Origin of the sequence: Aquicoccus sp. SU-CL01552, assembly GCF_040365005.1 — a bacterium.
GTDB lineage: Bacteria > Pseudomonadota > Alphaproteobacteria > Rhodobacterales > Rhodobacteraceae > Antarcticimicrobium.
In genome coordinates this window covers 110,367-166,813 of record NZ_BAABWV010000009.1, presented here as the reverse complement: position 1 = coordinate 166,813, position 56,447 = coordinate 110,367, and the positions used below count along the sequence as shown (strand labels likewise).

The 56,447-nt window shown below is 66.8% G+C and carries 53 protein-coding genes (2 of these 53 cut by a window edge); 36 read left to right on the top strand and 17 right to left on the bottom strand.

The features are described from left to right. The 6 genes from ABWV23_RS12230 to ABWV23_RS12205 all read left to right on the top strand — a co-directional run. A protein-coding gene (locus tag ABWV23_RS12230) for an ABC transporter ATP-binding protein (protein ID WP_353348081.1) crosses the window boundary here: on the top strand, positions 1-250 show its end. It extends 749 nt beyond the left edge of the window; the window shows 250 of its 999 coding nt (coding positions 750-999); its start codon lies beyond the left edge, outside the window; it ends in the stop codon at positions 248-250. Next, positions 247-1,296, top strand: a complete 1,050-nt coding sequence (locus tag ABWV23_RS12225; RefSeq protein WP_353348079.1) for an ABC transporter ATP-binding protein — start codon at positions 247-249, stop codon at positions 1,294-1,296. Before ABWV23_RS12230 ends, ABWV23_RS12225 begins: the two co-directional genes overlap by 4 nt. Continuing rightward, positions 1,290-2,807: an ABC transporter substrate-binding protein gene (locus ABWV23_RS12220; protein ID WP_353348077.1), complete on the top strand. Its 1,518-nt coding sequence runs from the start codon at positions 1,290-1,292 to the stop codon at positions 2,805-2,807. Before ABWV23_RS12225 ends, ABWV23_RS12220 begins: the two co-directional genes overlap by 7 nt. Positions 2,808-3,724: 917 nt before the next feature. Continuing rightward, a complete protein-coding gene (dusA, locus tag ABWV23_RS12215; RefSeq protein WP_353348075.1) occupies positions 3,725-4,747 on the top strand; it encodes a tRNA dihydrouridine(20/20a) synthase DusA in 1,023 nt (340 codons plus the stop codon). A gap of 78 nt (positions 4,748-4,825) precedes the next feature. Further along, complete coding sequence (locus tag ABWV23_RS12210; protein WP_353348073.1) at positions 4,826-5,650, top strand: sulfite exporter TauE/SafE family protein; 825 nt, start codon at positions 4,826-4,828, stop codon at positions 5,648-5,650. Continuing rightward, positions 5,644-6,432, top strand: a complete 789-nt coding sequence (locus ABWV23_RS12205; RefSeq protein ID WP_353348071.1) for a hypothetical protein — start codon at positions 5,644-5,646, stop codon at positions 6,430-6,432. Before ABWV23_RS12210 ends, ABWV23_RS12205 begins: the two co-directional genes overlap by 7 nt. 25 nt (positions 6,433-6,457) lie before the next feature. On the opposite strand, the gene ABWV23_RS12200 is transcribed toward ABWV23_RS12205, so the two are convergent. From ABWV23_RS12200 to ccmI, 3 genes are read right to left on the bottom strand one after another with little or no spacing between them, the layout of a single operon-like run. Beyond that, positions 6,458-6,688, bottom strand: a complete 231-nt coding sequence (locus ABWV23_RS12200) for a DUF1289 domain-containing protein (protein ID WP_353348069.1) — start codon at positions 6,686-6,688, stop codon at positions 6,458-6,460. After that, complete coding sequence (gene ruvX, locus ABWV23_RS12195; protein ID WP_353348067.1) at positions 6,685-7,167, bottom strand: Holliday junction resolvase RuvX; 483 nt, start codon at positions 7,165-7,167, stop codon at positions 6,685-6,687. Before ruvX ends, ABWV23_RS12200 begins: the two co-directional genes overlap by 4 nt. Beyond that, positions 7,164-8,399 (bottom strand): c-type cytochrome biogenesis protein CcmI, encoded by a 1,236-nt coding sequence (gene ccmI / locus ABWV23_RS12190; protein WP_353348065.1) that lies wholly within the window; start codon positions 8,397-8,399, stop codon positions 7,164-7,166. The genes ruvX and ccmI overlap by 4 nt, the downstream gene beginning before the upstream one ends. Before the next feature lie 169 nt (positions 8,400-8,568). Here ccmI and ABWV23_RS12185 point away from each other — a divergent pair, with 169 nt between their 5' ends. The 4 genes from ABWV23_RS12185 to ABWV23_RS12170 all read left to right on the top strand — a co-directional run bounded on the left by ABWV23_RS12185 (position 8,569) and on the right by ABWV23_RS12170 (position 13,896). Then, on the top strand, positions 8,569-9,813 hold the full coding sequence (locus ABWV23_RS12185) for a sarcosine oxidase subunit beta family protein (RefSeq protein WP_353348063.1): 1,245 nt from the start codon (positions 8,569-8,571) through the stop codon (positions 9,811-9,813). Between the two features lie 109 nt (positions 9,814-9,922). Further along, positions 9,923-10,252, top strand: coding sequence for a sarcosine oxidase subunit delta (locus tag ABWV23_RS12180; protein WP_353348061.1), 330 nt, complete (start codon positions 9,923-9,925; stop codon positions 10,250-10,252). A gap of 61 nt (positions 10,253-10,313) precedes the next feature. Next, positions 10,314-13,325 carry a sarcosine oxidase subunit alpha family protein gene (locus tag ABWV23_RS12175; protein ID WP_353348059.1) on the top strand — a complete coding sequence of 1,004 codons (3,012 nt, stop codon included), beginning with the start codon at positions 10,314-10,316 and terminating at the stop codon, positions 13,323-13,325. Continuing rightward, positions 13,318-13,896, top strand: coding sequence for a sarcosine oxidase subunit gamma (locus tag ABWV23_RS12170; RefSeq protein WP_353348057.1), 579 nt, complete (start codon positions 13,318-13,320; stop codon positions 13,894-13,896). Before ABWV23_RS12175 ends, ABWV23_RS12170 begins: the two co-directional genes overlap by 8 nt. Before the next feature lie 3 nt (positions 13,897-13,899). On the opposite strand, the gene ABWV23_RS12165 is transcribed toward ABWV23_RS12170, so the two are convergent. Next, a complete protein-coding gene (locus tag ABWV23_RS12165) occupies positions 13,900-14,664 on the bottom strand; it encodes an FkbM family methyltransferase (protein WP_353348055.1) in 765 nt (254 codons plus the stop codon). A 123-nt stretch (positions 14,665-14,787) separates the two neighbouring features. Here ABWV23_RS12165 and ABWV23_RS12160 point away from each other — a divergent pair, with 123 nt between their 5' ends. Together ABWV23_RS12160 and rarD are read left to right on the top strand one after the other, a co-directional pair. Beyond that, positions 14,788-15,390 (top strand): superoxide dismutase, encoded by a 603-nt coding sequence (locus ABWV23_RS12160; RefSeq protein WP_353348053.1) that lies wholly within the window; start codon positions 14,788-14,790, stop codon positions 15,388-15,390. Between the two features lie 145 nt (positions 15,391-15,535). Then, positions 15,536-16,486 (top strand): EamA family transporter RarD, encoded by a 951-nt coding sequence (gene rarD / locus ABWV23_RS12155; RefSeq protein ID WP_353348051.1) that lies wholly within the window; start codon positions 15,536-15,538, stop codon positions 16,484-16,486. On the opposite strand, the gene ABWV23_RS12150 is transcribed toward rarD, so the two are convergent. Then, positions 16,393-16,944: an LOG family protein gene (locus ABWV23_RS12150; RefSeq protein WP_353348107.1), complete on the bottom strand. Its 552-nt coding sequence runs from the start codon at positions 16,942-16,944 to the stop codon at positions 16,393-16,395. The genes rarD and ABWV23_RS12150 overlap by 94 nt on opposite strands. Before the next feature lie 121 nt (positions 16,945-17,065). On the opposite strand from ABWV23_RS12150, the gene ABWV23_RS12145 reads away from it, so the two are divergent. The 3 genes from ABWV23_RS12145 to xrtE all read left to right on the top strand — a co-directional run bounded on the left by ABWV23_RS12145 (position 17,066) and on the right by xrtE (position 22,262). After that, complete coding sequence (locus ABWV23_RS12145) at positions 17,066-18,634, top strand: LysM peptidoglycan-binding domain-containing protein (RefSeq protein WP_353348049.1); 1,569 nt, start codon at positions 17,066-17,068, stop codon at positions 18,632-18,634. A gap of 98 nt (positions 18,635-18,732) precedes the next feature. Next, positions 18,733-20,541: an ABCB family ABC transporter ATP-binding protein/permease gene (locus ABWV23_RS12140; RefSeq protein WP_353348047.1), complete on the top strand. Its 1,809-nt coding sequence runs from the start codon at positions 18,733-18,735 to the stop codon at positions 20,539-20,541. Positions 20,542-20,693: 152 nt separating this feature from the next. After that, entirely contained in the window at positions 20,694-22,262 is a 1,569-nt protein-coding gene (xrtE, locus tag ABWV23_RS12135; protein WP_502901651.1) for an exosortase E/protease, VPEID-CTERM system, read from the top strand. Positions 22,263-22,280: 18 nt separating this feature from the next. Here the strand turns inward: xrtE and ABWV23_RS12130 are convergent, their stop codons facing one another. The 3 genes from ABWV23_RS12130 to ABWV23_RS12120 all read right to left on the bottom strand — a co-directional run bounded on the left by ABWV23_RS12130 (position 22,281) and on the right by ABWV23_RS12120 (position 27,785). Then, entirely contained in the window at positions 22,281-22,532 is a 252-nt protein-coding gene (locus ABWV23_RS12130) for a VPEID-CTERM sorting domain-containing protein (protein WP_353348043.1), read from the bottom strand. Positions 22,533-22,731: 199 nt separating this feature from the next. Further along, positions 22,732-26,532: an efflux RND transporter permease subunit gene (locus ABWV23_RS12125; protein WP_353348041.1), complete on the bottom strand. Its 3,801-nt coding sequence runs from the start codon at positions 26,530-26,532 to the stop codon at positions 22,732-22,734. Next, entirely contained in the window at positions 26,529-27,785 is a 1,257-nt protein-coding gene (locus ABWV23_RS12120; protein ID WP_353348039.1) for an efflux RND transporter periplasmic adaptor subunit, read from the bottom strand. Before ABWV23_RS12120 ends, ABWV23_RS12125 begins: the two co-directional genes overlap by 4 nt. A 354-nt stretch (positions 27,786-28,139) precedes the next feature. Here ABWV23_RS12120 and ABWV23_RS12115 point away from each other — a divergent pair, with 354 nt between their 5' ends. The 8 genes from ABWV23_RS12115 to ABWV23_RS12080 all read left to right on the top strand — a co-directional run bounded on the left by ABWV23_RS12115 (position 28,140) and on the right by ABWV23_RS12080 (position 37,474). Continuing rightward, positions 28,140-28,814 carry a tetratricopeptide repeat protein gene (locus tag ABWV23_RS12115; RefSeq protein ID WP_353348037.1) on the top strand — a complete coding sequence of 225 codons (675 nt, stop codon included), beginning with the start codon at positions 28,140-28,142 and terminating at the stop codon, positions 28,812-28,814. A 118-nt stretch (positions 28,815-28,932) separates the two neighbouring features. After that, positions 28,933-30,267, top strand: coding sequence for a PQQ-like beta-propeller repeat protein (locus tag ABWV23_RS12110; RefSeq protein WP_353348035.1), 1,335 nt, complete (start codon positions 28,933-28,935; stop codon positions 30,265-30,267). 50 nt (positions 30,268-30,317) lie between these two features. Further along, positions 30,318-31,781: a ribosome biogenesis GTPase Der gene (der, locus tag ABWV23_RS12105; protein ID WP_353348033.1), complete on the top strand. Its 1,464-nt coding sequence runs from the start codon at positions 30,318-30,320 to the stop codon at positions 31,779-31,781. A 264-nt stretch (positions 31,782-32,045) separates the two neighbouring features. Continuing rightward, complete coding sequence (locus tag ABWV23_RS12100; protein ID WP_353348031.1) at positions 32,046-33,137, top strand: carboxynorspermidine decarboxylase; 1,092 nt, start codon at positions 32,046-32,048, stop codon at positions 33,135-33,137. Between the two features lie 56 nt (positions 33,138-33,193). Beyond that, positions 33,194-34,429, top strand: a complete 1,236-nt coding sequence (locus ABWV23_RS12095) for a saccharopine dehydrogenase family protein (protein ID WP_353348029.1) — start codon at positions 33,194-33,196, stop codon at positions 34,427-34,429. A 147-nt stretch (positions 34,430-34,576) separates the two neighbouring features. Then, on the top strand, positions 34,577-35,596 hold the full coding sequence (locus tag ABWV23_RS12090; protein ID WP_353348027.1) for a hypothetical protein: 1,020 nt from the start codon (positions 34,577-34,579) through the stop codon (positions 35,594-35,596). A gap of 127 nt (positions 35,597-35,723) precedes the next feature. After that, a complete protein-coding gene (locus ABWV23_RS12085) occupies positions 35,724-36,722 on the top strand; it encodes a fatty acid desaturase (protein WP_353348025.1) in 999 nt (332 codons plus the stop codon). A 170-nt stretch (positions 36,723-36,892) separates the two neighbouring features. Continuing rightward, positions 36,893-37,474 (top strand): helix-hairpin-helix domain-containing protein, encoded by a 582-nt coding sequence (locus ABWV23_RS12080; protein WP_353348023.1) that lies wholly within the window; start codon positions 36,893-36,895, stop codon positions 37,472-37,474. A gap of 51 nt (positions 37,475-37,525) precedes the next feature. Here ABWV23_RS12080 and serS read toward each other — a convergent pair whose 3' ends face one another. Then, positions 37,526-38,818 carry a serine--tRNA ligase gene (gene serS / locus ABWV23_RS12075; RefSeq protein ID WP_353348021.1) on the bottom strand — a complete coding sequence of 431 codons (1,293 nt, stop codon included), beginning with the start codon at positions 38,816-38,818 and terminating at the stop codon, positions 37,526-37,528. Positions 38,819-39,364: 546 nt separating this feature from the next. Here serS and yajC point away from each other — a divergent pair. The 10 genes from yajC to ABWV23_RS12025 all read left to right on the top strand — a co-directional run bounded on the left by yajC (position 39,365) and on the right by ABWV23_RS12025 (position 46,263). Beyond that, positions 39,365-39,649: a preprotein translocase subunit YajC gene (gene yajC / locus ABWV23_RS12070; RefSeq protein ID WP_353348019.1), complete on the top strand. Its 285-nt coding sequence runs from the start codon at positions 39,365-39,367 to the stop codon at positions 39,647-39,649. Between the two features lie 34 nt (positions 39,650-39,683). Next, on the top strand, positions 39,684-41,345 hold the full coding sequence (secD, locus tag ABWV23_RS12065) for a protein translocase subunit SecD (RefSeq protein WP_353348017.1): 1,662 nt from the start codon (positions 39,684-39,686) through the stop codon (positions 41,343-41,345). A gap of 1 nt (position 41,346) precedes the next feature. Continuing rightward, positions 41,347-42,318 (top strand): protein translocase subunit SecF, encoded by a 972-nt coding sequence (secF, locus tag ABWV23_RS12060; RefSeq protein WP_353348015.1) that lies wholly within the window; start codon positions 41,347-41,349, stop codon positions 42,316-42,318. After that, complete coding sequence (locus ABWV23_RS12055; protein WP_353348013.1) at positions 42,299-43,063, top strand: sulfite exporter TauE/SafE family protein; 765 nt, start codon at positions 42,299-42,301, stop codon at positions 43,061-43,063. The genes secF and ABWV23_RS12055 overlap by 20 nt, the downstream gene beginning before the upstream one ends. Before the next feature lie 3 nt (positions 43,064-43,066). Next, on the top strand, positions 43,067-43,420 hold the full coding sequence (locus tag ABWV23_RS12050; RefSeq protein ID WP_353348011.1) for an Mth938-like domain-containing protein: 354 nt from the start codon (positions 43,067-43,069) through the stop codon (positions 43,418-43,420). A gap of 75 nt (positions 43,421-43,495) precedes the next feature. Continuing rightward, on the top strand, positions 43,496-44,119 hold the full coding sequence (gene ccmA / locus ABWV23_RS12045; RefSeq protein ID WP_353348009.1) for a heme ABC exporter ATP-binding protein CcmA: 624 nt from the start codon (positions 43,496-43,498) through the stop codon (positions 44,117-44,119). After that, complete coding sequence (ccmB, locus tag ABWV23_RS12040; protein WP_353348007.1) at positions 44,116-44,772, top strand: heme exporter protein CcmB; 657 nt, start codon at positions 44,116-44,118, stop codon at positions 44,770-44,772. The genes ccmA and ccmB overlap by 4 nt, the downstream gene beginning before the upstream one ends. Before the next feature lie 45 nt (positions 44,773-44,817). Continuing rightward, entirely contained in the window at positions 44,818-45,570 is a 753-nt protein-coding gene (locus tag ABWV23_RS12035) for a heme ABC transporter permease (protein WP_353348005.1), read from the top strand. Then, entirely contained in the window at positions 45,567-45,725 is a 159-nt protein-coding gene (ccmD, locus tag ABWV23_RS12030) for a heme exporter protein CcmD (RefSeq protein ID WP_353348003.1), read from the top strand. The genes ABWV23_RS12035 and ccmD overlap by 4 nt, the downstream gene beginning before the upstream one ends. Continuing rightward, a complete protein-coding gene (locus tag ABWV23_RS12025; protein ID WP_353348001.1) occupies positions 45,718-46,263 on the top strand; it encodes a DsbE family thiol:disulfide interchange protein in 546 nt (181 codons plus the stop codon). The genes ccmD and ABWV23_RS12025 overlap by 8 nt, the downstream gene beginning before the upstream one ends. 63 nt (positions 46,264-46,326) lie before the next feature. Here the strand turns inward: ABWV23_RS12025 and ABWV23_RS12020 are convergent, their stop codons facing one another. Next, entirely contained in the window at positions 46,327-47,034 is a 708-nt protein-coding gene (locus ABWV23_RS12020; protein ID WP_353347999.1) for a helix-turn-helix transcriptional regulator, read from the bottom strand. Positions 47,035-47,125: 91 nt separating this feature from the next. Here ABWV23_RS12020 and ABWV23_RS12015 point away from each other — a divergent pair, with 91 nt between their 5' ends. Continuing rightward, entirely contained in the window at positions 47,126-47,749 is a 624-nt protein-coding gene (locus ABWV23_RS12015; RefSeq protein WP_353347997.1) for a glutathione S-transferase family protein, read from the top strand. A gap of 89 nt (positions 47,750-47,838) precedes the next feature. Here ABWV23_RS12015 and acnA read toward each other — a convergent pair whose 3' ends face one another. Beyond that, positions 47,839-50,583 carry an aconitate hydratase AcnA gene (gene acnA / locus ABWV23_RS12010; protein WP_353347995.1) on the bottom strand — a complete coding sequence of 915 codons (2,745 nt, stop codon included), beginning with the start codon at positions 50,581-50,583 and terminating at the stop codon, positions 47,839-47,841. Positions 50,584-50,810: 227 nt separating this feature from the next. Here acnA and ABWV23_RS12005 point away from each other — a divergent pair, with 227 nt between their 5' ends. Continuing rightward, positions 50,811-51,533 (top strand): DUF1223 domain-containing protein, encoded by a 723-nt coding sequence (locus ABWV23_RS12005; protein WP_353347993.1) that lies wholly within the window; start codon positions 50,811-50,813, stop codon positions 51,531-51,533. A gap of 45 nt (positions 51,534-51,578) precedes the next feature. On the opposite strand, the gene ABWV23_RS12000 is transcribed toward ABWV23_RS12005, so the two are convergent. From ABWV23_RS12000 to purB, 5 genes are all read right to left on the bottom strand, one after another. Next, positions 51,579-52,493 carry a lysophospholipid acyltransferase family protein gene (locus ABWV23_RS12000; RefSeq protein WP_353347991.1) on the bottom strand — a complete coding sequence of 305 codons (915 nt, stop codon included), beginning with the start codon at positions 52,491-52,493 and terminating at the stop codon, positions 51,579-51,581. A gap of 21 nt (positions 52,494-52,514) precedes the next feature. After that, a complete protein-coding gene (locus tag ABWV23_RS11995) occupies positions 52,515-53,384 on the bottom strand; it encodes a DMT family transporter (RefSeq protein WP_353347989.1) in 870 nt (289 codons plus the stop codon). A gap of 135 nt (positions 53,385-53,519) precedes the next feature. After that, a complete protein-coding gene (locus ABWV23_RS11990; protein ID WP_353347987.1) occupies positions 53,520-54,083 on the bottom strand; it encodes a tetratricopeptide repeat protein in 564 nt (187 codons plus the stop codon). A 103-nt stretch (positions 54,084-54,186) separates the two neighbouring features. Then, the gene (locus tag ABWV23_RS11985; protein WP_353347985.1) at positions 54,187-54,345 is read right to left on the bottom strand and encodes a carbohydrate-binding module family 14 protein; all 159 of its coding nucleotides are present in this window, start codon (positions 54,343-54,345) and stop codon (positions 54,187-54,189) included. Positions 54,346-54,474: 129 nt separating this feature from the next. Then, on the bottom strand, positions 54,475-55,779 hold the full coding sequence (gene purB / locus ABWV23_RS11980; RefSeq protein WP_353347983.1) for an adenylosuccinate lyase: 1,305 nt from the start codon (positions 55,777-55,779) through the stop codon (positions 54,475-54,477). A 154-nt stretch (positions 55,780-55,933) separates the two neighbouring features. Between purB and ABWV23_RS11975 the strand changes: the two genes are divergently transcribed. After that, entirely contained in the window at positions 55,934-56,356 is a 423-nt protein-coding gene (locus tag ABWV23_RS11975) for a DUF6314 family protein (RefSeq protein ID WP_353347981.1), read from the top strand. Positions 56,357-56,386: 30 nt separating this feature from the next. Here ABWV23_RS11975 and ABWV23_RS11970 read toward each other — a convergent pair whose 3' ends face one another. Beyond that, on the bottom strand, positions 56,387-56,447 hold the 3' portion of the coding sequence (locus tag ABWV23_RS11970; RefSeq protein WP_353347979.1) for a DUF6455 family protein. 221 nt of this gene lie beyond the right edge of the window; only the last 61 of its 282 coding nucleotides appear in the window; the start codon falls outside the window, past its right edge; the stop codon is at positions 56,387-56,389.

The window sequence follows — 56,447 nt, the reverse complement described above, 5'->3', positions numbered from 1 at the left end:
GCGCCATCACTACACGGCTGGGTTGATCGCATGCCAGCCCAGCAGCGAGGGTGGCACCGGGCCGGTCCACACTATCCCTGGTCAACCGCCGAACCCCGCCGACATGCCTGCGGGTTGCCGTTTTCATCCGCGCTGCGAAGCGGCGAATGCACTGTGTGCCAAGCTTCAGCCATCGCTGGATGAGGCCGAGCCCAGCCATGCATGCGCCTGCCACCACCCGGTGGGGATGCGTACGGAGGCGAAGACATGAGCGATCCGGTCCTTCTTGATGTGCGCAACCTGAGCGTGGAATTTTCCATGGCCCGCAGCCGGATGGGTCTTGGCCCGCCCCGCAGCCTGAGCGCTGTTTCGGACGTGTCCATGCGAGTCGCCGCAGGGGAAACCGTAGGTCTTGTCGGTGAAAGCGGCAGCGGCAAGAGCACTTTTGGTCGGGCTATCTTGCGGCTGGGTGAGGTGACAGCGGGCGAAGTCTTCTTGGACGGGCAGGACATGGCCCGCGCCCGCCGCGAGGATCTTGCGCGGCTGCGGCGCGAAACCGCGATGATTTTTCAGGATCCCTACGGCTCACTCAATCCGCGCCTGACGGTCAGGCAGGCGATCGGCGAAGTGCTATACGTTCATGGCAAGGTGGGCCCCGGCGCCGCCGAGGCACGAATTGCCGAGCTTCTGGACCTTGTCGGGCTGGACCCGGCATTGATGGATCGTCGTCCCGGTGATCTGAGCGGGGGCCAGTGCCAGCGGGTCGGCATTGCTCGCGCGCTGGCAATCGAGCCGCGGCTGATTGTGGCCGATGAATGCGTCGCGGCGCTGGACGTGTCGATCCAGGGACAGATCATCAACCTACTGATGGAATTGGGTCAGCGCATGCATCTGGGCATGATCTTCATCGCGCATGACCTGGCCATGGTACGGCGCCTCTGCGACCGGATCGCGGTGATGTATCTGGGGCGCATCGTTGAGGAAGGCCCGACCGAGGAAGTCTTCAAGGATCCGCGCCATCCCTACACCCGCTCGCTGATCGAGGCGATCCCCGAAATCGACCCGGCGCGCGGTTTGCCCTCGGCACCTTTGCCAGGCGAGCCGCCAAGCCCGGTCGATCTGCCCCAGGGCTGCGCTTTTCATCCGCGCTGCCCGCTGGCCCGCCCCGAATGCTGCGCCGCTGTGCCGCCGCTGGTGGGGCCCCGAGCGCATCGTGCCGCCTGCATCCTGGCGCCCGGCGGCAGACTGAACGAGGCAGGAGGCAACCTGTCGGAGACCCTATCCGCAACCCCTCACGAAAGGACTATGACATGCTGAAGAGCAGATTCACTCGCTATCTCGCCGCCGTTTCCGTAGCCGCACTGATGACCGGTACCGGCATCGCCGAGGCCGCAGGCGTTCTGACCATCGGTCGCCGCGAGGACGGCACCACCTTCGATCCAATCGCCACCGCGCAGAATATCGACTTCTGGGTCTTCGCCAATGTGTATGACGTGCTGGTGCGCGTCGACAAATCCGGCACCAAGCTGGAACCGGGTCTGGCCGAAAGCTGGGAAGTCAGCGAGGACGGCGCGACCTACACGTTCAAGATGCGGGACGCGAAGTTCTCGGACGGCAGCCAGATCACGTCAGAGGACGCCAAATTCTCGTTGGAGCGCATCCGGGATGACGAGGGCTCGCTTTGGTCCGATAGCTACCAGATCATCGAGAACATGGAGACGCCTGATCCCCAGACGCTCGTGGTCAGGCTCTCCGGCGCCTCGGCGCCGTTCCTTGCGTCGCTCGCCATGCCGGGCGCGTCAATCATCTCGAAGGCCGGCATGGAGGAAATGGGCGTCGAGGCCTATGCTGAGCGGCCCATCGCCTCGGGCGCCTTCTCGGTCGAGGACTGGCTGCGCGGCGATCGCGTGATCCTGGCCAAGAACCCCAATTTCTGGGAGGCGGACCGTGTCAGCCTTGATGGCGTCGAATGGATTTCGATCCCCGATGACAACACCCGCATCCTTAAGGTGCAGGCGGGCGAGATCGATGCCGCCATCTTCGTGCCCTTCGCGCGGATCGAGGATCTGAAAGCCGATCCCAATCTTAAGGTGCATCTGGACCAGTCTACCCGTGAGGATCATCTGCTCATCAACCACGCCAATCCGCCGTTGGACAAGAAGGCGGTACGTCAGGCGCTGGACATGGCCATCGACAAGCAGGCCATCGTGGATGCCGTGACCTTCGGGATCGGCGAGGTGGCCTATTCCTATATCCCCAAGGGGTCGCTCTATCACTACGAAGACAACCTGCAGCGCCCGCATGATCCCGAGAAGGCCAAGGAGATGCTGGCCGAAGCGGGAGCCGAGGGCTTGACGTTGGACTACCTTGTCAATGCGGGCGACCAAGTGGACGAGCAGATCGCCGTTCTGCTGCAGCAGCAACTGGACGAGGCGGGTATCACTGTGAATCTGCAGAAGATGGACCCAAGCCAGACATGGGACATGTTGGTGGCCGGCGAGTATGACCTGTCGGTCATGTACTGGACCAAGGATGTGATCGACCCCGACCAGAAGACGACCTTCGTCCTGGGTCACGATTCCAACAACAACTACATGACCAACTACACCAATCCCGAAGTCAAGGATCTGGTGGCGGCAGCTCGCGTCGAGATGGACGAGGCCAAGCGCGAGGCCATGTATGTCGACTTGCAGAAAATGGCCAAGGAGGACGTGAACTGGATCGATCTATATTACAGCCCTTACCGCAACGTGACGCAAAGCAACATCGAAGGCTTTTATCAGAACCCGCTTGGGCGGTTCTTTCTCGAAGATACGGTCAAGAATTAAACTGAAGGCCGTCCGTGCCGGCGCAAACAAGGCGCGCCGGCACGCGTAAGTGTTAAGTCCGGCATTTGGTGGGGCTGATTTTGGGTGAACCGCTCCGCCGAATGCCGGGGGTGAACCCCCACGTTTGAGGCCCGCAGGAATGCAGATTCTTGGGGCCGTGAGTTGGCGCCGCCTTGCCATGGCGTTCGGCTCCTCCCTGAGGGCTCGACGGCGAAAAGCTGGCTTTGCTCGTTGTACCATGTCAGCCAAAGACCGCGTCGCGCTGATCCTTTAGGCAACAGGGCGTCGGTTCGGATTCGAAACGATCCTTTTGACTGGTTGCGGAAATGGCTTTCCGAATAACTTGGACTAAGCACTGTAGGAAGTGTCGTCGATTTCAGCGAGCTTCCTCTTCTTCCATCTTCCCGCCATGGCAAGCTTGGAGAAAGTCTTGGAGAAGCTGATGCTTTGCCCCTGAACCGTCTTGCGGATCTGGACGCGATAGGAGCATTTTCCATTCGCGCTTGGCATCTCTTGAATGTTGGGTTCGACACTGCGAGACTTGGACGCGTCGTTGCGGCGGCGATCCGATCACGCCTTGGACCTCCTCTGCGGAGGGCGCTTGGTCGGTGCACTGTCATCATGCGCCTTTTCATTCTGGGGAGATGGAAAGGGGCGGCAACTCGCTTGCCGGGAACTTTGATGATGCTTGCGGACATGGAAGGACTTCCTTGGTCGATTGCAGACAGAAGGTTGGTCCGAGACCAGAACCCCGGAAATCGGGACGCTCTGACTGCGCTGGAGGGCCACTCGAGCGCTTGGAAGGGTTGCCAAGTGAGTTGCTACGCCGTAGCAACGCGGTTCGCGAAACCCACCAGAATACGGCATAAACCGACATAATGGGGTGTTTTCGAGTGTGAGTGGCTGATGGGCAAAAGATGATTAGCGAAGCAAAATCAAAGGCGTGTATTGCTTCTCGGCTTGCCGTTGCACCCATGATGGACTGGACCGACCGGCATTGTCGCTATTTCCACCGGCTGCTCAGCCGGGAGGCGTTGCTCTATACCGAGATGGTGACCGCGCCGGCGCTGGTGCGGGGCGGGGCGCTGCATCTGCTCGACCATGCCCCCGAGGAGAATCCGGTCGCGCTGCAACTGGGCGGCTCCGATCCGGCCGAACTGGCGCAGGCGGCGCGGCTGGGCGCGGCGGCCGGCTATGACGAGATCAACCTCAACTGCGGCTGCCCGTCGGACCGGGTGCAATCGGGCACCTTCGGCGCGGTGTTGATGACCAAGGCGCCGCTGGTGGCCGAGTGTGTCGCCGCGATGCGCGATGCGGTCGAGGTGGAGGTCACGGTGAAATGCCGCATCGGGGTGGACGACCAGGACCCCGAGCAGGTGCTGCCGGAGTTCCTGTCGCGGATCTCCGCCGCGGGCTGCGGGCGGGTCACCATCCATGCGCGCAAGGCGTGGCTGCAGGGGTTGTCGCCCAAGGAGAACCGCGATGTCCCGCCGCTCGATTACAACCTGGTGATGCGGATGAAGGCGATGTTTCCGCATCTTCACATCTCGGTCAACGGCGGCATCGCCTCGCTGGAAGAGGCAAAGGCGTTCCTCGAGGCCGGGCTCGACGGGGTGATGATCGGGCGCGCCGCCTATCACAGCCCCGCCGATATTCTGACGCGGGCCGATCCGGAGATCTTCGGCACCGGCACGGCCACCGATCCGGTGCGGGTGGCGCGGGCCATGCTGCCCTATATCGAAGGTCACCTGGCGGCGGGTGGGCGGCTGCATCAGGTGACGCGGCACATGCTGGGGCTGTTCGCCGGGCGGCCGGGCGCCCGGGCCTGGCGGCGGGTGTTGTCCGAGGGCGCCACGCGCCCCGGTGCCGGCCCCGACCTGGTGGAACAGGCGCTGGAACGGATCACCACCGCGACACCAGGGCAACCCGTTGCGGGATAAGGCGCGCGGGCCGCTGGTCCCCGGTCGGGGAAGGGTGTAAGGCAGCGGCGAACCCGAGACCGAACCCGAGGACCCCCGATGCCCGATACGATGTTGCTGTTGGAAATGCTGGTGATGCTGTTGGTCATCGGTGGGCTTGCCGGGGTTCTGGCCGGCCTTCTGGGGGTCGGCGGCGGGATCGTGCTGGTTCCGTCGTTTTTCTTTGCTTTCCAAACCCTTGGCTATGGTGGCCCGCAGTTGATGCAGATGTGTCTGGCGACCTCGCTGGCCACCATCATCGTGACCTCGGTGCGCTCGGTGCTGAGCCACAACAAGAAGGGCGCGGTCGAGTGGTGGATCCTGCGCGGCTGGGGGCCGGGGATCGCCCTGGGCGCGGTGCTGGGCGTCCTGGTGGCCTCGGCCCTGCGCTCGGACATGCTGCAGGCGCTGTTCGGCGGGCTGGGCATCGTGATCGGGCTCTACCTGGGCCTCGGCAAATCCGAATGGCGCCTGGGAGAAACGATGCCGACGGGCCTGCGGCGCGCGCTGGTGTCGCCCTTTGTCGGCTTTCTCTCGGTGCTGATGGGGATCGGCGGCGGCAGTTTCGGCGTGCCGTTGATGAGCCTGTACAACATCCCGATCCACCGGGCCGTGGCCACGGCTGCGGGCTTTGGCGTGATCATCGCGGTGCCCTCGGTGGCGGGCTTCCTGCTGTTGCCGATCGATGCGGCGCAGCGTCCGCCCCTGACCGTGGGCGCGGTCAACATCCCCGCCTTCCTGGTGGTCATCGCGATGACCCTGACGACGGCGCCGCTGGGGGTCAAACTGGCGCACAAGACCGATCCCAAGCGGCTCAAGCGCATCTTTGCGGTGTTCCTGATCCTGGTGGCGCTGAACATGCTGCGCAAGGCGCTGGGGTGGTAGAGAGGTTCTTCGCGCGCGGCTGGGTCCGGTTCGGCCCGGATTCGCGCGTGCGGGACTGGGCGGCCCATGCAAGGGTCGCGGCACTGGCGGCGGTGCGCGATCCGGCCCATGCCGGGTGGCACGTGTGCGATGGCACCTGGTTCATCGGCGTTGATGCGCTGCCCAACGATTCCCAAGGCCGCATCGGTGGCTCCGCCCCGCTGTCCGGCCCGGCGGTAGACTTCATCGAGACCCATCTCGGCGGGCTGCCGCCACTGCACCCGGCGCAGGTCTCGGTGATCTGGCCGGGCTATCCGCGCCCGAGAGAGGGAGAGGGGGACGCCGCCTTTCGCTATCGCCAGCGGCGCGACGCGGCGCATCTCGACGGGCTCAAGCCGATCGGGCTGGACCGACGCCGCCACATCGACGAGCGGCACGCCTTCATTCTAGGTCTGCCCTTGACCGACACCGGTCCCGGCGCCGCGCCGCTGGTAGTGTGGGAGGGCAGCCACTCGATCCTCCGCGCGGCGCTGGCCGATGCGCTCGAGGATTACGATCCGCAGGATTGGGGCGGGGTGGACCTGACCGAGCCGTACCGGGCCGCCCGCGCCAGCATCTTCGACAGCTGCCGCCGTGTCCCGCTGCCGGCCCGCCCGGGCGAGGCCTATCTGCTGCACCGGCTGGCCCTGCACGGCGTGGCCCCGTGGGAGGAGGGCGCCGAGGCCCCGGAAGAGGGGCGCATGATCGCCTATTTCCGCCCCTTGCTGTCAAACGACACGGCCGACTGGCTGGAGGCGCCTTAGTCCGAGACGTGCGGACCGGGTCAACTCACCCCTTGAGCCGCGCCGCCCGTCCGCCGCGGCGTTTCCTCAGGCGCGGGGCGCGGGCGGGCAGCTCATCCATCACCGCGCGCCGTTCCTCCGGGGCCATCCGTGACCAGCGCGCGATTTCATCCAACGTGCGCAGGCAGCCGGTACAGATCCGCTCCTCGGGGTGCACCACGCAGATCTGCACACAGGGGCTGTCCACTTCGTCTCGCTTCCACACCTGGTCGTTCATGCGCCGCCTTCCGTCCTGATGTGACGCAACCGGTCCAGCGCCCCCTGCAGGATATACGAGGCGGCGACATGGTCGATCAGCTCTGCGCGACGCTTTCGGGACGTATCCGCCTCCAAAAGCGCGCGTTCGGCGGCAACCGTGCTCAACCGCTCGTCCCAGAACCCGATCGGCAGATCGGTCATCCGGGCCAGGTTGCGGGCAAAGGCGCGGGTGGCCTGGCACCGCGGCCCCTCGCTGCCGTCCATGTTGCGTGGCAGGCCCAGCAGGATGCCGCCGACCTCGCGGTTGCGGGCAAGCTGTAACAGCCGCTCGGCATCGGGGGTGAACTTCTTGCGCCGGATCGTCTCGATCGGTGTCGCGGCGGCGCCGATCCGGTCGGAGACCGCGATGCCGATGGTCTTGTCGCCCAGGTCCAGCCCGATCAGTGCCGACATCGGCGGCAGGGCGGCGGCAAAGTCCTCGAAGGGATCACAGATCACTCTGCCACCCCCGCCCGGCGCGCGGCGGCCTCGATCTGTGCCAAGGCCTCGGAGTCCCCGGCAAAGGTCTGTTGCGCCTCTGCGTGGATTGCCTTGGCGCGGTCGGTATCACCCAGCACGCCAAGCGCGCCGATCAGCCGGGCCCATTCCGCCGCGCTGCCGCCGTCGCTGGCCAGCCGGTCCGAGAGACGGTCGACCATGCCGCGGATCATGTCCTGGCGCTCCTCGGCGCTCATGTCGGCGGCGGCGGCCATGTCCTCGGAGTTGGGTCCGGCCAGCATCGGCGCCCCCCCGGTAGCGGGGGGCAGGGCATAATCGACACCGGCGCGCGCCGCCATCTCCTCGATCTGGCCGCGGATCGGCGCGATCCAATAGGCGTCCGGCGGTCCTGCGCGCAGGGTTTCCTCCCAGATGCGAAAGGCGATGTCGGGCCGCCCGGTCTGGGCCATCATCGCGCCCCAGTAATAGCGCGCCGGCCCGTTGCCGCGATCGCGTTCCAGCGCCGAGGCCAGCGCCTGCTCGGCCTGCGGCGAGACATAGCCGCCGGCGGCCATGATCATCAGCTCGCCGTATTCGGCGTAATCCTGCGCTGTGGCCGCGTCGCCCTTGATCTCGATCACCCGTGCCTTGGCGGCATAGGCGGCGGGGAAATCGCCGCTGTTGGCCTCGTGCTGGGCCAGCAGGTCATGCCCGCGCGCGTCATCGGGGCGGCTGGCGACGGTGCTGCGCAGCTTGTCGACCAGAGCCGTGTAGTCCGCATCCAGCTGGCGCGGCGGCATGGGTGGCATCTGCGCCTCGGCGGCCGCCTGGCCCGGGCGGCTCTCGCGCGCCTCCTGCGCCATCTCGATCCGGTAACGCAATCCGAGGTCGCCGTACCCCGGCGCCCCCAGTCCGCGATACAGCAGCACGGAGCCGGCGATCACCATCACCGCCAGGCCCACCGCCGTCACCATGGTGACGGCCTGCGGTGCGCCGCTCCGGTCCTGCGATTTGCGCGCGGCGGCATCGGCGGCCAGGATCCGGCGCGACACCTCGGCGCGGGTCCGCTCGGCGTCGGCCTCTCCGATCACGCCACGGGCAAGGTCGCGGTCGACCTCCTTGAGCTGGTCGCGGTACACCCGCAGGTCATAGGCCGCCGCCGGCCCACCGCCGCCCTGGGTTCGCATCAGCGCCAGGACAAGCAGCGCGGAGGCGGCCAGCGCCATCAGGGTTATGATAATCCAGAACGTCATGAGCACTCCCGTTTCATCCTGATCTATAGGGCACGGACGCACGAAAAAAGGGCAAACTGCCGCAAGGGGCCGACATGTCGCAACTGTTATATCAAACGGCGATTTGCGTCGCGGCCCGACAGCGGCTAGGGGGCATAGAAGGCCGCAGACAAACCGATCGGATTCGCCCATGAAACGATACTCCGCCTTTGCCGTCGCCCGCGAGGCTTTGAGCGATCACACGGGATGGGGTCGCGCCTGGCGCGCGGCCACGCCGAAACGGCGCTATGACGTGGTGATCGTCGGCGCCGGCGGCCACGGGCTCGCCACCGCCTATTACCTCGGCAAGAACTTCGGCATCACCAATGTCGCGGTGCTGGAAAAGGGCTGGCTCGGCGGCGGCAACACCGGCCGCAACACCACCATCATCCGCTCCAACTACCTGCAGGACTCCTCGTCCGCGATCTTCGAAAAGGCCCGCTCGCTCTATGAGGGGCTGAGCCAGGATCTGAACTACAACGTCATGTTCTCGCCGCGCGGGGTGATCATGCTGGCCCAGACCGAGCATGAGGTGCGCGGCTACCAGCGCACCGCGCATGCCAATGCGCTGCAAGGGGTGGCGACCGAATGGATCGGTCCGGCGCGGGTCAAGGAACTGGTGCCGATCATCAACCTAGATGGGCCGCGCTATCCGGTGCTGGGCGGGCTGTGGCAGGCGCGCGGCGGCACCGCGCGCCACGACGCGGTGGCCTGGGGCTATGCCCGGGCCTGTTCGGCCATGGGCATGGACATCATCCAGCAATGCGAGGTTACCGGCGTGCGTCGCGACGGCGGCAAGGTCACCGGCGTCGACACCACCAAGGGCGCGATCGACTGCGACAAGCTGGGTATCGTGGTGGCGGGCCATTCCGGTGCACTGGCCGATATGGCCGGCTTCCGCCTGCCGATCGAAAGCGTGGCGCTGCAGGCGCTGGTCTCCGAGCCGATCAAGCCCTGCATGGACGTGGTGGTGATGGCCAACACGGTGCACGGCTACATGAGCCAGTCCGACAAGGGCGAGATGGTGATCGGTGGCGGCACCGACAGCTTCAACAACTACACCCAGCGCGGCAGCTTCCACCATGTCGAGGAAACCGTGCGCGCGCTGATCGAGACCTTTCCGATGATCTCCCGCCTCAAGATGCTGCGCCAATGGGGCGGCATCGTCGACATGACCGGCGACCGCTCGCCGATCATCTCGCAGACCCCGGTCGAGGGGGTCTTCATCAACTGCGGCTGGGGCACCGGCGGGTTCAAGGCGATCCCCGGCTCCGGCTGGGCCATGGCCGAACTGATGGCCAAGGGGCAGTCGCCGCTGGCCGAGGAGTTCTCGCTCGACCGCTTCACCGAGGGACGTTTCATCGACGAAAGCGTCGCCGCGGGGGTGGCGCATTGATGGCCGCACGTGACCCCGCGCGGGCCGGTGGCCTGCGCTGCACCCGACCCGCCGCTTCCCTTCAGGCCGGGCGCGACCCCCGGACGCCACTTGCCGAAAGGATGACCCGATGCTGATCCTTCACTGCCCCTATTGCGGCGTCGACGCCGAGGAAACCGAGCTGTCCCCGGGCGGCGAGGCGCATCTGAAACGCTTCGGCCCCGGCGCCACGGACGACGAGTTCCGCGATTACCTCTTCGCGCGCGAGAACCCCAAGGGCGTGCATTTCGAACGCTGGCGCCATGCCAACGGCTGCGGCAAGTGGTTCCACGCCGCCCGCTGCACCATGACTCTCGAGGTCTTCGGCACCTATCCCGCCCAGACCACCGAACCGCCGCAAGAAATCCGTGACGCGATCACCGCCAAACGCCCCGGCTGGAAATGGAGAGAGTTCGAATGAGCCTTCTTCTCTTTAAAAATACTCACATCGCGCTTGCTGCCCGCTGCGAAAGGGTCCCCGCATGAGCACTCGCCTCGCCAATCAGGGCCGTCTGATCGACCGTGCCCGCCCCGTCACCTTCAGCTTCAACGGCAAGAGCCTGCGGGGCTTTGCCGGCGACACGCTCGCCTCGGCGCTTCTGGCCAACGACCAGATGCTGGTCGGCCGCTCGTTCAAGTATCACCGCCCGCGCGGCATCGTCGCCAGCGGCGGCGAGGAACCCAACGCGCTGGTCGGTCTCGGGCAGGGGGCGGCGTTCGAGCCGAACCAGCGCGCCACCACCACCGAGCTGTTCGACGGGCTGAGCGCGCAGAGCCAGAACCACTGGCCCAGCCTCGATTTCGACGTGGGCGCGGTGAACAGCGCCTTTGCCCGCTTCCTTCCGGCCGGGTTTTATTACAAGACCTTCATCCACCCCCGGCCGTTCTGGAAACACATCTACGAACCGTTCATCCGGCAGTCGGCGGGTCTCGGCAAGGCCCCGAAAGAGCGCGACGCCGACAGTTACGAGCATTTCTATTTCTTCGCCGACGTGGTGGTGATCGGTGGCGGCGTGGCCGGGCTGGCCGCCGCGAAATCGGCGGCAGAGAGCGGCGCCAAGGTGCTGCTGATCGAACAGACCGCCCATTGGGGCGGCCGCACCCCGGTGGACGGCGGCGAGATCGACGGGCAGGCGCCGGAAGACTGGATCGCCGCCACGCTGGCGACACTGCAAGCCATGCCCAACGTCACCCTGCGCAATCGCTGCATGGGGTCGGGGGTCTATGACCACGGCTATGTGCTGGGATACGAGCGGCTGGGCGATCACGCGCCTGAAACGGACGGCCCGCGCCACCGGCTGTGGCGGATCCGCGCCGCCCAGGTGATCACCGCCACCGGCGCCATCGAGCGCCCGCTGAGCTTCGCCGGCAATGACGTTCCGGGCGTGATGCTGGCCTCGGCGATGCGCGACTACGTGGTCAACTACGGCGTCACGCCGGGCCAGCGGGTGATCGTGGTCACCAACAACGACGACGCCTATCGCACCGCCATCGCGCTGAAACGCGCCGGGGTCGAGGTGCTGCGGGTGCTCGATGCCCGCAACGCCGGCGGTGGCGCGCTGATGGAAGAGGCCCGGGCGGCCGGCATCCGCATCGACTGCGGCCGCGCCGTGGCCAAGGTCTCGGGCGGCAAGCGGGTGACCAAGGTCGGGATCTGCGCGCAGGAGGGGCAGGGCGCCGCACTGGAAGAGGTCGCCTGCGACGCGGTCGCCATGTCCGGCGGCTGGTCGCCCGTGGTGCACCTGTGGTCCCATTGCGGCGGCAAGCTCACCTGGGACGAGACGCAGGCGATGTTCCGCCCCGACACCACCCGCGCGCCCACCGGCGCCGACGGGGAACCCTTTGTCGCCGCCGCCGGTGCCGCCAATGGCGAGCTGGCGCTTGCCGCCACCCTCACCGACGCGGACGCGGTCGGGAAATCCGCTGCGAAATCAGCCGGTTTCAAGCCGAAGCGAACCAAGGCCCCGCAGGGTGACGCCACCGACGAGGCGCCGCTTGTCCCGGTCTGGATGATGCCGCGCGCCGCCAAGGTGGAGCTGCGGATGAAAGCCTGGCTTGATTACCAGAACGACGTGAAGGTCTCCGACGTGCAACTGGCCGCGCGCGAAGGTTACGAGAGCGTCGAACACACCAAGCGCTACACCACGCTGGGCATGGCGACAGACCAGGGAAAACTCAGCAACATCAATGGTCTTGCGACCCTTTCTGATGCGTTGGGTGCAGAAATTCCCTCGGTCGGGACCACCACCTTCCGCCCGCCCTACACGCCGATCTCCTTCGGGGCCATCGCCGGCGAGGCGCGCGGCGAGGTGTTCCAGCCGCTGCGCCGCACGCCGATCCACGACTGGCACGAAGCCCACGGCGCCGAGTGGGAGCCGGTCGGCCACTGGCGCCGCCCCTATGCCTATCCGCAGTCCGGTGAGACCCCCCATGACGCGGTGATGCGCGAGGTGAACAACACCCGGCAAGCCGTTGGAATACTGGACGCTTCCACGCTGGGCAAGATCATCGTCAAGGGGCCGGACGCGGGCCGCTTCCTTGACATGCTCTACACCAACATGATGAGCACGCTGAAACCGGGCAAATGCCGCTATGGGCTGATGTGCAGCGAGAACGGCTTTCTGATCGACGACGGTGTCGTCGCCCGGATCGACGAGGACACCTTCCTGTGCCACACCACCACCGGCGGCGCCGAGCATATCCATGCCCACATGGAGGAATGGCTGCAGACCGAATGGTGGGACTGGCAGGTTTACACCGCCAACGTGACCGAGCAGTTCGCCCAGATCGCCGTGGTCGGTCCCAAGGCCCGCGCGCTGCTGGAAAGCCTCGGCGGCATGGATGTCTCGAAAGAAGCGCTGCCGTTCATGGCCTGGGCCGAGGGCAGGCTGGCTGGCATCCCGGTGCGCATCTACCGCATCTCCTTCTCGGGCGAGCTGTCCTATGAAATCGCCGTAAAGGCCGGTCAGGGCCGCGCGCTCTGGGACAAGATCGTTCAGGCGGGCGCGGCATTCGGCGTGATGCCCTATGGCACCGAGGCGCTGCACATCATGCGCGCCGAAAAGGGCTTCATCATGATCGGCGACGAGACCGACGGCACGGTGATCCCGCAGGACCTGGGGCTGAACTGGGCGATCTCGAAGAAGAAAGAGGATTACCTCGGCAAGCGGGCGCAGGCGCGCAGCCACATGACCGATCCGACCCGCTGGAAGCTGGTCGGGCTGGAAACCGAGGATGGCAGCGTGCTGCCCGATGGCGCCTATGCGGTGGCCGAGGGGGTGAATGCCAATGGCCAGCGCAACACGCAAGGTAGGGTCACCTCGACCTATCATTCGCCGACGCTGGGGCGTGGCATCGCCATGGGGTTGGTGCTGCACGGGCCAGACCGCATGGGCGAGGTGCTGGAGTTCCCCGGCACCGACGGCAAGATCCACAAGGCCAAGATCGTCGATCCGGTCTTTTACGACAAGGACGGGGAGAAGCAGAATGTCTGAGCCCATCAACGCAGCCGTCAGCGCGCTGAACGGCGCCCGCCACGACGGCTTGGCCCGCATCGAGGAGGCCGGGCTTCAGGGCATGATCACCCTGCGCGGCGACCTGGCCTCGAAACCGGTCAAATCCGCCGTCACCGCCGCCACCGGGGCCAAGGTCCCGGGGCAACGCGGCGTGGCACGGGGCAAGACCGGCACCGCGCTCTGGATGTCGCCGGATGAGATCATGCTGCTGTGCCCCTATGCCGAGGTCGATGCCACGCTCGACAAGGTGACCACCGCTCTGGGCACCGCGCATGCGCTGGCCGTCGATGTCTCGGACGCCCGCGCGATGCTCACCATCTCCGGCCCCGCCGCGCGCGAGGTCCTGGCCAAGCTCTGCCCGGTCGACCTTGCGCCGGGGGCTTTCGGGCCGGGCATGGTGCGCCGCACCCGCATGGCGCAGGTGCCCGCCGCGATCTGGATGGAGGACGACCAGAGCTTGCGCGTCATCTGCTTCCGCTCGGTGGCGCGCTATGCCTTCGACCTGCTCAAGGTTGCGGCGCAGCCGGGATCGGAGGTCGGGGTCTACTGACCCTCACCCGGTGAACAGGAATGTGCGGAACCGCGTCAGCGCATCGGGCGCGGTCAACGCTTCGGCCGTGACCACCGCGCCGGTCTCGTCGTGGCAGGTGGCGTAGAACGACAGCGTTTCCGCCAGCGCCGCCATCTGCGCCGCGCGCTTGGCCTCGGCGAGGTAGGGCGCGTGGGTGGACAGGTACAGCGCCGGGCGCTGCGCCTCCAGCCAGGGCCGCAGGGCAGCGAGCAGGCCGAACTCCGCCCCCTCCACGTCGATCTTGACCAGCGAGACCCGCGACAGGTCCGCATCCGCCGCAAAGCTGTCCCAATCCAGCGTCACCACGTCGCTGCCGTCGGCGGCCTCGGCATTCAGCAGGCTGGTCATGCTGTCGCCGGCCTCGCCGCCGAAACTGGCCATCCGCGCCACCCCGGTGCGCGTCGACAGCGCCACCGGCAGCGCGCTGATATTGCGCAACCCGTTCAGCTCGATGTTCCAGGCCAGGTGCCGGAAGGCGGTGGCGTCGGGCTCGAACGCCCAGACATGGCGCGCCTTTTTCGCCGCATACAGGACGGTCGGCCCGATCCATGCCCCGATGTCGAGGTAATCCGCATCCGCCGCCAGATGCGCGTCGAGCACGGCATAGGTCTCCGGCTCCCATCGGCCGGCCCCGACGCGACGCCAGAACTTGCTGTGATAGGGATCAAGGCGGAACGGCACCCCGCCCAGCTGTCCCTCATAGAAACCGCGTACCCGGTAAATCGCCTTTCGCAACCGTGTCAGCATGGCGGCGTGCCCCCTTTGTCGGGCCCCTGTCGGGGGCCGGTTTTCCGCCTTGGCCCTTGACCCCGCCGCGGCTGGGCCGCATGTAAACCGGGGAAACGCAACTTAATCAGCAGGGGGCCCGAGATGGCTTTTGAATTACCCGATCTTCCTTATGCACATGACGCGCTGGCATCCAAGGGCATGTCGGCGGAAACGCTGGAATATCACCACGACCTGCACCACAAGGCCTATGTCGACAACGGCAACAAGCTGATCGCTGGCACCGAGTGGGAAGGCAAGTCGCTGGAAGAGATCGTCAAGGGCACCTACCAGGCCGGCGCGGTCGCCCAGAACGGCATCTTCAACAACGCGTCGCAGCACTGGAACCACGCCCAGTTCTGGGAAATGATGGGCCCGGGCGGCATCGCCATGCCGGGCGAGCTGGAAAAAGCGCTGGTCGAATCTTTCGGCTCGGTCGACGAGTTCAAGTCGCAGTTCGCCGCCGCCGGTGCCGGTCAGTTCGGCTCGGGCTGGGCTTGGCTGGTGCAGAACGCCGACGGCTCGCTCGCCGTGACCAAGACCGAGAACGGCGTCAACCCGCTGTGCTTCGACCAGACCGCGCTGCTGGGCTGCGATGTGTGGGAACACTCCTATTACATCGACTTCCGCAACAAGCGTCCGGCCTATCTGACCAACTTCCTCGACAACCTGGTCAACTGGGAAAACGTTGCCTCGCGCCTGAAGTAAGGCCGCCCCTGGCACGATGAGAGACCCGCGCCCGGCCGTTTGGCCGGGCGTTTTTCTTTTCTCTTCCTCTGATCTGAAATACCCATACCCCAGACCGGGCGCCGCGCCGATGACACGAGCGGCGGCGCACAGGAGGGCAGGCGACATGACCGAGACGCGAAAGGGCATGATGGCGATGATCGGCGCCTGCGTGATCTGGGGCCTGTCGCCGCTTTATTACAAGATGCTCGCCCATATCCCGCCGCTCGAGGTACTGGCACATCGCACCCTGTGGTCCTTCGCGCTGTTCACCACCATCCTCGCGCTGCGCGGTCGTCTGGGCGAAATGCGTCGCGCGCTGACCGGCTGGCGCCGGGTGGGGCTTTTCGCGCTGGCCTCGGCGATGATCTCGACCAACTGGTTCTTCTACATCATGTCGATCCAGATCGGCCACACCACCGAGGCCTCGCTGGGCTATTACATCTTTCCGCTGGTGGCGGTGCTGATCGGCCGCTTCGGCTTTGGCGAGCATCTGGCGCCGGCGCAATGGTTGTCCGTCGGCCTGGCGGCACTGGCGGTCGGGGTGCTGACCTGGGGGCTGGGGGTGGCGCCCTGGATCTCGTTGCTCCTGGCCGTGACCTTCGGCCTTTACGGCGCGGTCAAGAAACAGCTGCCGGTGGGGCCGATGGTCTCGGTCACCATCGAGATCCTGTTCTTCCTGCCGATCGGCCTGACCATGCTGGCGATCCGGCACGGCAGCGGGCAGGGCGCCTTCGGGCATGACGGGTGGGACAGCGCGCTGCTGATCCTCTCCGGCCCGCTTACCGCAACGCCGCTGTTGCTTTTCAGCGCGGCGGCGCGGCGGGTGCCGATGGCCACGGTCGGGCTGCTGCAATACCTGAACCCGACGCTGCAATTCATCTGCGCCGTGGTGATCTTCGGCGAGGCCTTCACCCTGTGGCACCGGATCGCCTTCGGGTTGATCTGGGCGGCGCTGGCGCTGTTCTCGGTCTCGGCCCTGCGTCAGGACAGGGCGTCGCGCAGGGTGGCCATGGCGGCCACCGGTGTGTCGGCCCAGGTCAGGAACCCGCCAAGCGAGGCATCGGCAAAGCCCTGATCGACCACGTGGTCGACCAGCGCCCGCAGCGGATCCCAATAGCTCTGGACGTTCAGCATCACCAGCGGCTTGTCGTGCAGCCCCAACTGGCGCCAGGTCAGTGCCTCGAACAGCTCGTCCAACGATCCCGCCCCACCGGGCAGCACCACCACCGCGTCGGCGTTCATGAACATCACCTTTTTGCGTTCGTGCATGGTCTCGGTCACCACGTAGCGGGTCAGGTCGGTCTTTCCGACCTCCCAGGCGACCAGGTGTGCCGGGATCACGCCAAAGGTTTCGCCGCCTTCTGCCTGTGCTGCGCGGGCGACCTCGCCCATCAGCCCGACGTCGCCGGCGCCATAGACCAGCCGCCAGCCCTCATTGGCCAGTGCCCGGCCCAGATCTTGCGCGGCTGCCGCATACTCGGGCAGGGCGCCCGCGCGTGAGCCACAATAGACACATACGGATTTTGCAGGCATCAGGGCCTCTCTCATGCTCTTGTCAAGGGGGTGAGTTACGTGTTTTGACCCCTGATAGCCGGATTGATACTCTGGCTCAACTGCGCGACCCCCGCGGGATCGCGGATGGGGGAACAAAAACATGGCATCTGCATCGGGAAGTGGCGGAATCGGCGCCTGGCTTTGGGGTTTGCTGGCGGGCGCCGCCGTGGCCGTCATCGCCGGGGCGCTCTACCTCGCGGGGGTCTTCGGCCCCGCGCCGCAGCCGACCCCCGTGGTCGAGACGCCCGCGGCCCAAACACCGACGCCGGCCCCGGCAGAGGAGGCGGCAACCGAGGCCGCGTCCCCCGAGCCTGCCACGTCGGAGCAAAGCGCCGAGACACCGTCCGCGCCGCAGACCAAGCCGCAGCCCGCAGACCAGGCCGCAGCCGAGGACCGCGAAGCGATCCCGCAGGACGATGCGGCCGGGACTGCGCCGCAACAGGCCACGCCGGAGGGCACCGCAAGCGCCACCGCGCAGCCTGATCCCGCCGCGCCGCCGCTGGCCGCGCCGAGCTTCGACCTGGTGCGTGTGGAACCCGACGGGACCGCCGTGATCGCCGGTCGCGCCGCCCCGGCCAGCACCGTGACCGTGCTGCTGGATGAAGCCGAGCTCGACAGCTTCACCGTTGCCGGCAACGGCGAATTCGTCAGCTTTCTGAACCTGCCGCCCAGCACGGCCCCCCGGGTGATGATGCTGCGCGCGGCGCTGGACAGGCAAAGCGTGCTGTCCGAGGACCAGATCATCCTCGCCCCGACCGAGGCCACGCCGGCCCCGGATCCGCAGCCGGAACAGGCTTTGGCCGAAGGCTCGGCAACGGCACCCGAGCCAATGACGCAGACCGCGCTGACGGCCACGGCAGTGCAAGCCGCCACTGGGCCAGCGGACACGACCGTGGCGCAGGGCAGCCCCGACAGCGCCGCCGCTGCCGAAACCGCCCCCGCCCAATCCGCGTCCGCCGAAACGGTCGAAACCGCCGCTTCACCGCAACCGGCCCCGGTGACAGGGGACACCGCGCTTGCCCCGGCGCAGCCGTCGACGCCCGAGACCGAGCCGGCGCAGGGCACCACCTCTGTTGCCTCCGAACTCGCGCCCGAGGCCGCCCCGGCGCCCGTCGCACCCGTCGCCGTCTTGCGCGCCGGCGCCGGCGGGGTCGAACTGATCCAGCCCGCCACCGCGCCCGAACCCGCGGTGATGGACGAGGTCGCGCTCGATACCATTGGTTACACCGAAACCGGCGACGTGCTGATCTCGGGGCGGGCCGGCGTTCTGTCGGTGGTGCGGGTCTATCTCGACAACCGCGCGGTGACCGATCTTTCCGCTGGCGAGGATGGCCGCTGGAAAGGCCAGCTCGACGGGGTGGAGCCCGGGGTCTATATCCTGCGGCTCGACGAGGTGGACGCCGAGGGCCAGGTGGTCAGTCGGCTGGAAACGCCCTTCAAGCGCGAGGCACCCGAAGCCCTGCGCGCCCCGGCCACGGGCGACGGCGATCCCGGCGCGGCCCCGTTGGTGCGTGCGGTGACAGTGCAGAAGGGCGATACGCTCTGGGCGATCTCGCGCGCCCGTTACGGCGAGGGGGTGCTCTACGTTCGGGTGTTCGAGGCCAACCGCGACCGCATCCGCGATCCCGACCTGATCTATCCCGGCCAGGTCTTCGCCATCCCTGAATAGGACGGCCCGCGCGGCCGTCCCGTCGCCTTCTGTCGCGCCGCGATCCTCTGGTCATTTCCGGTGCCGCGTCCTATGTCGGGCGCAACGAAGGAGTGCCGATGACCCATCCCGCAGATCCCGTCGCCGAGGCCGAGCGCCGCTCGGGCTGGCGCACCATCCGTAAGGTGGCCCCGTATCTCTGGCCGGCCGAGCAGCCCTGGGTGAAACGCCGGGTGGTGTTCGCCATGGCGATGCTGGTGCTGTCCAAGCTGATCGCCGTCTATACGCCGGTGCTCTACAAGGGCGCTGTCGATGCGCTGGCCAAGGAAGGGGTGCCGATGCTGGCCCTTGGTGCGGTCGGGCTGACCGTGGCCTATGGCATGGCGCGGATGATGACGGTCGGGCTGCAGCAGTTGCGCGATGCCTTCTTTGCCCCGGTGGCGCAGCGGGCGCTGCGGCGGCTGGCGCTGGAGACCTTCCAGCACATCCACCGGCTGTCGATGCGCTATCACATCTCGCGCAAGACCGGCGGCCTGTCCCGCATCATCGAACGCGGGGTCAAGGGGGTCGAGTTCCTGCTGCGCTTCATGCTGTTCAGCGTGGGGCCGCTGATCCTCGAATTGTCACTGGTCGCCATCATCCTGACCGTGCTGTTCGACGCCTGGTACCTGCTGATCGTGGCGGTGACGATCGGGCTTTATGTCTGGTTCACCTTCAAGGTCACCGAGTGGCGGGTGCAACTGCGTCGCGAGATGAACGACTCCGACACCGACGCCAATCAAAAGGCGATCGACAGCCTGCTGAACTATGAGACGGTCAAGTATTTCGGCGCCGAGGAACGCGAGGCCGCCCGTTATGACGGGGCCATGCGCGGATATGAACGCGCCGCGCTCAAGACCGCCTATTCGCTGGCCTTCCTGAACTTCGGCCAATCCTTCCTGATCACGCTGGGGCTGATCGGGGTGATGGTGCTGGCCGCGCTCGGGGTGCAGAACGGCACGCTCACGGTGGGCGATTTCGTCATGGTCAACGCCTACATGATCCAGATCACCATTCCGCTGAACTTCCTTGGCACCGTCTACCGCGAGATCCGCCAGTCGCTGGTCGACATGGGCGAGATGTTCGACCTGCTGGAACAGCCGCAAGAGGTCTCGGACAAGCCCGGCGCGCAGCCGCTCAAGGTCGAGGGCGGCCGGATCGAGCTGGACGACGTTCGTTTCGGCTATGACCCTAACCGCGAGATCCTCAAGGGCGTCAGCCTCGAGGTGCCGGCGGGCCAGACCGTCGCCATCGTCGGAGCCACCGGCTCGGGCAAATCGACCATCGGGCGGCTGTTGTTCCGGTTCTACGACGTCACCGGCGGCGCGCTGAAGATCGACGGGCAGGATGTGCGTGACGTGACCCAGACCAGCCTGCATGACGCCATCGGCGTGGTGCCGCAGGACACCGTGCTGTTCAACGATACCATCCGCTACAACATCGCCTATGGCCGCGACGGCGCCACCCAGGACGAGATCGAGCAGGCCGCCCGCGACGCCCAGATCCACGACTTCATCACCACCCTGCCGGACGGGTACGAGACCAAGGTTGGCGAACGGGGGCTCAAGCTGTCGGGCGGCGAGAAACAGCGCGTCGGCATCGCCCGCACGCTGCTCAAGAACCCGCCGATCCTGCTGCTGGACGAGGCCACCAGCGCCCTCGACACTCAGACCGAGCAGGAGATCAAGGGCGCGCTCGCCCGAGCCGGCGAGGGGCGCACGGTGATCACCATCGCCCACCGCCTCTCGACCATCGCCGAGGCCGACCGCATCGTGGTGCTGGACAATGGCGAGATCGTCGAACAGGGCGCCCACGACGACCTGCTGGCCCGGCAGGGCCGCTATGCCACCCTGTGGCAGCGCCAGCAGACCAACTCCGACGCCGCCTGACCCGGCGGGTCACCCGGTGACCGGCCTGTCCCGCGCGCCGACCCGGGCGCGCGGCGCGGCCTTGCGCGAAAAGGGCAGGGTCTCGCCATGTTTCGGCCCGCTTGCTATGGTCTGACAGCGGGCGGACTTCAGGGAACCGGGCAGGCAGGACCATGCGGAACAGGATGATTTGGGCGTTGGCTCTGGTCGCGATCGAACTGGTTGCGATCGTCGTGGTGTTCCAGGTCCTGTCCGATTTCGAATGCCGCCAGACCGGATTTGAGCTGGCCTGTCGCGGCCTGCGCGGCACGGCGCTGCGCGGGCTTTGCGTGGTGGCGGGATTGGCACTCGTGCTGGGGTTGCGCGCCGAGCTGCGCCGCGACCTCTCTGCGCGGATCGAGGCGACCCGGGGCCGGACCGGCTGGGCGCTGCTGCACGGGCTGGGGCTGATGCTGATCTTCCTGCCCTGGCTGGCCAGCGGCGCAGAGATGCACCGCGCCGGGTTCGGCCTCTTCCTCGCGCTGATGGGCGGGGGCGCCACGCTGGCCGCACTGGGCGGGCTGCTCTGGCTGATGGCGCCGCGCGACTGGGCGGGCTGGCTGCGCGTGGGGGGCAACGGCGTGCTGGCGATGCTGGTCGTGGCCGCGCTGATCCCCGACCTCGCCGATGCGCTCGGTTTTGCCTGGAGCACCGACGCCCTGCTGATGTCGACCTTTTACGGGGTGGCGATCCTGCTGACGCTGACCGGCCAGAGCGTGTCGATCAACATGACGCCCCCCACCATCGGCACCAACGGGTTTTACGCCGAGATCGCCTCGTCCTGTTCCGGCATCGAAGGCTTCGCCCTGATCGCCGGTTTCATGGCGATCTATGCGCTGTTGATGCAGGGCAGCCTGCGCATGGAGCGCTATTGGCTGGTGGTTCTGCCGGCGGCGCTCGTGGTCAGCTGGGTCTTCAACATCCTGCGCATCGCCGGGCTGATCCTGATCGGGGCGCATGCCTCGCCGTCGCTGGCCGTCAACGGGTTTCACAGCTTTGCCGGCTGGCTGTTCTTCACCGTGCTGTCGCTGGGCATCCTGACCGTGGTGCAGGGGCTTCCGTCGCTGCAACGTGCCGGCGCCGAGATCCGGACCCCCGCCCTGACCGGGGATGCCACGGCGGCCCGCATCGTGCCCTTCATCGTCTTCATGCTGTCGGGGCTGGTGGTCAACGCCTTCTGGCAGCAACCCGCACTCGGCTTTCCGCTGCAGGCGGCGATGATGGCCGGCGCGCTCTGGCTGTTCCGGGCGCCGATCCTCGCATTGGCGTGGCGGGTCGATCCGGTGGCGCTGCTGGCCGGGCTGGTGGTCGGTGCGGGATGGATCGTGCTGGCGCCCGCAAATGCGGACCCGCTGCCGGGGCTTGCCGCCATGACCCCTGCCACTTTCGCGCTCTGGGCGGTGATCCGGGTGCTGGGCACCTCCGTGCTGGTGCCCGTGATCGAAGAGGCCTTCTTTCGCGGCTACCTTCTGGCGCGGTTCGATAGCGGTTCCTGGCAGATGCGGCTGGCCGCGATCATCATCTCGAGCCTCGCCTTCGCGCTGCTGCACGGCCGCGTGCTGGAGGCCGGCGCCGCAGGGGTGATCTTTGCGCTGGTGATGCTGCGCCGGGGCCGGCTCACCGATGCGATCCTGGCCCATGCAACGGCAAACGCCGCGGTGGCAGCCGCGGCGTTGGTCACTGGTGATTGGTCGCTGATCTGAGGACGGTTTGCGCCGGGCTCAGTTGCTGCGGTTGCGACGGCGCTTGATTTCCCAGGCCAGCGCCAGCGCGGCACCGACAGCGGCCAGCGCCAGCAGTCCGGTCGAGGCGTCGATCTCGGGCACGCGCGAGCTTCCGCCGCCGCCGCCACCACAGTTCCAGCCCAGCCGGGTTCCCAGCCAGCCGCAGCCGCGAGATTGCGCCGAGGCCGAAACGGCCGACATCAAAAGCGCCGCAGTCGATGCGGCAAGGGTGAGTGAACGACGGTACATGGCAGAAATCCTCCGGATCAAAATGACCGTGAGAATATGGCAGAAGAAGTGGAGAATCGCAAAAGAAGTTTAAAAATGGCAGTAATCTGCCGCCAGTTTCGGCTACAATCCCGAAAATTTCGTCGAACTGTCGAGGGATCGTGGCGAATTGGGGGCGAGGACGTGGACGGCACCGCGTGACGTCGCGGTGCCCGGTCCGCTATTCGGCGGCTTTCAGGGGTGGCCTGCCGGGGCGGGTGGCGCTGTCGTCGCCATGCCCGGGTGCCGCGCTGCCGTCGTCCCACAGGATCTCCGTCGCCTTCAGCTTGCGCGCCGAGCGGTTCAGCCGCATGTCGCGGGCGATCCGGCTGGAGCGTCCGGCGGTAAGCCGCGCCAGCATCCGGCCGATCCACCCCGCATAGGTCGTCACCCAGACCCGCAGCGCCAGCAGCGACGGCGTCACCACCAGCGTCAGCACCGTGGCGATGCCCAGCCCGAACACCACCGCCGTCGCCAGCTGCTTCCACCACAGCGCGGTCGGGCTGTCGATGGAATAGCCGCCGCCGATGAAATCGAGCGAGAGGCCGAACATCATCGGCGTCAGCCCCGCCATCGTTGTGATCGTGGTCAGCAGCACCGGGCGGATGCGCGCTTCTGCCGTGCGCACGATTGCCTCGATCCGCGGCATGTAGCGGGAATACTCCTGGTAGGTGTCGATCAGCACGATGTTGTTGTTCACCACGATCCCGGCCAGCGCGACGATGCCGGTGCCGGTCATGATGATCGAGAACGGCTGCTGCATCACCATCATGCCGATCAGCACGCCGGTGGTCGACAGCACCACCGCCAGCAGCACCAGAACCGAGTTGTAGAAACTGTTGAACTGCGCCAGCAGGATGATGAACATCAGCCCCAGCGCGGCCAGGAACGCCTTGGACAGGAACGCCTGGCTCTCGGCCTGCTCCTCGCGGTCGCCGGTCCATTCCCAGGTGACATCGGCGGGGAAGGGGGCGCTCTCCAGCCAGCCGGTCAGCATGGCGACCCGTTCGTTGGCGTTGATCGGGGCAAGCCGCGCCGCGCCCTCTGCCAGCGCCTCCCGCACCGCCGCGAAGCTTTCGGCCCCGGTCAGTGCAATCACCTCGTAGCGGTCGCCGGCGGTCTCGATCACCTCGCCCCCCGAGGAGATCCCGGTTTGCAGGCTGTGCACCGCCGCCAGCCGCCGCTCGTTGCCGGTCTCGGGGTGGGTGTCGATGATCTTGAACAGCCCCGCCTGCACGTCCGCCTTCACGTCGAAATAGCGTTGCTGGTCGACCCGGCTGATCGTGGCCACCTTCTGCACCGGCCTGCGGCTGACGAAATTCGACAGCGGCACCAGCCCATCGCCGGTGCGCACCTTCAGCGTGTCCAGCGTGCTCAGGACCCGGTCGGCGCGCGGCAGCCGCACGCGGATCTCGATCTCGTCGTCGCTGCTGTCCACCCGCATGGTGTCCAGCAGGATGCCGCGCGTCACCAGTTGCACCATCGCGCCCACCGTGGCGACATCGGCGCCAAAGCGGCCGGCCTTTTCCACGTCGACGTCGATCTGCCAGTCGATGCCGGGCAGGGGCAGCGAATCCTCGACCTTGATCAGCCCCGGCGTGGCGTCGAACACGGCCCGCGCCTGCGCCGTGGCGGCGGTCAGCGTGGCCCAGTTGTCGCCCTTCAGCCGCAGATGCACCGGCTTGGCCGAGGCCGGGCCGCGCCCGAGCGCCACCACCTCGGTCTCGAAACCCGGCAGCCTGTCCAACTCGGCGGTCAGCTGGTCGAGGACGAAATCGCCGTCGAATTCGGGCGCCGTGACCTGCCGCTCGAACCTTCCGTCGCCCCAGCTTTGCGTGACGGTCGGGCGATCCTCCCACGGGATGATCTCGAACTGGATCTGGCCCACCGTGTCGGGCGGCAGTTGTGCGCCGCCGGTGTTCTGGTTCAGCCCGCCGTCCCCGGCAAAGGAGAACACGTTGATCACCGCCGGATGCGCCATCACCACCTGCTCGGCCTGGCGCACCATCGCGTCGGTCTCGGCCAGCGAGACGTTGCCGCGCGCCCGCACATAGACGGTGGCTTGCTCGGGTTCGGATTCGACAAAGAACTCGACGCCGCGCGAATTGGCCGGAAACAGCACCGCTGCGACATAGAACACCCCGGCGAACACGGTGCCGACGGCGACGATCGGCATCACCGGGTTGCCGGCAATGGCATAAATCGCCCAGCCGAACAGCGTATGCCTGTTCTGCCGCGCGACCCGGCGCGGCGGACGTTCGATCCGGGCCGCGCTCAGGGTGATCGAGGCGGCAAAGGCGGCCAGCAGGAACAGCACCGCACCGATCAGCGACCCGATCACCGGCGGCATTTGCGCCGCCGCGCCCGGGATCAGGTAGGCCGGGTTAAGCACCTGCATCGCGCCCAGGAACATGGAATACAGGGCCACCGGAACCAGCGCCGCCCGCACCACCCAGGGCAGGCTCGCCCGCAGCCGTTCGGACGTGTGGGAAAACCCGCGCGACATCCGCCCGGTCACCCCGCCCATCACCGGCAGGTAGACCAGCGCCACCACCAGCGAGGCCGACAAAACGAAGATCAGCGTCACCGGCAACATGCCCATGAACTCGCCCGGCACGCCGGGCCAGAACAGCATCGGCAGGAAGGCGCAGAGCGTGGTCGCAGTCGAACTCACGATCGGCCAGAACATCCGCTGCGCCGCGTCGACATAGGCGTGCATCGGGCCGACGCCCTCGGTGATGCGCTTGTCGGCGTATTCCACCACCACGATGGCGCCGTCGACCAACATCCCCACCGCCAGGATCAGCCCGAACATCACGATGTTCGAGATCGACACCCCCATCGCCGCCAGCAGCGCAAAGCACAGCAGGAACGAGGTCGGGATCGCGAACCCCACCAGCAGTGCCGCGCGGCTGCCCAGGCTCGACAGCACCACGATCATCACCAGCGCGATCGCGGTCAGCACCGACCCCTCGAGCTGGCTCACCATCGAGCCGACGACCCGGCTCTGGTCGTTCGAGGTGCCGACCTGGATCGCGGCGCGCAGCTCGGGCGGCCACTTGGCGCGCGAGGTTGCCAGCGTCTGCTTCACGAGGTCCACGGTGTCGATCAGGTTGTAGCCCTTGCGCTTGACCACCTGCAGCGCGACCGTGTTCTCGCCGTCGAACCGCGCCGTGCCGGCGCGATCCTCGAAGGTATAGTTGATCTGCGCCAGCTCCCCCAGCGTGACCACCCGGTCGCCGTTGGTCTTGATCGGCAGGTTGTAGACATCCTGCGGGCTGTCAAAGGACGAGGGGATCTTGACCGAAAAGGTGCCCTGGTCGGTCTCCACCTCGCCGGCGGCGATCAGCTGGTTGTTGTTGCGCACCACGTTGATCAGCTCGCCGGCGGTGACGTTGTAGGATTCCAGCCGCAGAGGGTCGATCACCACCTCGAGCATCTCGTCGCGGTTGCCGGCGATCCCGGCTTCGAGCACCGGGTCCAGCGCTTCGAGATCGTCCTGCAACTGCTTGGCGATGCGCGCCATGGTGCGCTCGGGCACCGCGCCGGTCAGGTTGACGATGACGATGGGAAATTCGGAAAAGTTGATCTCGGTCAGGGTATATTGCTCGGCACCGTCGGGAAAATCGGCCTGGGCGGTATTCATCGCGTCGCGCACATCCGCCGTGATCGCGGTCTTGTCCCAGCCGAACTCGAACTCCAGCGCCACGCCGGCATAGCCCTCGGCGGCGGTCGCCGTCATCTTGTCGAGCCCGTCGAGGTCGGCCAGCTCGGTTTCCATCGGTTTGACCAGTAGCGTCTCGGCATCCTCGGCGGAAATGCCGGGAAACATAACCGAGACGAACAGCGCCGGGATCTCGATGTCCGGTTCGCCCTCCTTGGGCAGGCTGGTGTAGGCATAGCCGCCCACGAGGATCGAGATCACGATGAAGGCGATGACCATCCGCGCCCGGGCGGCGGCCCAGTCGACGATGCCGGTCATTGCGTGACCTCGCGATAGCTGGGCGCCACCTGCACCCCCGCGGTGACGAAATCCTGCCCGACCACGATGATGTCGGCCTGCTCGGGCAGCCCGCCCAGCCAGACGCCGTCGACCGTGTCGCGCAGCAGCTCGACCGGCTGGAACCCGACCACGTCACCGGGCAGCACCACGCGCACGCCCAGCGTGCCCTCGTTGTTCAGGGTCAGCGCCGATTGCGGCACCCTGTGTGCCAGCGCGCCATCGGCCGAGATGCCGATGCTGGCGGTCTGGCCGTCGCGGATGGTCAGGTCCGGGTTGGGCACCGTGATCTCCACCTCGAAGGTGCGGGTGGTCGGATCGGCCGAGCGGCTGAGAAAAGTCACCTTGCCGACGACTTCCTCACCGGTGGCCAGCCGGGCCTGCGCCATGGCCCCCAGCGCCACGCGGGCGACCTGCGTTTCGGGGACATAGCCCACCACCTTGATCGGGTCGAGCTGGATCACCTCGGCGCAGAGGCTGCCGGGCTGCATCAGGCTGCCCAGTTCGGCGGCGTCGGATTCCAGCAACCCCTCGAACGGGGCGGTGATGGTCAGCCGGGAAATCTCGCGCTCGGCGGCGGCGACGGTCGCCTGCGCCGCCTCGATGCCCGACCGGGAGGCCTCGACACCGGCCTCGGCCGAGGCGATGGCGGCCTCGGCGCCGCGCACCCCGGCGGCGCGGGCCAGAAGGGTGGTCTCGGCGGTGTATCCGCCCGCGTTCAGTTTCGAGGCGGCGTTGTAGTTGATCTGCGCCTCCTCCAGCATCGCCTTGGCCTCCTGCAACCGCGCCTCGGCCTCGGGGACGCGGGTCCGCGCCTCGGCCAGCGCCGCGCGCGCCTGCGCCAGCGAGGCCTCGCGGGTGCCGGGGTCAAGCTTGCAAAGCACGTCGCCCGGTTCGACGAAGGCCCCCTTGCGCAACGGCTCCGAGATCACCGCCCCGGTGGTCTCGGCGCGCACCTGCACCTGCCGCACCGCGCGGGTCTCGCCGCGCAGCAGAACCGCGCTGTCGATGGTCCGGGCCTGCGAGCGCACCACCACGACGCCCACCGCCCCGGCGCCCTCGCTCTCCGTGCTCCCGTCCGGTTCGGTCGCAGGGGCCTCGGTCGCAGCGGCCTCTGCCGCCTCGGCGCCAACCTCCGCGCCACGGGCAAAGCCCAGCAGCCGGTCGCGCTGGAACACGGAGAGGTACAGCACGGCGGTCACGAGGATCGCGGTCAGAACGGGGACAAGTCGCATCGCAGGGTCTTTCGGTTTTCTCGGCCAGTACCGCCAAGGCTCTTCGATCAAGGCATGAGATGGCGCGCAGCACCCCGTTAGTCTAGCCCGCTTCAGGCGCATCGCACCCAATTCTTGCAAATCAGCACCACAACGGCGGCGTTTTTTCAATGTTTCCGGCCCTTGGCTTGTGGTGGCATGCGGGGTAATAGGGGGCAAATCGCCCGATCGGGCACCGTCCGGTCTTGCCCTGTCGGGCCGGTTCGGGGCGGGCCGCGGGGCATTCATCAACGGCGGACCCGACCGTTCGGTCCGGAACCGCCCGCAGAACCGGGCCCTCGAACAGGGCCGGGGAACAGGGCCAGGGGGCAAGGCATGAGCGACGCCGACAGTTTCATCGACGAGGTGACCGAAGAGGTCCGCCGCGACCGGCTTTTCCGGCTGATGCGGCGCTATGGCTGGATCGCTGCGGTGGTGATCGTGGCGGTGGTTGCCGGCGCGGCCTACAACGAATACCGCAAGGCGCAGGCGACCGCCTCTGCACAGGCCCTGGGCGATGCCATGCTCGCCGCGCTGGCCAATGACGCCCCGGACCAACGTGCCGAGGCGCTGGCCGGGATCGAGGCCGACAGCCCCGGTGGCGAGGCGGTGCTCGACTTCCTGACCGCCGCCGCCCGCGCCGAGGCCGGCGAGATCGAGGCGGCGGTCGCCGACCTGCAGGATATCGCCCGCAACGGCGACCTGCCCGGGATCTACCGCGAGATCGCGCAGTTCAAGGCGCTGACGTTGCAGGCCGAAACCCTGTCCGCCGACGACCGCCGCCTGCAGTTCGAGGCGCTGGCACAGCCGGGCAAGCCGTTGCGGCTGCTGGCCGAAGAGCAGTTGGCCCTGATCGACATCTCCGAGGGCGAGACCGAGGCCGCCCTCGACCGTCTTCAGGCGATCCTGCAGGACGCCGAGGCCGATGCCGGCTTGCAGCAGCGCGCCAGACAGGTCATCGTGGCGCTTGGCGGCACGCCGGCCCCGGCGCTCGGACAGCAGCAGGGATAAGGCGCGCGCCGGAAATCGGAACGGTGCAAGGGGCACCAGACCCGGGCAGACGGCACGCGGGCAGAACACAGATAGAACGACGCAGATAGAACACGGACAGAACGACAGGCACCCTGAGATGAGCACAGCGTTTTCCTTCTCGCGCACCGGTCTGGCCCTTGTTGGCGGCGCGGTGCTGTTTCTGGCCGGGTGTTCCGAGCCGGAAGTGATCCTCCCCGGCGAGCGTGAGGATATCCACCCGGTGACCGAGGACCGGCTTGCCGCCGACCTCTCCGGCAATACCGCCCGGGCGATCCGCCTGCCGCGCCAGACCTCCAACGCCGAATGGACCCAGGGGCAGGGCACGCCGGCCTTCCGCGTGTCGCACCCGGCGCTGTCCGCCGCGCCGGCACTGGCCTGGTCGGTGCCGATCGGTTCGGGCGACAGCCGCCGCCAACGCATCACCGCCACGCCGGTGGTGGCGCAGGGGTTGATCTATACACTCGATTCGGCGGCCCGCGTCTCGGCCGTCACCCGCGACGGTACGCTGGCCTGGAGCGCCGACCTCACCCCGCCCGAGGATGACGAGGGGCAGGCCACCGGCGGCGGCATCGCCTATGACGACGGCACGCTCTACGTCTCTTCCGGCTACGGGTTGCTCACCGCGCTCGACGCCCGCACCGGACAGCAACGCTGGCAGCAACAGCTCGACGCCACCGGCTCGGGCCGGCCCACCGTCTACAAGGGGATCATCTACCTGGTCGCCGGCGACGACACCGGCTGGGCGATCAAGGCCAAGGACGGTCGCGTCGCCTGGCAGATATCCGGCACCCCCAGCGTCGCCAACGTCCTTGGTGCGCCGGCGCCCGCGCTTACCCCGGAACTGGCGATCTTCGCTTTCGGCTCGGGCGACCTGATGGCCACCTTCCGCCGTGGCGGTCTGCAGCGCTGGTCTGCCACGGTCGCGGGGCGGCGCAAGGGCCGGGCGCAGGCGTTGATCATGGATGTCACCGGCAGCCCGGTGGTGGTGGGAAATCGCGTCTATGCCGGCAACCAGGCCGGGCGCACCGTGGCCTATGACCTTGAGACCGGCGACCGCCTCTGGACCGCGCGCGAGGGCGCGCTGGACACGGTGCAACCGGCCGGCGACAGCGTCTTCGTGATTTCCGATCGCAACCAGTTGGTGCGCCTCGACGCCCGCGACGGCAGCACCGTCTGGGCGGTCAACCTGTCGGACCTGCGCAACCCCACCTCGCGCAAGCGCGGCGCCGTCTTTGCCAACTATGGCCCGATCCTGGCCGGCGGGCGCATCGTGGTGGCCTCCAATGACGGCTATCTGCGGTTCTTCGACCCCGAGGACGGCAGCCTTGCCGGCTCGGCCGCGGTGCCCGATGGCGCCACCACGGAGCCGGTCGTGGCCGGGGGCACCCTCTACGTCGTCAGCACCGCCGGTGAACTGCACGCTTTCCGTTGACGTTCAGATGCGCTAAGGGGCGCATCTGAGTTTTCGAAAGTTCAAGGTCCATGTCCTTCACCCTCGCCATCGTGGGTCGGCCCAATGTCGGCAAATCCACCCTGTTCAACCGTCTCGTCGGCAAGCGCCTTGCGCTGGTCGATGACCAGCCGGGCGTCACCCGCGACCTGCGCGAGGGCGAGGCGCGGCTGGGCGACCTGCGCTTTACCGTGGTCGACACCGCCGGGCTCGAGGATGCCACCGACGACAGTCTCCAGGGCCGGATGCGCCGGCTGACCGAGCGGGCGGTGGACATGGCCGATGTCTGCCTGTTCATGATCGATGCCCGCACCGGCGTCACCCCCATCGACGAGATGTTCGCCGATATCCTGCGCAAGCGCTCGGCGCATGTGCTGCTGGCTGCCAACAAGGGCGAGGGCAGTGCCGCCGATGCCGGTGTGATCGAAGCCTATGGCCTTGGACTCGGTGAACCGATCCGCATGAGCGCCGAGCATAACGAGGGGCTCAACGACCTCTACGCCCAGCTGATGCCGCTGGCCGATGCCTTTGCCGAGCGCGCCGAGGACCACGCCCCCGAGGTCGAGGTCGACCTCGACGAGGACGCGGATTTCGACGACGACGAGGACGGCGTCTCCCGCACCCCGGTTCCGACCGCTGCCAAACCGCTGCAGATCGCCGTGGTCGGCCGCCCCAACGCGGGCAAGTCGACCCTGATCAACAAGATCCTCGGCGAGGAACGCCTGCTCACCGGCCCCGAGGCCGGCATCACCCGCGACGCCATCTCGCTCAAGATGGAATGGGACGGCACCCCGATTCGAATCTTCGACACCGCCGGCATGCGCAAGAAGGCCAAGGTGCAGGAGAAACTGGAAAAGCTCTCGGTCTCGGACGGGCTGCGCGCGGTCAAGTTCGCCGAGGTGGTGGTGGTACTGCTCGACGCCGCGATTCCCTTCGAACAGCAGGACCTGCGCATCGCCGATCTGGCCGAACGCGAGGGCCGCGCCGTGGTCGTCGCCGTCAACAAGTGGGACGTGGAAGAGTTCAAGCAGGAGAAACTGCGCGATCTCAAGGAATCGTTCGAGCGTCTGCTGCCGCAATTGCGCGGCGCGCCGCTGGTCACGGTCTCGGCCAAGACGGGCAGGGGGCTCGACCGGCTGCACGACGCCATCCTGCGCGCCTATGACATGTGGAACCGCCGCGTCTCCACCGCCCGCCTCAACCGCTGGCTCATCGGGATGCTGGAACAGCACCCGCCGCCCGCGCCGCAGGGCAAGCGGATCAAGCTGCGCTACATGACCCAGGCCAAGACCCGGCCGCCGGGATTCGTGGTGATGTGCTCGCACCCCGACAAGATGCCCGAAAGCTATTCGCGCTACCTGGTCAACGGGCTGCGCGAGGATTTCGACATGCCCGGCACCCCGATCCGCCTGACCCTGCGCGGGCAGGGCGACAAGAACCCCTACAAGGGCCGCAAGAAGGCCCAGCCGAGCAAGCTGAAAAAGCACCTGAAGTAGGGGGCCTTGCCGCCGACGTGTCGCGAAGAGGGCCGCACCCGACCACGCGCGACCTTCACGCCTACCTCCCCCGTCACACCTGTCATCCCCGCGAAAGCGGGGATCCCGCAGCCCCACCATCACCGCCGACAGCTCCCCGCCTGCGCGGGGATGACAGGGCAGGGGAACGCCATCCGACCGAAATCAACCCTTGTCTTGTGCGGTCAAGCTGCTAAGTCGCCGCTCTCTGCCATCATCTCCCCAGAGCCGGAGGCGCGGTCCGCAATGCAAACGCCCTATTACCTGATCGACAAGGCGCGGCTGCTGCCGAACATGGAAAAGATCGCCCACCTGCGCGAGACTTCCGGCGCCCGGGCGCTGCTGGCGCTGAAATGCTTTGCCACATGGTCGGTCTTCGACATGATGAGCGACTACATGGACGGCACCACCTCCTCCTCGCTCTATGAGGTCAAGCTGGGGCGCGACAAGTTCCAGGGCGAAACCCACGCCTATTCCGTCGCCTGGGCCGACCACGAGATCGCTGAGGTGCTGGCCAATTCCGACAAGGTGATCTTCAACTCCACCGGGCAACTCTCCCGCTTCGAGGAGGTCAGCCGCGCCCACACCCGGGGTCTGCGCGTCAATCCCGGCGTCTCGACCAGTGATTTCGACCTCGCCGACCCGGCGCGCCCCTTCTCGCGCCTCGGCGAACATGACCCCAAGGTGATCGAACCCGTCGCGGACCTGATCAGCGGCTTCATGTTCCACAACAACTGCGAGAACGCCGATTTCGACCGTTTCGACGCCATGCTGACCCGGATCGAGGCCCAGTTCGGCCCGCTGATCAAGCGCATGGAGTGGATCTCGCTCGGCGGCGGCATCCACTTCACCGGCGAGGGCTATCCGCTCGACCGCCTTGCCGAACGGCTGAAACGCTTTGCCGGCGAGAACGAGGTGCAGGTCTATCTCGAACCGGGCGAGGCCGCGATCACCAATTCCACCACGCTCGAGGTCACCGTTCTCGACACGCTGTTCAACGGCAAGCACCTCGCCATCGTCGACAGCTCGATCGAGGCGCATATGCTCGATTTGCTGATCTACCGCGAATCCGCCAAGATGGAGGAGCGCGGCGATCACCAATGGATGGTCTGCGGCAAATCCTGCCTCGCCGGCGATATCTTTGGCGAGTTCCGATTCCCGCAGCCGCTGAAATCCGGCGACCGGCTCTCGATCCAGGACGCTGCCGGTTACACGATGGTCAAGAAAAACTGGTTCAATGGCGTCCAGATGCCGGCCATCGCGATCCGCGAGCTTGACGGCAGCACCCGGCTGGTGCGCGACTTTACCTATGCGGATTTCACGGCGGTCCTGTCGTGAACCCCTGACACCGAAAGACTACCCAACCCGAACACCCAGGACGGAGGTCCCTTGAGTTGAAACGTGACGTTCTCATCATCGGCGCTGGCGGCGTCGCACAGGTCGTCGCGCATAAATGCGCGCAAAACAACGATGTGCTCGGCGACATCCATATCGCCAGCCGGACGCTGTCGAAATGCGAGGCGATCCTCGCCTCGGTCCGCGACAAGGGCGCGATGAAACAGGAGGGCGTGCTCGAGGCGCACCAGGTCGACGCGATGGACAGCGCCGCCGTCGCCCAGCTGATCCGCGACACCGGCGCGCAGATCGTGATCAACGTCGGTTCCGCCTTCGTCAACATGACCGTGCTCGACGCCTGCATCGAGACCGGCGCGGCCTATATCGACACCGCGATCCACGAAGACCCGGCCAAGATCTGCGAAACCCCGCCGTGGTATGCCAACTACGAATGGAAGAAACGCGATCTCTGCGCGCAAAAGGGCGTCACCGCCATCCTCGGTGCCGGCTTCGATCCGGGCGTCGTCAACGCCTTTGCCCGCTTTGCCATCGACCAGATGGACGAGGTCAAGAGCATCGACATCGTTGACATCAACGCCGGGTCTCACGGCAAGTATTTCGCCACCAATTTCGACCCGGAGATCAACTTCCGCGAATTCACCGGCACCGTCTACTACTGGGAGGACCAGCAGTGGAAGGAAAAGGAGATGTTCGAGAGCGGCCGCGAATGGGATCTGCCCGTGGTCGGCAAACAGACCGCCTACCAGTCCGGCCATGACGAGGTGCACAGCCTTGCCACCAACTACCCGCAGGCCGACGTGCGGTTCTGGATGGGCTTTGGCGAGCATTACATCAACGTCTTCACCGTGCTGAAGAACCTCGGGCTGCTCTCGGAAGTCCCGGTGAAAACCGCCGAGGGGCTCGAGGTGGTGCCGCTCAAACTGGTCAAGGCGGTGCTGCCCGATCCCGCCAGCCTCGCGCCGAACTACACCGGCAAGACCTGCATCGGCGATCTGGTCAAGGGCGTGAAGGACGGCGAAGAGGTCGAGCTTTTCGTCTACAACGTCGCCGACCATGCCGAGGCCTACAAGGAGGTGGGCAGCCAGGGCATCTCCTACACCGCCGGCGTGCCGCCCGTCGCCGCCGCCCTGCTGGTGGCCTCGGGCGACTGGGACGCGGGCACCATGAAGAACGTCGAGGAACTTGATCCCAAGCCCTTCTTCACCCAGCTCGACCGCATCGGCCTGCCCACGCGGGTCAAGGACGCCAACGGCGACCATCCCTGGAACGCCTGAGGCGGACCGACCGGAAAGCCCGATGATCGCCCCCCGATGGGGGGCGGTCCTCCGCACCGGGCGCGATGCGCCTGTATCGCGGCCGCGCCGCATCGGCAATCTTCTGCTACCCACCGCAGGACCATCGGCAGGCACGTGATTTGTGCTATGCTGGTCCCGAGGATGATCAAGCAGGAGAATGTCGCAGTGCTGTTGAATGCGCCCCGTCGCAGCCTTGCCGCCCTTGTGCTGGCCGCATGGCCCGGCTTTCAATCGGCTCCGGTGGCCGCCCAAACCGCGCAAATTCCCGCATGGCTGCAAAAACACGTCGGCACGGGCGAGGGGCAGATCGCCCCGGTGGTCCTGACCCGGGCGCGTGCGCTCTACCAACGCAAACGGGCCGAGGGCAGGGTGTCCAACCCCTGCTACCTCGCCATGGACGCGACCCGCCCCAGCACTGCCGCCGGCGGCAAGCCGGGCCGCCGCTTCTACGTCATCTGCGAGGCCGCCAAATCCTTTCGCGCGGTGTCCTCGGGCTATGGCAACGGGCGGAAACTGAAACGCGCCGATTTCTCCAACGGTCGCCAATGCGCGAAACACTTCAGCAACGCCGAGGGGTCAAAACTGACCATGGGCGGCGCCTATGTGACCGCCGAGACGCGGACCTCCTTCAAGGGCTATGTCAGCCAATCCGGCAAGCAGACGCCGTTCCATCGCACCTTCCTGCTGTTCGACGGCGAGGGCGACACCGACAACGCGCGAGAGCGCGCCATCGGCGGCCATCCGGCGGTTTTCGTCAAGTGGCAATGCCGCCTGAAGAACCCCGACAGCCCCTACGCCGATGACGCGGGCTATGTCCCCTTCGGACGGCTGGTGAACTACACCGGCGGCCGCAGCAACGGCTGCACCACCTGGTCGCCCCCGGAGGCCCGCGAGATCCTCGCGCGGGTCGAGGGAAACCCGACGACGCTCTACATCTACCCGGAGGGCGGTGACATCGACGCGGTCGCAAAGGTGGTGAAAAAGGGCCGGTCGCTGGCCCGCGCCGGACTCTACTGGAACGCGGCCTGCCTCAAGGCGATCCGCGCACCGAGATTCTGGCCCAAAAGAACCCTCCAGCCGATCATCAACGAGTGGCGGCAATCGCTGCCGAAACAACCACCGCTGGAGTTGCCGATCTGCAAATGACGGGGCGAAGGTGGTGATTTCGTCATAAACCCGCGTTATCATAGGATGACGGCGCGGGCGGACTTGCGCGCGTGGCGTGGGTGCCTACCTGATGGGGGCCGTTCGACGACAACGCATGGGGACAGAGATGGATCTCAGGGCTTACACCAGACAATACGCCAGGCAGGACAACCGCCTGGCCGCGCTCAGCTATTTCGGCACCTTCGCGGTCTATTTCGCCTCGCTCTACCTGGCGATCGCCCATGTGGCGCAATGGTACGTTCTGATCCCTGCCGGCGTGGTGCATGCCTTTTCGGCGGTGCGGCTCTACGTGCTGCAACACGATTGCGGCCACCATTCCCTGTTCGAGACCCGGGCCCAGAACGAATGGGCCGGCCATGGCCTGTCGCCCTTCACCTTCGCCCCCTTCGAGGTGATGAAGCAGAACCACAACCTCCACCATTCCGGCATCGGCAACCTCGAGCACCGCGAAACCGGCGAGATCCACACCATGACCCTGCGCGAATGGAACGCGGCGGGGTTCTGGACGCGGTTGCAATACCGTCTCTATCGCAACCCCTTCATCCTGGTGCCGCTGGGCGCGCTCTTTACCTATTTCATCCGCTACCGCTGGCCCAAGAACACCACCCGGTTCGGGGTCAGGGGGGTGCTGCTGCACAACCTCGCGGTGCTGGCCTGGGTCGGGCTGATCTTCGCGCTGTCGGGCTGGACCGGCCTTGGCGTCTATTTCGCCTTCTCGCTGCTGGGCGGCATGATCGGGGTGTTCCTCGTCTACCTGCAGCATAATTTCGAGGATACCTACTGGGACCGCCGCCCCGACCTCGATCCGCAACTCGCGGCGCTGCAGGGCTCCTCGGCATTGGACTTCGGCTGGGCCTTCGACCTGGCGGTGGCCTGCATCACCCTGCATGACATCCACCATTTCAACGCCCGCATCCCGTCCTATCGGCTGCGCGCCTGCCACTACAACCTGCCGCCGGAATACGCCCCGCGCCGGATCAGGTTCCCCGAGGCCGTGGCGGCGCTGCGGCTCAAGCTCTGGGACGAGGAAGCCAAACGCCTGGTGCCCTTCCCGGGCCGCGGCGCCAGGCTGCGTGCGCAGGGTCCCCGCGCCACGGCGGGCTAGGCGGGCCGCCTGATCCGGGCGATGCGCCGCACTGCCGCAGCGGCGCATTCCGTATATTTTTTGTATATACATTCGGGCCGGCTCTGCGCTAGGCTTCACGCCACCTCCGCCGGTTGCCGGCGGAGCCCCGTCAGTTGTTGCCCACCCCCCGGGAGACAGAAGGAGAAAGAATGACCCAGCTCACCGACATTCGCGGCATCGGCCCGGCCCTGGCCCGCACCCTGACCGACCAGGGCATCGCCACGCCCGAAGCGCTGGCCGAGGCCAAGGTCGAAGACCTCGTCGCGGTGCGCAAGATCGGCCCGCAACGCGCCGCCGCGATGATCGCCGCCGCCCGGGCCATCCAGACCGCCGCGACCGCCGCCCCGGGTCCGGCCACGCCCGCCAAGCGCGCCGCCGTGGCCAAACCGCCTGCGCGCAAAACGCCGTCTCGCGCCAAGCCCGCCACCGCCAAGCCCGCCGCGAAACCGTCCGCTGCACAACCGGCCGCGACCCCCGCCGCACCCATCGCCGCTGACCCGGAACCGACCCCGGAGGCCATCGCCGACAGCAAGAAGGCCAAGGCAAAGGCCAAGGCGGCCAAGGCCAAGAAAAAGGCCGAGGCGCTGGCCGAGGAATTCGCCAAGGCCAAGAAAAAAGCCAAGGAGAAGGCGAGAAAGGCCAAGCTCAAGGGAAAGGACGCCAAAAAGGCAAAAGACACCAAGAAGTCGAAAAAATCCAAGAAGGGCAAGAAAAAGAAAAAGGACGGCTGATCCACCGCCCTTTCCCCTGTCTTGTCCCGTTTCTAGTCCCGGTGCCGTCGATCAGGCCAGCGTGCCCTCGGCGGTCAGCGTGGTCTTGCCACCGAGGTAGGGCGCCAGCACCTCGGGCAGGGTGACCGAGCCATCGGCGTTCTGCCCGTTCTCCAGCACCGCGATCAGGCAGCGCCCCACCGCCAGCCCCGAGCCGTTCAGCGTATGCACGAACGCGGGCTTGCCGCCATCCGCGGGCTTGAACCGCGCGTTCATCCGCCGGGCCTGGAAATCGCCGGTGGTCGAGACGCTGGAAATCTCGCGATAGGTATCCTGCCCGGGCAGCCAGGCCTCGATGTCAAAGGTGCGGCGCGCGCCGAACCCCATGTCGCCGGTGCACAGGATCACGGTGCGATAGGGCACCCCCAGCTTCTCCAGCAGCCCCTCGGCACAGCGCAACATGCGTTTCTGTTCCGCGTCGCTCTCGTCCGGGTGGGTGATCGAGACCATCTCGACCTTCTCGAACTGGTGCTGGCGCAACATGCCCGAGGTATCCTTGCCGGCGCTGCCCGCCTCGCTGCGGAAACACTGGGTATGCGCCGTCATCCGGATCGGCAATTCAGCCTCGCCCAACACCTCGCCCGAGACCGAGTAGGTCAGCGTCACTTCCGACGTCGGGATCAGCCACCAGCCGTTGGTGGTCTGGTAGCTGTCCTCGCCGAACTTCGGCAGCTTGTCGGTGCCATACATCGCCTCGTCGCGTACCAGTACCGGGGTCTGGGTCTCGGTCAGCCCGTTCTCGTCCACGTGGGTATCCAGCATGAACTGCGCCAGGGCCCGGTGAATCCGCGCCACCGCGCCGCGCAGCACCACGAAACGCGCGCCACTGATCTTGGCGCCGGTCTCGAAATCCATCCCCGGCAGCACGCCTGCAATCTCGAAATGTTCCTTCGGCGCGAAATCCATCTCGCGCGGTGTGCCCCAGCGGTGCACCTCGACGTTGTCATTCTCGTCCTCGCCCTCGGGCACGTCCTCGGCCGGCAGGTTGGGAATGCGCGCCAGCATGTCGGTCAGTTTCGCGTCCAGTGCCTTGGCCTCGGCCTGCATCGCGGTGACTTCCGATTTCTTCTCCGAGACCTCGGCGCGCAGCCGCTCGAACTCGGCCTCGTCGCCCTTGGCCTTGGCTGCGCCGATCGCCTTGGCGGCCTTGTTCTGCTCGGCCTGCGCGGTCTCTGCGGCCAGGATCTTGGCGCGCCGCGCCTCGTCCACCGACAACAGCTCGGAGGACATCGGCGCATCCCCCCGGCGGGCCAGGGCGGCGTCGAACGCCTGCGGGTTTTCGCGGATCGCACGGATGTCATGCATGGGGGTCGCTCCCTCGGGGTGAATCGGTCTGGCCGGGTTATGCCGCAAAGCGCGGGCAGGGGGAACATGCCCCGCCGTCGCGGTGGCATGGCCTGTGGCGCCCGCGCATCCCCGCGATGCCCCATGTCCCTGTCACCCCCGCGAAAGCGGGGGGCCTCCCAAAGCTGATGTCGCCACCAGATCCCCGCCTGCGCGGGGATGACAGGCGCAAGCGGCGCAACGCCCGATAAAGGTGCAACGGGGCGGGGCGAACCGTCGGACGGGCAGGGCACCAACCTCTCCCAGGAAGAAGGCGCAGTGAGGACGGCGTTGCCCGGGGACCGGGCGTTGCGTTCCGGCCTAATCCCCCCCGAATCCAACCGGATCGTACGAAATCGGCGTCGGACTCCCCGATCGGGCGGAATCCGCCCCGGTCGGACCGGCCGAAACCCTACGAAACAACGCCCGAACTCCCCAATTCGCCGCCTTGCAAACCCGGGGGCCACCGCATAGGTTCCCGCCAAACCGCGGGGGCTGCCCCGCCTCAGCTTACCGAAGGATTCCCCCATGGACGCAGGCGCAATCGGCCAGTTTCTCCCGCTCATCCTGATCTTCGCGATCATGTATTTCCTGCTGATCCGTCCCCAGCAGAAAAAGGTCAAGGAACACCAGGCCATGGTCGCGGCGGTGCGGCGCGGCGACCAGATCGTCACCCAGGGCGGGCTGATCGGCAAGGTCAGCAAGGTCAAGGACGACAACGAGGTCGAGGTCGAACTGGCCGAGGGCGTCAAGGTCCGCGTCGTCAAGTCGACCATCGCCCAGGTGACCAGCAAGACCGAACCGGCAAGCTGAAGCTGACCTTGTAACCCACTGAAAAGGCAGGGTAATGCTGCAATTCGATCTTTGGAAGCGGGTGCTGATCTGGCTGCTTTGCGCGGCGGGTCTGTTCCTCGCCCTGCCGAACGCGTTCTACAACAGGGTGGAGCAATCCAACGACGCCCGCGCGGTGCTCGAGACCGGGATTTCCACCCCCGAACTCGAGGCGCAGGCTGGCCAGTGGCCGTCCTTCCTGCCGTCGTCTCTGGTCAACCTCGGGCTCGACCTGCGCGGCGGCGCGCATCTGCTGGCCGAGGTCCGGGTGGGCGACGTCTATGAAAGCCGGATGCAGGCGATGTGGCCCGAGATCCGCGACGCCCTGCGCCCCGAACGCGCCACCATCGGCACCATCCGCCTGCAACCCTCGCCCCCGGACGAGCTGCGCATTCGCATCAGCCAGCCCGAGAACATGGCCCGCGCGGTCGAGGTCGTGCGCGGATTGGCCCGGCCTATTCAATCACTTAGCGGTGCGGGTTCAACCGATATCGTTGTCAGTGGCGACGATGGAGAGATCGTCGTCACCCTGTCGGATGCCGAGAAACTCGCCTCCGACGATCGCACGGTGAAACAGGCGCTGGAGATCGTCCGCCGCCGCATCGACGAGGTCGGCACCCGCGAACCCACGATCCTGCGCCAGGGCTCAGACCGGATCCTGATCCAGGTGCCCGGCATCGGCAGCGCGGCGGAACTCAAGGCGATCATCGGCACCACCGCGCAGCTGACCTTCAACCCGGTGGTCGGACGCGGCTCGGACCCGGATGCCAACGCCGGCGTCGGCAACAAGATCCTGCCGTCGATCGACGAAGAGGGAGTCTATTACACCGTCGAGGCTGCCCCCGTCGTCACCGGCGAGGAACTGGTCGACGCCCAGCCCAGCTTTGACCAGAACGGGCGACCGGCGGTCAGCTTCCGCTTCAACACCTCCGGCGCGCGCAAGTTCGGCGATTACACCCGCGACAACATCGGCTCGCCCTTTGCGATCGTGCTCGATGACGAGGTGATCAGCGCCCCGGTGATCCAGAGCCACATTCCCGGCGGCTCGGGAATCATCACCGGCCAGTTCACCGTCGAGGAGAGCACCAACCTGGCCGTGCTGCTGCGCGCGGGCGCATTGCCGGCAGGGCTGGACTTCCTCGAAGAGCGCACCATCGGCCCGGAACTCGGCGCCGACAGCATCGAGGCCGGCAAGCTGGCCACCGGGGTCGCCTTCGTCGGGGTGCTGGTGTTCATGGCGCTGAGCTACGGGCTGTTCGGCCTGTTCGCCAATATCGCGCTGATCCTGAACGTCGGGCTGATCTTTGGCCTGCTGTCGCTGATCGGGGCCACGCTGACCCTTCCGGGGATCGCCGGGATCGTCCTGACCGTCGGCATGGCGGTGGACGCCAACGTGCTGATCTTCGAGCGGATCCGGGAAGAGCTGAAAACCGCCAAGGGCCCCAGCCGCGCCATCGAACTGGGCTATGAAAAGGCGCTCAGCGCGATCCTCGACGCCAATATCACCACCTTCATCACCGCGGTGATCCTGTTCGCCATCGGCTCCGGCCCGGTGCGCGGGTTCGCCATCACCCTTGGCCTTGGTCTGATCACCTCGGTCTTTACGGCGATCTACGTGACCCGGCTGCTGATCGTGATCTGGTTTGAACGCCGCCGCCCCAAAACGATCGAGGTATAAGATGCGACTGCGACTGGTTCCCGAGCAAACCTCGTTCGATTTCTTCAACCGGTGGAAGCTCTGGCTGGGCCTCTCCGGGCTGCTGATGCTCATGGCCTTCGGCTCCTTCGCGCTGCGCGGGCTGAACTATGGCATCGACTTCCGGGGCGGCACCACCATCCGCACCGAGAGCGCCACCAACCTGGATGTCGGCGTCTATCGCGATGCGATCACGCCGCTGGGGCTGGGTGATGTGCTGATTTCCGAGGTGTTCGACCCCGGTTTTCGTGCCGATCAGCACGTGGCGATGATCCGCATCCAGGCGCAGGACGACGAAGAGGCGATCAATGCCGAGACGGTGCAGAGCGTCGAGGGCGCGCTGCAGGCCGTGGTTCCGGATATCAAGTTCGTCTCGGTCGAATCCGTCGGGCCCAAGGTCTCGGGCGAGCTGGTGCAGACCGCCGCGCTGGCGGTGGTCCTGGCGATCGGCGCGGTGCTGATCTATATCTGGATGCGCTTTGAATGGCAGTTCGCGCTGGGGGCCGTGGTGGCGCTGGTGCATGACGTGCTGCTGACCATCGGCATCTTTTCCGAGCTGCAGATCAAGTTCGACCTGGCGATCATCGCGGCGCTGCTGACCATCGTCGGCTATTCGCTGAACGATACGGTGGTGGTGTTCGACCGCGTCCGCGAGAACCTGCGCAAGTACAAGCAGAAGCCGCTGAAGGATGTGATGAACATCTCGATCAACGAGACCCTCAGCCGGACGCTGATGACCTCGGTCACCACCCTGCTGGCGCTGATCGCGCTGTTCGTTCTGGGCGGCGACGTGATCCGCGGCTTTGTCTTCGCGATGATCTGGGGCGTGATCGTGGGCACCTATTCCTCGGTCTTCGTGGCCTCGGCGATCCTGCTGTTCCTCGGCGTCAAGCGTGACTGGTCCAAGCCGGATCCGAAGAACGCCGGGAACCAGTTTGCCAACGTGGACGCCTGACGCGCTTGTCTCGGCCCTGGCAACGCCGGGGCTGGGCTGGCTGGCGCTGGCGGCCTTCGTTGCGGGCATGGTGCGCGGCTTTGCCGGCTTCGGCGCTGGCCTCGTCTTCGTGCCCGTGGCGGCGCAGGTGCTGCCGCCGCTTTCGGCGCTGATCGCGATCTCGGCGATGGACCTGCTGGGTCCGATCCCCAATATTCCCGCCGCGCTGCGCCGCTCCGACCGGGGCGACCTGCTGCGGCTGGTCGGGGCGACACTCTTGGTGTTGCCGCTGGGTCTCTGGGCGCTGAGCATGATCGCGCCCGAGCTGTTTCGCACCGGCGTGTCGCTGCTGTCGCTGGCGATGCTGGCCTGCCTGATCGCCGGGGTGCGCTACCGGGGCACGCTGGGCCCACGAATGGTGCTGGGCACCGGCGGTCTGGCGGGCTTTCTCGGCGGGCTGGCGGCGATGCCGGGGCCGCCGGTGATCCTGCTCTACATGGCGAGCCCGAACCCGGTGCCGGTTGTCCGCGCCTCGATCATGTCCTATCTGTTTTTCTTCGACATCGTGCTTTTGGGCCTGCTCGCGGTCCAGGACAGGCTGATCCTGGTCCCGGTGGCACTGGGAATGGCGCTAGCGCTGCCGAACCTGTTGGGCAACCTTGCCGGCGCTGCGATTTTCCGCCCCGGGCTGGACCGGGTTTATCGCGCGGTGGCCTATTCGATCATCGCGGTCTCGGCCCTGTCCGGGCTGCCGATCTGGGAGTGACAGATGCATCTGAATGAAACCGACTTCGGCGATGCCGTCCCGGTCGAGGGCTATGGCCCCGGCTTTTTCCGCATCGGCGGTCAGGTCCATGAGGGGCCGGTGCTGACCGGCATGGGCGGCACACGGCCCTGGCTGGGGCTCGAGGAAGAGGCGCCGTTGCTGGCCCTGGCCGGACATATCGACGTGCTCTTCGTCGGCACCGGGGCAGAGATCGCCCATATCCCCGCGCCCCTGCGCAAGGCGCTGGAAGAGGCCGGCATCGGGGTCGAGGTCATGGCCTCGCCCGCCGCCTGCCGCACCTATAACGTGCTGGTCTCCGAGGGGCGCCGCGTGGCACTGGCGCTGCTGCCGGTGTAACGCGCCGCCGGGCCGCCTGTCCCTGTGGCGGAATGCGCCTTTTTCCGGCCTGCGCAATGCGCTAAGCGGGTCGGCATGGATTTGACCGTTTCCGATCTGACCATTGCCCGTGGCGGCGTGCCGGTTCTGGCCGGACTGGGTTTCGTGCTCGAACCCGGGCGCGCGCTGATCCTGCGCGGGCCGAACGGGATCGGCAAGACGACGCTGTTGCGCACCATTGCCGGGCTGCAACCGCCGGTCGCGGGCACCATCACCGGCGCCGAGGATCGCATCGCCTATGCCGCCCATGCCGACGGCATCAAGCCGACCCTGTCGGTGGCCGAGAACCTGCGGTTCTGGGCCCGGGTGTTCGGGGCGGGCGGCATCCAGCCGGCGCTGGAGGCCTTTGACCTGACCGCGCTGACCGACCGTCCCGCCGGCAGCCTCTCGGCCGGGCAGAAACGGCGGCTGGGGCTGGCGCGGCTGCTGGTCACGGGGCGCCCGGTCTGGGTACTGGACGAACCGACCGTCTCGCTCGATACCCGCGCGGTCGCCATGTTCGCGGATGCGGTGCGCGCCCACCTGGCCTGGGGCGGCAGCGCGCTGATCGCCACCCATATCGACCTTGGGCTCGAGGCCGAGGTGCTGGACGTTTCCCCGTTCCGGGCCGACCTGGCGAAAACCGCCGGGACCGACGCCTTTGACGAGGCCTTTCTATGATCGCGCTGCTGCTGCGCGACCTGAGGCTGGCGATCCGGGCCGGTGGCGGTTTCGGCCTCGGGCTGGCGTTCTTCCTGATCGTGACCGTGCTGGTGCCTTTCGCGGTGGGGCCGCAATCGGCGCTGCTCGCCACCATCGCGCCGGGTGTGCTGTGGCTGGGGGCGCTGCTGGCCTGCCTGCTGTCGCTGGATCGGCTGCTGGCGCTGGACTGGGAGGATGGCTCGCTCGATCTGCTGGCCACCGCGCCGCTGCCGTTGGAGGCCACGGTGACCATCAAGGCGCTGGCGCATTGGATCACCACCGGGTTGCCGCTGGTGCTGGCCGCACCGGTGCTGGGAGTGCTGTTGAACCTGCCCGGTCCGGGGTATCTCTGGCTGCTGGTCTCGCTGGCCCTGGGCACCCCGGCGTTCAGCGTGATCGGCACCTTCGGCGCGGCGCTGACCGTCGGGCTCAAGCGGGGCGGGCTGCTGTTGTCGCTGCTGGTGCTGCCGCTCTACGTGCCGACGCTGATCTTCGGTGCCGAGGTGGCGCGACGCGGCGCGGTGGGGATGGAGACCGCGACACCGCTGCTGATGCTGGCCGGGATCAGCGCCGGCGCGCTGGCGCTGCTGCCGTTCGCCAGCGCCGCGGTTCTGCGCGTCAACCTGCGCTGAGCCGAAAGAATTGAGTTCGCCCGGAGGAGGCCCTAGATAACGCCCATGACGCAGATCGAAAAGAACAGCTCGCTGTGGTCCTATGCCAACCCCAAGAAGTTCCTGGCCACCACGGAACGGCTGATGCCGTTCCTGTGGACCGCGTCGCTGGCCTGCCTCGTGGTCGGGCTGACCTGGGGCTTTTTCTTCACGCCGGACGATTACCGGCAGGGATCGACCGTCAAGATCATCTACCTGCACGTGCCCTCGGCGCTGATGGCGATCAACGCATGGATGATGATGCTGGTCGCCTCGCTGATCTGGCTGGTGCGCCGCCACCACGTCAGCGCGCTGGCCGCCCGCGCCGCCGGGCCGGTGGGCGCGGTGATGACACTGATCGCGCTGGTCACCGGCGCCATCTGGGGCCAGCCGATGTGGGGCACCTGGTGGGCCTGGGATCCGCGACTGACCTCGTTCCTGATTCTGTTCCTGTTCTACCTGGGCTACATGGCCTTGTGGACGGCGATCGAGGATCCCGACACCGCCGCCGACCTGACCGGGGTGCTCTGCCTTGTCGGTTCGGTCTTTGCGGTGCTCAGCCGCTACGCGGTGAACTTCTGGAACCAGGGGCTGCACCAGGGCGCCTCGCTGAGCATGGACGCCGAGGAAAATGTGGCCGACGTCTTCTACCTGCCGCTGCTGGTCTGTATCGCGGGCTTCGTGCTGTTGTTCATCGCGCTGGTGTTCTACCGCACCGGGACCGAGATTCGCGCGCGCCGGATCCGGGCGCTGCAGGCAAGAGAGAGGGCAGGGGCATGATGCCGGACCTGGGGAAATACGCCGACACGGTGCTTTCGGCCTATGCGGCCTCGATCCTGTTGCTGGCGGTGCTGGTGGCGCTCAGCCTGTGGCGCGGTCGCCGGCTGCGCCGCGAGATGCAGGAGATGGAAGAAAGGATGCGCCGGAATGGCTAAGAAGATCTCGCCGCTGATGATCATCCCGCCGGTGATCTTCGCTGGCTTCGTGGCGCTGGCCGCTGTCGGCATGTTCCGCGAGAATCCCCAGGAACTGCCTTCGGCGCTGGTCGGACAGCCGGCGCCGCCGGTTCAGTTGACCGGCTTTCCGGGCCGCGACAGGTTCGATGATGCCGCCCTGCGCGACGGCAAGGTCAAGCTGGTCAACTTCTGGGCCAGCTGGTGCGCGCCCTGCCGGGTCGAGCACCCCAACCTGACCGCGCTGACCGAGGAGGGGATCACGATCCTCGGGGTGAACTACAAGGACAAGCCCGGGAACGGCCGCAAGTTCCTCGATGACCTGGGCGACCCCTATGCCGCCATCGGCAGCGACGCACAGGGGCGCATGGCGCTGAACTGGGGCGTCTACGGGGTGCCCGAGACCTATGTGATCGACGGTGAGGGCACCATCCTGATGCGCTTTGCCGGCCCGGTGACCCAGCGGGTGATCGAAACCCGTCTGCGCCCGCTGCTGGACGCGGCGGCAAAGGCGGAGTAGGGGGCAGGCCCCGCAACCGTATTGGTGTCCCGGTCCCGATAGGCCCGCCAGCGGTGGCCGTGGTCAATCGCGCTGCGCCATATCATGTCGGCGGGCCTGCAGCCGGGCCGCGAATTGCCGCAATAGCGGCACGCGGTTTGGCCGGAAGCTATCGCCGCTGCGCCGGGCCGCGAGGATCGAGCCGACCTTGAACTGCCGGAAATCCTGCCGCAGGCAGCACCAGCCCAGCAGCATCACCACGTTGTCCAGATAGGCCAGCGCCAGCGGGTAGATGCGCCGCGTGCTCACCACGCCGGTGTTGTCGCGATAGGTGATCTCCAGCGCCTCCTCGGCCCAGCTCGCCTCACGCAGCAGCGTCATGTCGACAGCGGGGGCGTGGGGCTGTGCGAAGCGGTGCACAAGGGTGATCGCCTGCACCGCGTGGCGCTGCTGGCGCTCGGGCAGGGTGGCGGTGATCTTGGTCAGCGCATCCGCCGCCGCGTCCCCCAGGGCCGCGTCGCCGCGCGCTTGCACCTCCGACAGTCCCAGCACGAGCGCCTCGATCTCCAACTGGGTGAAGGTCTGCGGCGGCAGGGCCGGGTCCTCGGTCATGGTATAGCCCAACCCGGCGGCGCCCTCGATCCTTGCGCCGGCGGCGCGCAACGCCTCGATATCGCGGTAGATCGTGCGCTCCGACACTTCCATCGCCGCGGCCAGGCGCGCGGCGGTGACCGGCGGCGTCAACCCCCGGATCAGGTGCAGCAGGCGGAACAGGCGGTCGGTCTTGGCCATGGCGCGATCCTGCCTCATCCCTCATGACGGAAACTGTCAGGAGGACCATGGCATACCCGGATCATCGAAACCAGTCGCGGAGGCCAATCGGATGCCGACCCTTTATCATTCCCCCCTCAGCCGCTCGACGCGGATCATCACCCAGCTCATGCTGACGGACCGGCTCGACGCGGTCGACGTGCGCCCGGTCGTGGTCCGCCGGCAGGACGGCTCCGGCCACCACGACGAGGCCAACCCGCATCCCGAGGGCAAGGTGCCCTTCCTGATCGGCGACGACGGCGAGGCGATCCGCGAATCGAATGCCATCATGCTCTATCTCGACGAAATCCACGGTTATCCGCTGGGCGTCGCGCCGGGGCAGCCGGGGCGCGGCAGGTTCCTGTCGTGGATGTGTTACTACGGCGGGGTGGTGGAGCCGGCGATGGTCTGTGCCTTTTCCGGCGCGACGCACCCGGCCTTTGCGAGTGCCTTCCGCTCGCTGAGCGAGGTCGGCGCGCAGATCGAGTCGGGGCTGGGCGATGCCCCCTTCCTGATGGGAGAGAGATTCACCATCGCCGACCTGATCATGGCCTCGGCGTTTCAATGGGCCCCCCAACTGACGCCGGACAACGCGGCGGTGCGCGACTGGGTGGCGCGGGTGACCGCGCGGATCGGCACGGTGCCGGTGATGGAGTACGAGGAAAAGGCAAAGGCGGCGCTGGACGCGGCGGCCTGAGCCTCGGTCCGGCGCGGCCCCTCTCGCGCCCGCTCAAAGAAAAAGCCCCGCCATTGGCGGGGCTTTCCTGTTTCCGGTGCTGGCCCGTCTTACGACTTGGCCAGGTTCCGCAGCACGTAATGCAGAACGCCGCCGTGTTCGATGTATTCGATCTCGATGGCGGTATCGATCCGGCACTTGATCTGGATCGTCTTCTCGGTCCCGTCTGCATAGGTGATGGTGCAGGGCACCTCCTGCAGCGGCTCGATGGTGTCGAGGCCCGAGATCGCCACGGTCTCGTCACCGGTCAGCTTGAGCGACTTGCGCGTCTCGCCGGCGGTGAACTCGAACGGGATCACGCCCATGCCCACCAGGTTGGAGCGGTGGATGCGCTCGAAGCTCTCGGCGATGACCGCCTTGACCCCCAGCAGTGCCGTGCCCTTGGCCGCCCAGTCGCGCGAGGAGCCCGCGCCATACTGTTCGCCACCGAAGACCACCAGCGGCGTGCCGGCGTCCTGATAGGCCATCGCAGCGTCAAAGATCGAGGTCTGCTCGCCATCGGGGCCCTTGGTATAGCCGCCCTCGACACCGTCCAGCATCTCGTTCCTGATGCGGATGTTGGCAAAGGTGCCGCGCATCATGATCTCGTGGTTGCCCCGGCGCGAGCCGTAGGAGTTGAACTCGCGCGGCTGCACCTGGCGGTCGAGCAGGTACTTGCCCGCCGGCGAGGTGGTGGCAAAGGAGCCGGCCGGCGAGATGTGGTCGGTGGTGACCATGTCGCCGAGGATCAACAGCGGCTTGGCGCCCTCGATATTGGTGATGGTGCCCGGCTCGGTGCCCATGCCCTGGAAGTAGGGCGGGTTCTGGATATAGGTCGAGGTCGGCGGCCAGTCATAGGTTTCGGCCTCGGTGGTCTCGACCGCCTGCCACTTCTCGTCGCCCTTGAACACGTCCGCGTACTTGGACTGGAACGCCTCGCGGGTCACGGTCTCGTGCACCAGGTCGGCGACCTCCTTGTTGGTCGGCCAGATATCCTTGAGATAGACGTCGTTGCCGTCCTTGTCCTGGCCCAGCGGCTCGGACGTCAGGTCGATGTTCATGTCGCCCGCGATGGCATAGGCCACCACCAGCGGCGGCGAGGCGAGGTAGTTGGCGCGCACGTCGGGGCTGATGCGCCCTTCGAAGTTGCGGTTGCCCGACAGTACCGAGGTGGCGACCAGGTCGCCCTTGGCGATGGCCTCGGACAGTTCTTTCTGGATCGGGCCGGAGTTGCCGATGCAGGTGGTGCAGCCATAGCCCACGAGGTTGAAGCCGATGGCGTCCAGGTCCTCTTGCAGGTTGGCGGCCGCCAGGTATTCCGAGACGACTTGCGAACCGGGCGCGAGCGAGGTCTTGACCCAGGGCTTGCGGGTCAGGCCCAGCGCGCGTGCCTTGCGCGCCACCAGCCCGGCGCCGATCATCACGTAGGGGTTCGAGGTGTTGGTGCAGGAGGTGATCGAGGCAATTACCACCGAGCCGTCGCGCAGCGTGTACTCTTCACCCTCGACCTCGATGGTCTTGCGCACGTCGTTGTTCGCGGTGAGCGTGTCGCCCTCGGCGGCCATGTCGCTGGCCGCGTCGGTGCAATCCACGCCGCGATAGTCGCAGACCACCTTGTAGAAGGCATCGGCCGATTGCGTCAGCGGGGTATAGTCCTGCGGGCGTTTCGGGCCGGAGATCGCCGGCACGATGGTGCCCATGTCCAACTCCAGCGTGTCGGTATAGACCGGATCGTAATCCGCCGTGCGCCAGAACCCGTTCTCCTTGGCATAGGCCTCGACCAGCGCGATACGGTCCTCGTCCCGGCCGGTCTGACGCATGTAGCGCAGGGTCTCGCCGTCGATCGGGAAGAACCCGCAGGTGGCGCCGTATTCGGGGGCCATGTTGGCGATGGTGGCACGGTCGGCCAGCGGCAGGTTGTCGAGGCCGGGGCCGTAGAATTCGACGAACTTGCCCACCACGCCCTTGGCGCGCAGCAGTTCCACGACCTTCAGCACCAGGTCGGTACCGGTGGTGCCCTCGAGCATCTCGCCGGTCAGCTTGAAGCCGACGACCTCGGGGATCAGCATCGAGATCGGCTGGCCCAGCATCGCCGCCTCGGCCTCGATGCCGCCAACGCCCCAGCCCAGAACGGCCATGCCGTTGACCATGGTGGTGTGGCTGTCGGTGCCGACCAGCGTGTCGGGATAGGCCACTTCTTCACCGCTCTGGTCGGTGTCGGTCCAGACGGTCTGGGCCAGGTATTCCAGGTTCACCTGGTGGCAGATGCCGGTTCCCGGCGGCACGACGCGGAAGTTGTTGAACGCGCCCTGGCCCCATTTCAGGAACTGGTAGCGTTCCATGTTCCGCTCATACTCGCGGTCCACGTTCATCTGGAAGGCGCGCGGATTGCCGAACTCGTCGATCATGACCGAGTGGTCGATGACCAGGTCGACCGGGTTCAGCGGGTTGATCTTCTGCGCGTCACCGCCCAGCGCCTTGATGCCGTCGCGCATCGCGGCCAGGTCGACCACGGCGGGAACGCCGGTGAAATCCTGCATCAGCACGCGGGCCGGACGATAGGCGATCTCGCGCGGGTTCTTGCCGCCCTTCTTCGCCCAGTCGGCAAAGGCCTTGATGTCGTCCACGCTGACGGTCTTGCCATCCTCGAAGCGCAGCATGTTCTCCAGCACCACCTTGAGCGCGGCGGGCAGCTTGGAGAAATCGCCGAGACCGGCCTCGGTGGCGGCGGGGATGGAGTAATAGGAAACGGACTGGCCATTCACGCTAAGCGTCTTGCGTGTCTTGGCTGTGTCCTGTCCGACGGTGATGGGCATGTTGGCCTCCTCAGAGAGTCGTGGATCACAGGAATTCGCTGGGCGCCTTCTGCATCAGCGGGGCGCTGCATTCAATAGAGATCGTCAAGGTGCGGCGATTTTGTATACCATTGCACACAGAAATTGCGCCAATCGCGCCATCGCGCCGCTCTCAAGAAACATTGATTGGTTATTGCAGGCCCCAGCGGCTAAGCCTGAGCCGGTAGACGAGGGGATAGGCGGGTCGAATGAAACATCTCAGCTTGTTGGGCCTTGCCGGAGTCGCGACCGCGATTTGGGCGGCGCTGGCGGCTCCGGTCGCCGCGCAGGACAGCGGACCCGTCGTGGTCGAACTGTTCACCTCGCAGGGCTGCTCCTCCTGTCCACCGGCCGATGCGCTGTTGCGCGAACTGGCCGAGCGCGACGATGTGCTGCCGCTGGCGCTGCACGTGGATTACTGGGATTACATCGGCTGGGCGGATTCCTTTGCGCTCCCCGCCCATACCGTGCGGCAACGGGGCTATGCCCGCGCGGCGGGGCGCGACATGGTGTTTACCCCGCAGATGATCGTGATGGGGCAACAAAGCGTTGTCGGCGCCCGCAGCATGAAACTGGCCGAGCTGATCCTGCAGCACATGCAGGATCCGCCGGTGATCTCGCTGTCGATTGTCGATGAGGGCGCCGGGCCGGGGGTTGATGTCCGTTCCGCCGGCGCACCGGTGACGGGGCCTCTGGACGTCGTTCTGGTGCGTTATGCGCCGCTGCGCCGGGTGGAAATCACCACGGGCGAGAATGCCGGGCGCACCCTTGATTATGCCAATGTGGTCGAGGGCTGGCAGGTGCTGGGGCAATGGGACGGCAGCACGCCGCTGCGGCTGGAAATCGAGGCACCGGCGGACGAGCAGCGCGCTGCCGTGCTGGTCCAGCGGGCGGGCTATGGCCCGATCCTGGCGGCCGTGCGGGTGGAATGACGCGAACCGGTCCCGGACGATTGCGCGCCCAACGCGCGGACGACCTCAGTCCGGCTTGCGCGGATCTGCCTTGACCAGCGGCTTCCACCGTCGGTGAATCCAGAACCATTGGTCCATATGTTGGCGCACCAGCGCCTCCAGCCCGGCGTTGACCGTTTCGGTCATGCCCTTTGCGTCCCCATGGGGGATCTCATCCTGCATCACGATCTCGAAATCGAGCCCGTTGGGCTGGCGCACCGCGTAGACCGGGATCAAGGCTGCATCGTATTTCAGCGCCAGTTCGGCGGGCACCAGCGAGGTCACCGCAGGCTTGCCGAAGAACTCCATGTCGATGCCATCATGGGCGTGGAGGTCTCCGACGATGGCGATGATCCCACCCTGTTTCAGATGCCGGACCAGTTGTACCATGCCGCGCCGGCCCTGCTCGAACATCGGTGTCCCGACGGCCGAGATGGTCTGCACGTAATGCGCGTTGAAATAGGGGTTCGCCATCCGGCGATAGAGCGCGCCCATCTGGAAACCCCGCGCGATCAGGTTGGCGCGGGCGGCGTCGTAATTTCCGAAATGCGCGGTGATCAGGACCACCGGCCGACCCTGTTCACGGGCGATCTCCAGCGCAGCCAGCCCCGGGCCGGTGACCGGGGCGCGGCGGGCGCGCGCGATGAAGGGGGCGCCGGAATAAAGCTCCATCAGGGTGCGCCCGGCGTTGTCGGGCACCGCACGGCACATCCGGCGCACCTCGGCTTCGGGCATCTCGGGCATGACCAGCTTGAGGTTGTCGCGGACGCGGCGGCTGAAGCCCACCAGCGGCGCCAGCCGGCCGACCAGCCAGCCCATTGCCGGCACCCGCCAGCGATAGGGGATCGCGCGGAACGCCCCGATCAACCCGCGCAGCACGAGGTTGCTGGCAAAATATCCGACGCGGTCGGAAAACGACAGGGTAGAGGGATCTGCAGGCATTCGAGGGGTCCGGGATAGGCGTCAGCGGCGAAAGGTTTCGCGGTACCACACATAGATACCGGCCAGCGCGATCACAAGCGCACCGAGGACGGTCCAGAGATCGGGCCATTCGGCAAAGAACAGCATCCCCCAGACCGCGGCAAAGATCAGCCCGGTATAGGCATAGGGCGCCAGCATCGCCGCCTCGCCGGACGAAAAGGCGCGGATCAGGAACATCTGCCCGATGGTGCCGAAACAGGCGATCGAGAGGATCAGCAACAGCGCCGGGCCGTCCGGTGTCTGCCAATGGCCCGGGATGATCAAGCTGAGCAGGAAGGTCCCCACAAGACCGGTATAGAACAGCGAGGTCCAGGGGTCCTCGTCCGGGCCGACCCGCCGGGTCAGCAGCGAATAGCCCGAATAACAGACCGCCGCCGCCAGCGGCAGCAGCGCGGCGGCGGTGAAGACATCGCTGCCGGGGCGGATCACGATCATCGCCCCGCACATCGCCCCGACGATCCCGGCAACGCGGCGCGGGCCGAGAGGTTCGCGCAGGAACAATGCCGCGCCCAGCGTGATCAGCACCGGATTGACCGACATCAGCGCCGCCGCGTCGCTGAGCGGAATCAGGCTGAGCCCGGTGAAAAAGAAGCCCGTCGCCCCCAGCAGCAGCACCGAGCGCAGGACTTGCAGCACCGGGTAGCGGGTGCGCGCGACGCTGCGCAGGCGCGGCGCCACGAGGATCAGCACCAGCGCCATCTGCCCGGCGTAGCGCACCCAGAGCGCCGGGACCACGCCCATGCGCGGCGCCAGCGCCTTGACGCTGGAATCCATCAGCGAAAAGCACAGGATCGCCCCGATCATCATCAGGATCGCCTTGTTGCGCACCGCCAGCGCCTCGGCCGGGTTCATGCGGGATGCCCCGGGGTCGGGACCGGGTGGATCGGTTCGGGCGAAATAATGCTCATGTCCCGGGTTTAGGTCAGCACCACGGGACTGTCCATCGGGCAGGGGGCAGGGCGCTCAAGCACGCCCCTCCGGCCTGCGTCAGTAGTCGTAGGTCAATCCGGTCCGGATCGCTTCGCGCAGCGCGGCCTCGGCCCAGGTGCCATCGCCGCCGCGCGCCTTGATCTCACGCCACTGGGCGATGGCGGCGTCGGTGTCGCCATCGGCAACGAACCCCTGGCCCATGTAGGACCGCGCCAGAAGGTTGTCGGGATTGGCCGCGAGCGCCTTTTCGTAAAAGCTGCGGGCCAGCACGCGATCGCCCATCTTGCGGTGGGTGAACCCCCAATAGGTCAACACCCGGTCCTCGGACTGGTCCGGCAATGCGCGCAGCACCCCCTGCGCATCCCGGTAGCGGCCGGCATAGGCCAGCTCGCGCACCGCGCGATAAAGCGTGTCGGCATCCAGCGCGCCCTCCTTGGGATCGACGCAACTCTTGGTTTCCGGGTCCCAGACCTGGACCCCCTCGCAGGTCTCCGAGGTCTCGGTCGGCTTGGGCGGGGTGGTGTTGCTATCGCCCATGCCGGCAGCTTCTGCGGGACCGGGCAGGCCTAGGCCGGGCAGGGCCAGGATCAGGGCAAGGCAAAGGGTTGGGGCGCGGCGCATGGAAACCTCCGATCGAAAAAGGACAAAAACCTATGAAAATCGTACGAAACGGAGCATCCGCCCAAGGGCGGTCACCCGGCGGTCCCGCTCGACCCGGGCGCGATCAGCTGTTGATCTGCTTGACGCAGGCCTGTTGGGCACTGTCCCAAACCATCCCGGCGGCGCAGGACTGGGCCTGGTGTTCCCGATCGGAGCACATGGCCGAGGAAAGCGCCGGCAACAGGGCAAGGACGGTGGCGACAAGGGCTGTCTTGATCGGCATGGCAAATCTCCCGAATGAAATGAACCTAGCGTAAAGATAGCCCGGCGCGGTGATCCGACCAAGAAAAACAAGCGCCGCCCCGCGATCAGGCGGGACGGCGCCGGGAAGCGCTGCGCGAGAGGGCGTCGATCAGTCGCCGAACACGCGTTTGAAAATCGTATCCACGTGCTTGGTGTGATAGCCCATGTCGAATTTCTCGTTGATGGCATCGACCCCGAGGGCGGCCACGACATCCTTGTCGGCCAGCAGCTGTTCGCGGAAATCGACGCGATCCTCCCAGACCTTGAGCGCGTTGCGCTGCACCATCGCATAGGCATCCTCGCGCGACACGCCGGCCTGGGTCAGCGCCAGCAGTACCCGTTGGCTCATCACCAGCCCCGGGTACTTGTTCATGTTGTCCAACATGTTCTCGGGGAAGATCAGCATCTTCTCGACGACGCCGGCCAGGCGGTTCAGCGCGAAGTCGAGCGTGATGGTCGCATCCGGGCCGATGCCGCGTTCGACCGAGCTGTGGGAAATGTCCCGCTCGTGCCAGAGCGCGACGTTCTCCATCGCCGGGATCACGGTCATCCGCACCAGCCGGGCCAGCCCGGTCAGGTTCTCGGTCAGCACCGGGTTCTTCTTGTGCGGCATCGCCGAGGAGCCCTTTTGCCCCATCGAGAAGAATTCCGCGCCCTCCAGCACCTCGGTGCGCTGCATGTGGCGGATCTCGATGGCGATGTTCTCGATCGACGAGGCGATCACCCCGAGGGTGGCAAAGAACATGGCGTGACGGTCGCGCGGGATCACCTGGGTCGAGATCGGCTCTGGGCGCAGGTCCATCTTCTCGCAGACATGCTCCTCGACCGCCGGGTCGATATTGGCGAACGTGCCAACCGCGCCGGAGATCGCGCCGGTGGCTACCTCCCAGCGGGCTTTCTCGAGCCGGTTCTTGTTGCGGTCCATCTCGGCATAGAACCGGGCAAAGGTCAGCCCCATCGTGGTCGGCTCGGCATGGATGCCGTGGGACCGGCCGACGCGCACGGTGTCCTTGTGCTCGTAGGCGCGTTTCTTCAGCGCCGCCAGAACCTTGTCCAGGTCCGCAAGCAGGATGTCGGCGGCGCGCACGAGTTGCACGTTCAGCGTGGTGTCGAGCACGTCCGACGAGGTCATGCCCTGGTGGACGAAGCGGGCCTCTTCGCTGCCCACGTGTTCGGCCAGGTGGGTGAGAAAGGCGATCACGTCATGCTTGGTCACCGCCTCGATCTCGTCGATGCGGTCGACGTCGAACTCCACGTCCTTGGCCTTCCACACGGCTTCGGCGTTCTCTTTCGGGATCACCCCCAGCTCGGCTTGCGCGTCGCAGGCGTGGGCCTCGATCTCGAACCAGATGCGGAACTTGGTCTCGGGCGACCAGATGGCGGTCATCTCGGGGCGGGAATAGCGGGGGATCATTGGCAGCGTCACCTTTTTATGATTAGGCGGGGATCAGCGCGCCTCATAGACCGCCGCGACCGCGACGACAAGGCGCGAGCGCGCGGATCAGGGGTGAACCGGGCCATGCGGGGCCACGGGGTGGTGGACCAGGCAAGCGGGAGAGAGACAAACCATGACGACCGCAGCACGCCGGTTGAGCGATTTTCTAGGCACCTGGAGCCTGGACCGGCAGATCGTACAATCGGTCGGCCAAACCGCCCGGTTCATCGGTCAGGCCAGTTGGACGCCGCAGGGGGACGGGGCGCTTTACTCCGAAACCGGGCAACTTACCCTCACCGGCCAGCCCCCGATGCAGGCCGAGCGGCGCTATCGTTGGGGGGCCGATCTCTCGGTCTGGTTCGAGGATGGCCGGTTCTTTCACCAAGTACCGCCGCAGGGCGGGCAGACCGGACACTGGTGCGACCCGGACCAATACGAGGTGGCGTACGGGTTCGACGACTGGCCCCGGTTCCGCGTCACCTGGCAGGTGCGCGGCCCGCGCAAGGATTACACCATGACAAGCCTTTACAGCCCGCTTTCCCAAGCTACGCGATAGAGGGCGCCCGCCGTAACCACCCCGTGACGGTCAGGCGGCCTTCGCGGCAAAGTCCAGGAACGCCTTGTTGCGGCAATAGTCCGGCGCCTCG

Coding starts and splice junctions, on each gene's coding strand:
- ABWV23_RS12145 (WP_353348049.1), top strand. CDS start 17,066: ATGGCATCTGCATCGGGAAGTGGCGGAATCGGCGCCTGGCTTTGGGGT.
- ABWV23_RS12130 (WP_353348043.1), bottom strand. CDS start 22,532: ATGTACCGTCGTTCACTCACCCTTGCCGCATCGACTGCGGCGCTTTTG.
- ABWV23_RS12005 (WP_353347993.1), top strand. CDS start 50,811: ATGAAACATCTCAGCTTGTTGGGCCTTGCCGGAGTCGCGACCGCGATT.
- secF (WP_353348015.1), top strand. CDS start 41,347: ATGCGACTGCGACTGGTTCCCGAGCAAACCTCGTTCGATTTCTTCAAC.
- ABWV23_RS11995 (WP_353347989.1), bottom strand. CDS start 53,384: ATGAACCCGGCCGAGGCGCTGGCGGTGCGCAACAAGGCGATCCTGATG.
- ABWV23_RS12015 (WP_353347997.1), top strand. CDS start 47,126: ATGCCGACCCTTTATCATTCCCCCCTCAGCCGCTCGACGCGGATCATC.
- ccmA (WP_353348009.1), top strand. CDS start 43,496: ATGGATTTGACCGTTTCCGATCTGACCATTGCCCGTGGCGGCGTGCCG.
- ccmI (WP_353348065.1), bottom strand. CDS start 8,399: ATGACGTTCTGGATTATCATAACCCTGATGGCGCTGGCCGCCTCCGCG.
- ABWV23_RS12090 (WP_353348027.1), top strand. CDS start 34,577: ATGCTGGTCCCGAGGATGATCAAGCAGGAGAATGTCGCAGTGCTGTTG.
- ABWV23_RS12210 (WP_353348073.1), top strand. CDS start 4,826: ATGCCCGATACGATGTTGCTGTTGGAAATGCTGGTGATGCTGTTGGTC.
- ABWV23_RS12170 (WP_353348057.1), top strand. CDS start 13,318: ATGTCTGAGCCCATCAACGCAGCCGTCAGCGCGCTGAACGGCGCCCGC.
- ABWV23_RS12080 (WP_353348023.1), top strand. CDS start 36,893: ATGACCCAGCTCACCGACATTCGCGGCATCGGCCCGGCCCTGGCCCGC.
- ABWV23_RS12000 (WP_353347991.1), bottom strand. CDS start 52,493: ATGCCTGCAGATCCCTCTACCCTGTCGTTTTCCGACCGCGTCGGATAT.
- ABWV23_RS12020 (WP_353347999.1), bottom strand. CDS start 47,034: ATGGCCAAGACCGACCGCCTGTTCCGCCTGCTGCACCTGATCCGGGGG.
- rarD (WP_353348051.1), top strand. CDS start 15,536: ATGACCGAGACGCGAAAGGGCATGATGGCGATGATCGGCGCCTGCGTG.
- ABWV23_RS12140 (WP_353348047.1), top strand. CDS start 18,733: ATGACCCATCCCGCAGATCCCGTCGCCGAGGCCGAGCGCCGCTCGGGC.
- ABWV23_RS12115 (WP_353348037.1), top strand. CDS start 28,140: ATGAGCGACGCCGACAGTTTCATCGACGAGGTGACCGAAGAGGTCCGC.
- dusA (WP_353348075.1), top strand. CDS start 3,725: ATGATTAGCGAAGCAAAATCAAAGGCGTGTATTGCTTCTCGGCTTGCC.
- ABWV23_RS12050 (WP_353348011.1), top strand. CDS start 43,067: ATGCATCTGAATGAAACCGACTTCGGCGATGCCGTCCCGGTCGAGGGC.
- yajC (WP_353348019.1), top strand. CDS start 39,365: ATGGACGCAGGCGCAATCGGCCAGTTTCTCCCGCTCATCCTGATCTTC.
- ABWV23_RS12150 (WP_353348107.1), bottom strand. CDS start 16,944: ATGCCTGCAAAATCCGTATGTGTCTATTGTGGCTCACGCGCGGGCGCC.
- ccmD (WP_353348003.1), top strand. CDS start 45,567: ATGATGCCGGACCTGGGGAAATACGCCGACACGGTGCTTTCGGCCTAT.
- ABWV23_RS12220 (WP_353348077.1), top strand. CDS start 1,290: ATGCTGAAGAGCAGATTCACTCGCTATCTCGCCGCCGTTTCCGTAGCC.
- ABWV23_RS11985 (WP_353347985.1), bottom strand. CDS start 54,345: ATGCCGATCAAGACAGCCCTTGTCGCCACCGTCCTTGCCCTGTTGCCG.
- ABWV23_RS12120 (WP_353348039.1), bottom strand. CDS start 27,785: ATGCGACTTGTCCCCGTTCTGACCGCGATCCTCGTGACCGCCGTGCTG.
- ABWV23_RS11990 (WP_353347987.1), bottom strand. CDS start 54,083: ATGCGCCGCGCCCCAACCCTTTGCCTTGCCCTGATCCTGGCCCTGCCC.
- ccmB (WP_353348007.1), top strand. CDS start 44,116: ATGATCGCGCTGCTGCTGCGCGACCTGAGGCTGGCGATCCGGGCCGGT.
- acnA (WP_353347995.1), bottom strand. CDS start 50,583: ATGCCCATCACCGTCGGACAGGACACAGCCAAGACACGCAAGACGCTT.
- serS (WP_353348021.1), bottom strand. CDS start 38,818: ATGCATGACATCCGTGCGATCCGCGAAAACCCGCAGGCGTTCGACGCC.
- ABWV23_RS12035 (WP_353348005.1), top strand. CDS start 44,818: ATGACGCAGATCGAAAAGAACAGCTCGCTGTGGTCCTATGCCAACCCC.
- xrtE (WP_502901651.1), top strand. CDS start 20,694: ATGCGGAACAGGATGATTTGGGCGTTGGCTCTGGTCGCGATCGAACTG.
- ABWV23_RS12180 (WP_353348061.1), top strand. CDS start 9,923: ATGCTGATCCTTCACTGCCCCTATTGCGGCGTCGACGCCGAGGAAACC.
- ABWV23_RS12100 (WP_353348031.1), top strand. CDS start 32,046: ATGCAAACGCCCTATTACCTGATCGACAAGGCGCGGCTGCTGCCGAAC.
- ABWV23_RS12125 (WP_353348041.1), bottom strand. CDS start 26,532: ATGACCGGCATCGTCGACTGGGCCGCCGCCCGGGCGCGGATGGTCATC.
- secD (WP_353348017.1), top strand. CDS start 39,684: ATGCTGCAATTCGATCTTTGGAAGCGGGTGCTGATCTGGCTGCTTTGC.
- ABWV23_RS12165 (WP_353348055.1), bottom strand. CDS start 14,664: ATGCTGACACGGTTGCGAAAGGCGATTTACCGGGTACGCGGTTTCTAT.
- ABWV23_RS12175 (WP_353348059.1), top strand. CDS start 10,314: ATGAGCACTCGCCTCGCCAATCAGGGCCGTCTGATCGACCGTGCCCGC.
- der (WP_353348033.1), top strand. CDS start 30,318: ATGTCCTTCACCCTCGCCATCGTGGGTCGGCCCAATGTCGGCAAATCC.
- ABWV23_RS12225 (WP_353348079.1), top strand. CDS start 247: ATGAGCGATCCGGTCCTTCTTGATGTGCGCAACCTGAGCGTGGAATTT.
- ABWV23_RS12085 (WP_353348025.1), top strand. CDS start 35,724: ATGGATCTCAGGGCTTACACCAGACAATACGCCAGGCAGGACAACCGC.
- ABWV23_RS12160 (WP_353348053.1), top strand. CDS start 14,788: ATGGCTTTTGAATTACCCGATCTTCCTTATGCACATGACGCGCTGGCA.
- ABWV23_RS12185 (WP_353348063.1), top strand. CDS start 8,569: ATGAAACGATACTCCGCCTTTGCCGTCGCCCGCGAGGCTTTGAGCGAT.
- purB (WP_353347983.1), bottom strand. CDS start 55,779: ATGATCCCCCGCTATTCCCGCCCCGAGATGACCGCCATCTGGTCGCCC.
- ABWV23_RS12200 (WP_353348069.1), bottom strand. CDS start 6,688: ATGAACGACCAGGTGTGGAAGCGAGACGAAGTGGACAGCCCCTGTGTG.
- ABWV23_RS12025 (WP_353348001.1), top strand. CDS start 45,718: ATGGCTAAGAAGATCTCGCCGCTGATGATCATCCCGCCGGTGATCTTC.
- ABWV23_RS11975 (WP_353347981.1), top strand. CDS start 55,934: ATGACGACCGCAGCACGCCGGTTGAGCGATTTTCTAGGCACCTGGAGC.
- ABWV23_RS12110 (WP_353348035.1), top strand. CDS start 28,933: ATGAGCACAGCGTTTTCCTTCTCGCGCACCGGTCTGGCCCTTGTTGGC.